61 protein-coding genes and 1 other RNA gene (1 of these 62 running past the window's edge) are annotated in these 53162 nt (G+C 60.1%); 27 read left to right on the forward strand and 35 right to left on the reverse strand.

Annotated features, from left to right (window positions below; all coding sequences use genetic code 11):
* The first annotated feature begins 329 nt into the window (after positions 1 to 329).
* Positions 330 to 1640 (forward strand): MFS family transporter, encoded by a 1311-nt coding sequence (locus ACTJJ6_RS15495; protein WP_033632262.1) that lies wholly within the window; start codon positions 330 to 332, stop codon positions 1638 to 1640.
* A gap of 36 nt (positions 1641 to 1676) precedes the next feature.
* Here the strand turns inward: ACTJJ6_RS15495 and pssA are convergent, their stop codons facing one another.
* The 4 genes from pssA to trxC form a co-directional block, all read right to left on the reverse strand.
* Positions 1677 to 3032 carry a CDP-diacylglycerol--serine O-phosphatidyltransferase gene (gene pssA, locus ACTJJ6_RS15500; RefSeq protein ID WP_049278561.1) on the reverse strand — a complete coding sequence of 452 codons (1356 nt, stop codon included), beginning with the start codon at positions 3030 to 3032 and terminating at the stop codon, positions 1677 to 1679.
* Between the two features lie 152 nt (positions 3033 to 3184).
* Positions 3185 to 5833 carry a bifunctional acetate--CoA ligase family protein/GNAT family N-acetyltransferase gene (locus tag ACTJJ6_RS15505; RefSeq protein ID WP_440803353.1) on the reverse strand — a complete coding sequence of 883 codons (2649 nt, stop codon included), beginning with the start codon at positions 5831 to 5833 and terminating at the stop codon, positions 3185 to 3187.
* Positions 5834 to 5875: 42 nt separating this feature from the next.
* Positions 5876 to 6571, reverse strand: coding sequence for a tRNA-uridine aminocarboxypropyltransferase (locus tag ACTJJ6_RS15510; protein ID WP_274851687.1), 696 nt, complete (start codon positions 6569 to 6571; stop codon positions 5876 to 5878).
* 114 nt (positions 6572 to 6685) lie between these two features.
* A complete protein-coding gene (trxC, locus tag ACTJJ6_RS15515; RefSeq protein ID WP_004928868.1) occupies positions 6686 to 7105 on the reverse strand; it encodes a thioredoxin TrxC in 420 nt (139 codons plus the stop codon).
* A gap of 207 nt (positions 7106 to 7312) precedes the next feature.
* Here trxC and ACTJJ6_RS15520 point away from each other — a divergent pair, with 207 nt between their 5' ends.
* On the forward strand, positions 7313 to 8401 hold the full coding sequence (locus ACTJJ6_RS15520) for a tRNA/rRNA methyltransferase (RefSeq protein WP_004928870.1): 1089 nt from the start codon (positions 7313 to 7315) through the stop codon (positions 8399 to 8401).
* Positions 8402 to 8460: 59 nt separating this feature from the next.
* Here the strand turns inward: ACTJJ6_RS15520 and emrB are convergent, their stop codons facing one another.
* The 7 genes from emrB to ACTJJ6_RS15555 form a co-directional block, all read right to left on the reverse strand.
* Positions 8461 to 9999: a multidrug efflux MFS transporter permease subunit EmrB gene (gene emrB / locus ACTJJ6_RS15525; RefSeq protein ID WP_016929856.1), complete on the reverse strand. Its 1539-nt coding sequence runs from the start codon at positions 9997 to 9999 to the stop codon at positions 8461 to 8463.
* Positions 10000 to 10016: 17 nt separating this feature from the next.
* A complete protein-coding gene (gene emrA, locus ACTJJ6_RS15530; protein WP_016929855.1) occupies positions 10017 to 11189 on the reverse strand; it encodes a multidrug efflux MFS transporter periplasmic adaptor subunit EmrA in 1173 nt (390 codons plus the stop codon).
* Positions 11190 to 11212: 23 nt separating this feature from the next.
* Entirely contained in the window at positions 11213 to 12664 is a 1452-nt protein-coding gene (locus ACTJJ6_RS15535; protein WP_028127520.1) for an efflux transporter outer membrane subunit, read from the reverse strand.
* Positions 12665 to 12692: 28 nt separating this feature from the next.
* A complete protein-coding gene (gene mprA, locus ACTJJ6_RS15540; RefSeq protein WP_004928879.1) occupies positions 12693 to 13211 on the reverse strand; it encodes a transcriptional repressor MprA in 519 nt (172 codons plus the stop codon).
* Positions 13212 to 13373: 162 nt separating this feature from the next.
* Positions 13374 to 13721, reverse strand: coding sequence for an L-valine transporter subunit YgaH (gene ygaH, locus ACTJJ6_RS15545; RefSeq protein ID WP_440803359.1), 348 nt, complete (start codon positions 13719 to 13721; stop codon positions 13374 to 13376).
* Positions 13711 to 14457 (reverse strand): AzlC family ABC transporter permease, encoded by a 747-nt coding sequence (locus ACTJJ6_RS15550; protein WP_004928884.1) that lies wholly within the window; start codon positions 14455 to 14457, stop codon positions 13711 to 13713. Before ACTJJ6_RS15550 ends, ygaH begins: the two co-directional genes overlap by 11 nt.
* Positions 14458 to 14578: 121 nt before the next feature.
* On the reverse strand, positions 14579 to 15778 hold the full coding sequence (locus ACTJJ6_RS15555; RefSeq protein ID WP_193843046.1) for an MFS transporter: 1200 nt from the start codon (positions 15776 to 15778) through the stop codon (positions 14579 to 14581).
* Between the two features lie 105 nt (positions 15779 to 15883).
* Between ACTJJ6_RS15555 and ACTJJ6_RS15560 the strand changes: the two genes are divergently transcribed.
* Entirely contained in the window at positions 15884 to 16762 is an 879-nt protein-coding gene (locus tag ACTJJ6_RS15560; protein WP_004928891.1) for a LysR family transcriptional regulator, read from the forward strand.
* Positions 16763 to 16792: 30 nt separating this feature from the next.
* On the opposite strand, the gene proX is transcribed toward ACTJJ6_RS15560, so the two are convergent.
* From proX to proV, 3 genes are all read right to left on the reverse strand, one after another.
* Positions 16793 to 17794, reverse strand: a complete 1002-nt coding sequence (gene proX, locus ACTJJ6_RS15565) for a glycine betaine/L-proline ABC transporter substrate-binding protein ProX (RefSeq protein WP_016929848.1) — start codon at positions 17792 to 17794, stop codon at positions 16793 to 16795.
* 69 nt (positions 17795 to 17863) lie between these two features.
* Positions 17864 to 18970 (reverse strand): glycine betaine/L-proline ABC transporter permease ProW, encoded by a 1107-nt coding sequence (gene proW, locus ACTJJ6_RS15570; protein WP_016929847.1) that lies wholly within the window; start codon positions 18968 to 18970, stop codon positions 17864 to 17866.
* A complete protein-coding gene (proV, locus tag ACTJJ6_RS15575) occupies positions 18963 to 20165 on the reverse strand; it encodes a glycine betaine/L-proline ABC transporter ATP-binding protein ProV (protein WP_016929846.1) in 1203 nt (400 codons plus the stop codon). The genes proW and proV overlap by 8 nt, the downstream gene beginning before the upstream one ends.
* 126 nt (positions 20166 to 20291) lie before the next feature.
* Here proV and ACTJJ6_RS15580 point away from each other — a divergent pair, with 126 nt between their 5' ends.
* Positions 20292 to 20555, forward strand: coding sequence for a hypothetical protein (locus ACTJJ6_RS15580; protein WP_127897172.1), 264 nt, complete (start codon positions 20292 to 20294; stop codon positions 20553 to 20555).
* 16 nt (positions 20556 to 20571) lie between these two features.
* Here the strand turns inward: ACTJJ6_RS15580 and ACTJJ6_RS15585 are convergent, their stop codons facing one another.
* Positions 20572 to 21258 (reverse strand): response regulator, encoded by a 687-nt coding sequence (locus ACTJJ6_RS15585; RefSeq protein ID WP_033639541.1) that lies wholly within the window; start codon positions 21256 to 21258, stop codon positions 20572 to 20574.
* Between the two features lie 32 nt (positions 21259 to 21290).
* Positions 21291 to 22883, reverse strand: coding sequence for an ATP-binding protein (locus ACTJJ6_RS15590; protein ID WP_440803364.1), 1593 nt, complete (start codon positions 22881 to 22883; stop codon positions 21291 to 21293).
* A gap of 326 nt (positions 22884 to 23209) precedes the next feature.
* On the opposite strand from ACTJJ6_RS15590, the gene ACTJJ6_RS15595 reads away from it, so the two are divergent.
* The gene (locus ACTJJ6_RS15595) at positions 23210 to 24565 is read left to right on the forward strand and encodes a 2-hydroxycarboxylate transporter family protein (RefSeq protein ID WP_016929843.1); all 1356 of its coding nucleotides are present in this window, start codon (positions 23210 to 23212) and stop codon (positions 24563 to 24565) included.
* 98 nt (positions 24566 to 24663) lie between these two features.
* On the opposite strand, the gene ACTJJ6_RS15600 is transcribed toward ACTJJ6_RS15595, so the two are convergent.
* Complete coding sequence (locus ACTJJ6_RS15600) at positions 24664 to 25635, reverse strand: patatin-like phospholipase family protein (protein WP_079452317.1); 972 nt, start codon at positions 25633 to 25635, stop codon at positions 24664 to 24666.
* A gap of 206 nt (positions 25636 to 25841) precedes the next feature.
* On the opposite strand from ACTJJ6_RS15600, the gene ACTJJ6_RS15605 reads away from it, so the two are divergent.
* A complete protein-coding gene (locus tag ACTJJ6_RS15605; protein WP_110147328.1) occupies positions 25842 to 26786 on the forward strand; it encodes an MBL fold metallo-hydrolase in 945 nt (314 codons plus the stop codon).
* 12 nt (positions 26787 to 26798) lie between these two features.
* Here ACTJJ6_RS15605 and ACTJJ6_RS15610 read toward each other — a convergent pair whose 3' ends face one another.
* Positions 26799 to 27692 (reverse strand): LysR family transcriptional regulator, encoded by an 894-nt coding sequence (locus ACTJJ6_RS15610; protein WP_048795850.1) that lies wholly within the window; start codon positions 27690 to 27692, stop codon positions 26799 to 26801.
* A 102-nt stretch (positions 27693 to 27794) separates the two neighbouring features.
* Between ACTJJ6_RS15610 and ACTJJ6_RS15615 the strand changes: the two genes are divergently transcribed.
* From ACTJJ6_RS15615 to ACTJJ6_RS15630, 4 genes are all read left to right on the forward strand, one after another.
* Positions 27795 to 28535, forward strand: coding sequence for an SDR family oxidoreductase (locus ACTJJ6_RS15615; protein WP_049300416.1), 741 nt, complete (start codon positions 27795 to 27797; stop codon positions 28533 to 28535).
* 64 nt (positions 28536 to 28599) lie between these two features.
* Positions 28600 to 28794: a DUF1289 domain-containing protein gene (locus tag ACTJJ6_RS15620; protein ID WP_071525980.1), complete on the forward strand. Its 195-nt coding sequence runs from the start codon at positions 28600 to 28602 to the stop codon at positions 28792 to 28794.
* Positions 28795 to 28871: 77 nt separating this feature from the next.
* Entirely contained in the window at positions 28872 to 29159 is a 288-nt protein-coding gene (locus ACTJJ6_RS15625) for a CopG family ribbon-helix-helix protein (RefSeq protein WP_016929838.1), read from the forward strand.
* Entirely contained in the window at positions 29159 to 29446 is a 288-nt protein-coding gene (locus tag ACTJJ6_RS15630) for a type II toxin-antitoxin system RelE/ParE family toxin (RefSeq protein WP_028127519.1), read from the forward strand. The genes ACTJJ6_RS15625 and ACTJJ6_RS15630 overlap by 1 nt, the downstream gene beginning before the upstream one ends.
* A 43-nt stretch (positions 29447 to 29489) precedes the next feature.
* Here the strand turns inward: ACTJJ6_RS15630 and nrdF are convergent, their stop codons facing one another.
* From nrdF to ACTJJ6_RS15655, 5 genes are all read right to left on the reverse strand, one after another.
* A complete protein-coding gene (nrdF, locus tag ACTJJ6_RS15635; RefSeq protein WP_033639549.1) occupies positions 29490 to 30461 on the reverse strand; it encodes a class 1b ribonucleoside-diphosphate reductase subunit beta in 972 nt (323 codons plus the stop codon).
* 8 nt (positions 30462 to 30469) lie between these two features.
* Positions 30470 to 32614 carry a class 1b ribonucleoside-diphosphate reductase subunit alpha gene (nrdE, locus tag ACTJJ6_RS15640; RefSeq protein ID WP_072009650.1) on the reverse strand — a complete coding sequence of 715 codons (2145 nt, stop codon included), beginning with the start codon at positions 32612 to 32614 and terminating at the stop codon, positions 30470 to 30472.
* Positions 32596 to 33000 (reverse strand): class Ib ribonucleoside-diphosphate reductase assembly flavoprotein NrdI, encoded by a 405-nt coding sequence (gene nrdI, locus ACTJJ6_RS15645; RefSeq protein WP_004928930.1) that lies wholly within the window; start codon positions 32998 to 33000, stop codon positions 32596 to 32598. The genes nrdE and nrdI overlap by 19 nt, the downstream gene beginning before the upstream one ends.
* Positions 33001 to 33009: 9 nt before the next feature.
* Entirely contained in the window at positions 33010 to 33240 is a 231-nt protein-coding gene (gene nrdH / locus ACTJJ6_RS15650) for a glutaredoxin-like protein NrdH (protein ID WP_004928934.1), read from the reverse strand.
* Positions 33241 to 33735: 495 nt separating this feature from the next.
* The gene (locus tag ACTJJ6_RS15655) at positions 33736 to 34044 is read right to left on the reverse strand and encodes a DUF883 family protein (protein ID WP_004928950.1); all 309 of its coding nucleotides are present in this window, start codon (positions 34042 to 34044) and stop codon (positions 33736 to 33738) included.
* Between the two features lie 229 nt (positions 34045 to 34273).
* On the opposite strand from ACTJJ6_RS15655, the gene asr reads away from it, so the two are divergent.
* Positions 34274 to 34624, forward strand: coding sequence for an acid resistance repetitive basic protein Asr (asr, locus tag ACTJJ6_RS15660; RefSeq protein ID WP_004928953.1), 351 nt, complete (start codon positions 34274 to 34276; stop codon positions 34622 to 34624).
* A 195-nt stretch (positions 34625 to 34819) separates the two neighbouring features.
* Here the strand turns inward: asr and ACTJJ6_RS15665 are convergent, their stop codons facing one another.
* Both ACTJJ6_RS15665 and ACTJJ6_RS15670 read right to left on the reverse strand, forming a co-directional pair.
* Positions 34820 to 35200: a DUF4440 domain-containing protein gene (locus ACTJJ6_RS15665; RefSeq protein WP_016929834.1), complete on the reverse strand. Its 381-nt coding sequence runs from the start codon at positions 35198 to 35200 to the stop codon at positions 34820 to 34822.
* Complete coding sequence (locus tag ACTJJ6_RS15670) at positions 35197 to 36579, reverse strand: MFS transporter (RefSeq protein WP_016929833.1); 1383 nt, start codon at positions 36577 to 36579, stop codon at positions 35197 to 35199. The genes ACTJJ6_RS15665 and ACTJJ6_RS15670 overlap by 4 nt, the downstream gene beginning before the upstream one ends.
* Before the next feature lie 105 nt (positions 36580 to 36684).
* Between ACTJJ6_RS15670 and ACTJJ6_RS15675 the strand changes: the two genes are divergently transcribed.
* The 3 genes from ACTJJ6_RS15675 to ACTJJ6_RS15685 all read left to right on the forward strand — a co-directional run bounded on the left by ACTJJ6_RS15675 (position 36685) and on the right by ACTJJ6_RS15685 (position 39294).
* Positions 36685 to 37590 (forward strand): LysR family transcriptional regulator, encoded by a 906-nt coding sequence (locus ACTJJ6_RS15675; protein WP_350024316.1) that lies wholly within the window; start codon positions 36685 to 36687, stop codon positions 37588 to 37590.
* A gap of 90 nt (positions 37591 to 37680) precedes the next feature.
* Positions 37681 to 38853, forward strand: coding sequence for an MFS transporter (locus ACTJJ6_RS15680; RefSeq protein WP_016929831.1), 1173 nt, complete (start codon positions 37681 to 37683; stop codon positions 38851 to 38853).
* Positions 38854 to 38955: 102 nt separating this feature from the next.
* Positions 38956 to 39294, forward strand: coding sequence for a DUF2002 family protein (locus ACTJJ6_RS15685; protein ID WP_016929830.1), 339 nt, complete (start codon positions 38956 to 38958; stop codon positions 39292 to 39294).
* 25 nt (positions 39295 to 39319) lie between these two features.
* Here ACTJJ6_RS15685 and ACTJJ6_RS15690 read toward each other — a convergent pair whose 3' ends face one another.
* Positions 39320 to 39766: a DUF1198 family protein gene (locus ACTJJ6_RS15690; RefSeq protein ID WP_025303978.1), complete on the reverse strand. Its 447-nt coding sequence runs from the start codon at positions 39764 to 39766 to the stop codon at positions 39320 to 39322.
* A 67-nt stretch (positions 39767 to 39833) separates the two neighbouring features.
* The gene (locus ACTJJ6_RS15695) at positions 39834 to 40169 is read right to left on the reverse strand and encodes an MbeD/MobD family mobilization/exclusion protein (protein WP_004928976.1); all 336 of its coding nucleotides are present in this window, start codon (positions 40167 to 40169) and stop codon (positions 39834 to 39836) included.
* A gap of 184 nt (positions 40170 to 40353) precedes the next feature.
* Here ACTJJ6_RS15695 and smrA point away from each other — a divergent pair, with 184 nt between their 5' ends.
* Positions 40354 to 40926, forward strand: coding sequence for a DNA endonuclease SmrA (gene smrA, locus ACTJJ6_RS15700; RefSeq protein WP_049300412.1), 573 nt, complete (start codon positions 40354 to 40356; stop codon positions 40924 to 40926).
* Positions 40927 to 40976: 50 nt separating this feature from the next.
* Here smrA and ACTJJ6_RS15705 read toward each other — a convergent pair whose 3' ends face one another.
* Positions 40977 to 41390 carry a DoxX family protein gene (locus ACTJJ6_RS15705; protein ID WP_016929826.1) on the reverse strand — a complete coding sequence of 138 codons (414 nt, stop codon included), beginning with the start codon at positions 41388 to 41390 and terminating at the stop codon, positions 40977 to 40979.
* Between the two features lie 192 nt (positions 41391 to 41582).
* On the opposite strand from ACTJJ6_RS15705, the gene ACTJJ6_RS15710 reads away from it, so the two are divergent.
* On the forward strand, positions 41583 to 41813 hold the full coding sequence (locus ACTJJ6_RS15710) for a (4Fe-4S)-binding protein (RefSeq protein ID WP_016929825.1): 231 nt from the start codon (positions 41583 to 41585) through the stop codon (positions 41811 to 41813).
* Position 41814: 1 nt separating this feature from the next.
* Entirely contained in the window at positions 41815 to 42093 is a 279-nt protein-coding gene (locus tag ACTJJ6_RS15715) for a GNAT family N-acetyltransferase (protein ID WP_049300411.1), read from the forward strand.
* A gap of 32 nt (positions 42094 to 42125) precedes the next feature.
* On the opposite strand, the gene ACTJJ6_RS15720 is transcribed toward ACTJJ6_RS15715, so the two are convergent.
* The gene (locus tag ACTJJ6_RS15720) at positions 42126 to 42308 is read right to left on the reverse strand and encodes a YodC family protein (RefSeq protein ID WP_016929823.1); all 183 of its coding nucleotides are present in this window, start codon (positions 42306 to 42308) and stop codon (positions 42126 to 42128) included.
* Between the two features lie 120 nt (positions 42309 to 42428).
* On the opposite strand from ACTJJ6_RS15720, the gene ACTJJ6_RS15725 reads away from it, so the two are divergent.
* Positions 42429 to 42944: a DUF1543 domain-containing protein gene (locus tag ACTJJ6_RS15725; protein ID WP_049300410.1), complete on the forward strand. Its 516-nt coding sequence runs from the start codon at positions 42429 to 42431 to the stop codon at positions 42942 to 42944.
* Positions 42945 to 43095: 151 nt separating this feature from the next.
* Positions 43096 to 43593: a GNAT family N-acetyltransferase gene (locus ACTJJ6_RS15730; protein WP_016929820.1), complete on the forward strand. Its 498-nt coding sequence runs from the start codon at positions 43096 to 43098 to the stop codon at positions 43591 to 43593.
* A gap of 73 nt (positions 43594 to 43666) precedes the next feature.
* Here ACTJJ6_RS15730 and ACTJJ6_RS15735 read toward each other — a convergent pair whose 3' ends face one another.
* Positions 43667 to 44401: a class I SAM-dependent methyltransferase gene (locus tag ACTJJ6_RS15735; RefSeq protein ID WP_016929819.1), complete on the reverse strand. Its 735-nt coding sequence runs from the start codon at positions 44399 to 44401 to the stop codon at positions 43667 to 43669.
* 100 nt (positions 44402 to 44501) lie between these two features.
* Between ACTJJ6_RS15735 and ACTJJ6_RS15740 the strand changes: the two genes are divergently transcribed.
* The 3 genes from ACTJJ6_RS15740 (at position 44502) to ACTJJ6_RS15750 (ending at position 47216) form a co-directional block, all read left to right on the forward strand.
* Positions 44502 to 44954, forward strand: a complete 453-nt coding sequence (locus tag ACTJJ6_RS15740; protein WP_028127516.1) for a GNAT family N-acetyltransferase — start codon at positions 44502 to 44504, stop codon at positions 44952 to 44954.
* Positions 44955 to 45066: 112 nt separating this feature from the next.
* Positions 45067 to 45483: a DUF2946 domain-containing protein gene (locus tag ACTJJ6_RS15745; protein ID WP_228988444.1), complete on the forward strand. Its 417-nt coding sequence runs from the start codon at positions 45067 to 45069 to the stop codon at positions 45481 to 45483.
* A gap of 119 nt (positions 45484 to 45602) precedes the next feature.
* Positions 45603 to 47216, forward strand: coding sequence for a DUF2534 family protein (locus tag ACTJJ6_RS15750; protein WP_116404021.1), 1614 nt, complete (start codon positions 45603 to 45605; stop codon positions 47214 to 47216).
* 55 nt (positions 47217 to 47271) lie between these two features.
* Here the strand turns inward: ACTJJ6_RS15750 and ACTJJ6_RS15755 are convergent, their stop codons facing one another.
* Positions 47272 to 48207 carry a LysR family transcriptional regulator gene (locus tag ACTJJ6_RS15755; protein WP_049300037.1) on the reverse strand — a complete coding sequence of 312 codons (936 nt, stop codon included), beginning with the start codon at positions 48205 to 48207 and terminating at the stop codon, positions 47272 to 47274.
* Between the two features lie 135 nt (positions 48208 to 48342).
* Between ACTJJ6_RS15755 and ACTJJ6_RS15760 the strand changes: the two genes are divergently transcribed.
* From ACTJJ6_RS15760 to ACTJJ6_RS15770, 3 genes are read left to right on the forward strand one after another with little or no spacing between them, the layout of a single operon-like run.
* Complete coding sequence (locus tag ACTJJ6_RS15760; protein ID WP_004929005.1) at positions 48343 to 48996, forward strand: DUF3313 domain-containing protein; 654 nt, start codon at positions 48343 to 48345, stop codon at positions 48994 to 48996.
* 38 nt (positions 48997 to 49034) lie between these two features.
* Positions 49035 to 49379 carry a DUF3302 domain-containing protein gene (locus ACTJJ6_RS15765; protein ID WP_004929008.1) on the forward strand — a complete coding sequence of 115 codons (345 nt, stop codon included), beginning with the start codon at positions 49035 to 49037 and terminating at the stop codon, positions 49377 to 49379.
* A 9-nt stretch (positions 49380 to 49388) separates the two neighbouring features.
* Positions 49389 to 50525 carry an HlyD family secretion protein gene (locus ACTJJ6_RS15770; RefSeq protein WP_131165094.1) on the forward strand — a complete coding sequence of 379 codons (1137 nt, stop codon included), beginning with the start codon at positions 49389 to 49391 and terminating at the stop codon, positions 50523 to 50525.
* A 133-nt stretch (positions 50526 to 50658) separates the two neighbouring features.
* On the opposite strand, the gene ssrA is transcribed toward ACTJJ6_RS15770, so the two are convergent.
* Together ssrA and smpB are read right to left on the reverse strand one after the other, a co-directional pair.
* Positions 50659 to 51022, reverse strand: a transfer-messenger RNA (tmRNA) gene (ssrA, locus tag ACTJJ6_RS15775).
* A 49-nt stretch (positions 51023 to 51071) separates the two neighbouring features.
* Positions 51072 to 51554 carry an SsrA-binding protein SmpB gene (gene smpB / locus ACTJJ6_RS15780; protein WP_004929094.1) on the reverse strand — a complete coding sequence of 161 codons (483 nt, stop codon included), beginning with the start codon at positions 51552 to 51554 and terminating at the stop codon, positions 51072 to 51074.
* 161 nt (positions 51555 to 51715) lie between these two features.
* On the opposite strand from smpB, the gene ACTJJ6_RS15785 reads away from it, so the two are divergent.
* Positions 51716 to 52150 (forward strand): type II toxin-antitoxin system RatA family toxin, encoded by a 435-nt coding sequence (locus ACTJJ6_RS15785; protein WP_004929096.1) that lies wholly within the window; start codon positions 51716 to 51718, stop codon positions 52148 to 52150.
* On the forward strand, positions 52143 to 52427 hold the full coding sequence (locus ACTJJ6_RS15790; protein ID WP_049300035.1) for an RnfH family protein: 285 nt from the start codon (positions 52143 to 52145) through the stop codon (positions 52425 to 52427). Before ACTJJ6_RS15785 ends, ACTJJ6_RS15790 begins: the two co-directional genes overlap by 8 nt.
* A gap of 118 nt (positions 52428 to 52545) precedes the next feature.
* Here the strand turns inward: ACTJJ6_RS15790 and bamE are convergent, their stop codons facing one another.
* Both bamE and recN read right to left on the reverse strand, forming a co-directional pair.
* On the reverse strand, positions 52546 to 52884 hold the full coding sequence (gene bamE / locus ACTJJ6_RS15795) for an outer membrane protein assembly factor BamE (protein ID WP_004929101.1): 339 nt from the start codon (positions 52882 to 52884) through the stop codon (positions 52546 to 52548).
* 240 nt (positions 52885 to 53124) lie between these two features.
* Positions 53125 to 53162, reverse strand: the final stretch of a protein-coding gene (gene recN / locus ACTJJ6_RS15800) for a DNA repair protein RecN (RefSeq protein WP_049300034.1). Its footprint extends 1624 nt past the window's final position; the window shows 38 of its 1662 coding nt (coding positions 1625-1662); the start codon falls outside the window, past its right edge — the gene reads right to left on this strand; it ends in the stop codon at positions 53125 to 53127.

Raw genomic sequence — 53162 nt, forward strand, 5'->3', positions numbered from 1 at the left:
TCAGAAGTGAAACGCCGTAGCGCCGATGGTAGTGTGGGGTCTCCCCATGCGAGAGTAGGACACTGCCAGGCATCAAACAAAGCCGAAAGCCCTGAACTGACGTTCAGGGCTTTTTGCTATGCGTAAAAAGGAAAATCCCCGTTGTAATCCGCTTCAACTTTCATCGTACTGTTTAATATTCATCACAAAACCAACGCATTGTTTCTCTGAATGGCAGATATTCTTCGTCCGCTATTAAGTTTGGCTGTTAACTTATAAATAACAATAAAGTAACAACCAGGGCGGCAGGACGCCGAATTTCATCATTGCTATGGCTCGGAGAAAATATCATGACAGAAACAACCTCGGCTCTTGGGGATGAGCACGGCGTCGAACAGGGGGCGCTGGATAACAAGAAACGCATTTTCGCTATCGTCGGGGCTTCATCAGGCAATCTGGTGGAGTGGTTTGATTTTTACGTTTACTCCTTCTGTTCCATTTATTTTGCCGCCTCGTTCTTTCCAGCGGGCAACAGCACCACGCAGCTGCTGCAAACCGCCGGTGTTTTCGCCGCCGGCTTCTTTATGCGACCTATCGGCGGTTGGCTGTTCGGCTATATTGCCGACAAGCATGGCCGAAAAAACTCAATGCTGCTTTCAGTCTGCATGATGTGCGCCGGATCGCTGGTGATCGCCTGCCTGCCGACGTATGAATCGATCGGCAGTTGGGCCCCGGCGCTGCTGCTGATCGCTCGGTTGTTCCAGGGGTTGTCGGTGGGCGGCGAGTATGGCACCAGCGCCACCTATATGAGCGAGGTGGCAATCAAGGGGCGGCGTGGCTTCTACGCATCGTTCCAGTACGTGACGCTGATTGGCGGGCAACTGTTGGCGCTGCTGGTCTTGGTGATCTTGCAGCAGATATTGCCCGCCGAAGAGCTGAAAGCCTGGGGATGGCGTATTCCGTTTGCCTTGGGGGCCGTGTTGGCGGTGGTGGCGCTGTACCTGCGCCGCTCGCTGAATGAAACCTCCGATGCGAAGACGCGTAACCACAAAGATGCCGGTTCGCTGACGGGGCTGTGGAAAAATCGCAAGGCGTTCCTGATGGTGCTGGGCTTTACCGCCGCCGGTTCACTGACCTTCTACACCTTCACCACCTACATGCAGAAATACCTGGTGAACACCGCCGGTATGGACGCCAAGCTGGCCAGCGCCATCATGACCGTTGCGCTATTCGTCTTTATGCTGCTGCAGCCGGCGGTAGGCGCGTTTTCGGACAAAATCGGCCGTCGCAGCTCGATGCTGATCTTCTCAGCCTTCGCCACGGTGTTGACGGTGCCGATCCTGTTTGCCTTGAAAGAGGTGACCAACCCCTTTATGGCGTTCGGTCTGATCGTGTTGGCGTTGTTCGTTGTCAGCTTTTACACCGCGATCAGCGGGCTGCTTAAAGCCGAGATGTTCCCGCCGGAGGTACGCGCGTTAGGGGTAGGCTTGTCTTATGCGGTGGCGAATGCTCTGTTCGGCGGTTCGGCGGAATATGTCGCGTTGTCGCTTAAATCATTCGGCGTGGAGAATGCCTTCTTCTGGTACGTTTCCGGCATGTGCCTGCTGGCGTTGCTGGTTTCGCTTCGGTTGCATCGCAAAGGGAAGGAGATACAGCTGTAATAAAAACCCCGGCCTTGGCCGGGGTCAGAGTATCGCTTACAGGATACGGCTAATCAGCCGATCGATGCGGATACGCCGCAGACGGCGAATCAGCTTGCGCACCTTGATCGGATACTGCTGAATGCTTTGCAGCTCCTGATAGTGGCCGACCACGGTGGTGTGGGTGCGGATGCACGCCAGCTCTTTTTGCCGCTGTTCGCGCATCTCTTGTTTGGGATCGTGGATCAGAATGGCATTTTCCAGATCCAGCCGCCAGGCGCGCGGGTTGAGATTATTGCCGGTAATCAGCTGCCACTCTTCGTCTACCCACATGCCTTTCAGGTGATAGCTGTTATCGCCATCCTTCCACAGACGCACGATCAACTGCCCGGTATCGATATAACGCTGCAAGCGGCTCAGGAAGCGGCGCAGGTTGATCTCGTACAGGTAGGGCAGCGCGCCGATGATTTTGAACGGCTGGTCTTCCGGAATATAGAAATCGTTGGCGGTCTTGTCGCCGACAATGATCTCCACCTGTTTGCCCTGGCGCAGCAGATAAATGATGTTGCGCACCAGCAGCGCCGGCAGGTTGAAGTAGGGGGTACAGAGCGTCAGTTTCTGGTCGGCGCACGACATCAGGTGATGAATGGTTTTATTCAGCACGCTTTGCTTGCCAAGCCCAACCAGCGGCGTCACCGCCAGCTCATCGTTGCCGGCCTTGCCGCGGAAGTGGTAACCGGCGCGGCGCAGGGCGAAACGGAACAGACGGGTCTCGTTTTTGATCTCCGGGCTTTTCGGCCGATCGCTGCGATCGAGGCGCTGTACGGCGCCGGCGGTGAGCAGATGCTGCTTGATGTAATCGATCAAGGTATCGGCCAGCACGCCGTTGGTGATCAGCTGATAGCGATCGTAACGGTATTTCTCATGCTGATGCAGATAAACGTCGTTGATGCTGGCGCCGCTGTAGATCGCGGTATCGTCGACCACAAAGCCTTTCAGGTGCAGTACGCCTAACGCTTCGCGGGTATTGACCGGCACGCCGTAGATCGGCACCGACTGTTCCGGATGTTGGCTGGCCATGGCGCAGTACCAGTCGGCGTTGGTATTGGCGGCGGCGGCGCCGATGCGCCCACGCTGTGCGCGGTGCCAGTCGACCAGTACGCAGATTTCCAGCTCGGGCCGCCGCTGTTTGGCTTGATACAGCGCGTTGAGGATCTCGCGCCCGGCGTCGTCATGCTCCAGATACAGGGCCACCAGATAGATGCGTTGGGTGGCGTTGGCGATGGCGCTCAGCAGCGTGGTGCGAAAATCGGACGGCGCGTACAACGTACGAACATCAGCAACCGTCTGGGGGAGTTTGGGCAGTTGTGCAAGGTGTTGTTGATGTTTGCTACGTTTAAATTTTGACAACATCACAGTGCGTTTCTTCTCTCATGATTGATGGCCAGAACGCCACAGGCATAAAAACAATAAACCGAATAATCGGGCGATAATACCATTAGTTGCCCCGATTGTGCGTATGTTTTGGCGTTAAGTGATGGATTCGTAGCGCATTGCGACGCAGGTCACTGCGCGTCGGCGGCCTGCAGCGGCAGCGTCAGATTGACGATGCCGTCCTCAAGCTGCACCTCAATGCCAAAGCCCAGCCGCTGCGCCAGTGCGATCATGCCGCGGTTATTCGGCATGGTGATGCCGCTCAGACGGGTCAGGCCATGAGCGCGCGCATAGGCGATCATTTTCTCCAGCAACTGACGGCCCAGGCCCAGTCCTTTGAGGTCGGAACGCACCAGCACGGCGAATTCGGCGTCGGTGTTGTCCGGATCGGACAGCGCGCGGGTCACGCCGATGATCTCGTCTGCGCGCACCGCCACAAAGGCCATTTCTCGATCGTAGTCGATCTGCGTCATGTTGGCCAAATCGTCATGGGTAAACTCATTGATCTCGCTGAAGTAGCGATAATAGAGGTCTTCCTTGGTCACCCGATCGATGAAATGCTTCAGCGCCGGCTCGTCTTCCGGCAGGATCGGGCGGAACAGGCATTGGCTGCCGTCTTTCAACGCGATGGTCTCTTCCAGCTCATGCGGATAAGGGCGGATCGCCAGCCGCGCCTGCGGATCGCCGCTGAACGGCGCGAGCTGCATCGAAACGTCCAGCAGAGTGAATTCGCTGCCGGAGGCCAACACCGGGTGAATATCCAGCCGGGCGATCTCCGGGCAGTCGAGGATCAGGTTGGAGACCTGCACCAGCAAGCGGCTTAGTCCAGGGATATCTAAAGGCCGCAGCGCGCTGCGCCCGCGGATCTTGCCGCCTTTCACCGCCTGCAGCACCAGATAACGCGCCAGCGCCATGTTCAGCGGCGGCAGCGCGACCGCCACCTGATTTTCCTGGCGCCATTCCACACCGCCTTCACCCAGCATGATCAGCGGGCCGAAAATCGCATCCTGCTCCACCGCGATGCGCAGCTCCTGGGCGCCGGCGCGGTTGGCCATGCTCTGCACCAGCAAGCCGTGGATGCGCGCCTGAGGGTAGGTGCGCTTCACGCGGTCGAGGATCGCCTCCGCCGCGCGCTGCACTTCGGTCGCGGTGCGCAGGTAGAGCATGACGCCCTGAACTTCTGACTTGTGCGGGATATCTGGCGAACGGAGCTTCAGCGCTACCGGGTAGCCGATCTGTTCGGCGATATGTACCGCTTCGGCGCTGTCTTCGGCGATCCAGGTCGGCAGGGTGCTCAGGTCATAAGCCTGCAGAATGGATTGCACCTCGTGGGTATCCAACTGGGTGGCGCCTTCGGCCAGCGCCTGATGGATCAGGCGGTGAGCGTCGGCGGTATTGGCGGTCAGGCCGACCGGCAGCGCCGGGGTCTCTTTCAGCTGCTTCTGGTTGCGGCGGTATTCCACCATATGCATAAAAGCGGTCACAGCGCCTTCCGGCGTGCGGTAGGTGGGTATGGCGGCCTCGGTAAACAGCCGGCGCGCCTCTTGAGAAGAGTATTCGCCGCACCAGTTGGTCAGCAAGGTGATGCGTTTGCCGCGCGCATGCCGGTGCAGCGCGTCGATCAGCCGCTGCGCCGTGGCGGTGCCCGGCGCCGCCGCGCTCGGCGCATGGATCAGCAGCAGCGCGTCATAGTCGTGGCTGTCGAGCAGCGCTTCGAGAGCCGCCAGGTAGCGCTGCGGCGTGGCGTCGTCGCGCAGATCGAGCGGGTTGCCGGCGCGAATGAAATCCGGCAGCGCATCGCTCAGCTTCGCCAGGCTCTCATCGTTCAGCGTTGCCAGCTTGCCGTTGCGCCCGAGCAGCTCGTCCAGCGCCATTGCCGCCGGCGCCGCCCCGTTGCTGACGATCATCAGCCGCTCGCCGCGCAGCGGATGCATATGGCTGAGGGTTTCCACCGCGGAGAACAGCTCATGGGTATCCTGCACGCGCAGCAGGCCGGCTCGCTGGATGGCGGCGTCGTAGGCGGCGTCCAGCCCCTGCTGGCTGTTGAGCAGTAATTGCGCCTGTTGGCTGCGGCCGCTTTTGATCACCAGAATGGGCTTGTTGCGTGAGGCGCTGCGCGAGGCGGAGAGAAAGCGCCGTGCGTCGCTGATGTTTTCCAGATACAGCAGGATGGCGCTGGTTTTGCTGTCGCGCGCCAAAAAGTCGAGCAGGTCGTCGACGTCGATATCCAGGCTGTCGCCCAGCGCGATGAAGTAAGAGAAGCCGACTTCGCGCTGCTGCGCCCAGTCGAGAATGGTGTTGGCGACGGCGGCGGACTGCGAGATAAACGCCAGCTTGCCTTTTTGGATCGGCACCGGCGAGAAGCTGGCGTTGATACCTTGCCACGGCGCCAGTAATCCCAGGCTGTTGGGGCCCAACAGCCGCATGGCGTAGCGCTGCGTGCAGGCTTTCAGCTCGGCGAACTGTTCTGGCGGTGAAGAGAGCACGATGGCGGTTTTGCAGCCGCGCTGCCCCAGCGCGTCGAGCAGCGCCAGATTGCGCTTGGCGTGAGTGCAGATGATCGCCAGATCCGGCGTCAACGGCAGGCTGGCGACGTCGGGGTAGGCCATGACGCCGCATACCGCCTTGTAGCGCGGCGTCACCGGCAAGATGGGGCCGCCGAAACCGCCGGCCAGCAGGTTGCTCATCATCAGGTTGCCGGCGCGGCCCGGCTGCTGCGAAGCGCCCAGAACGGCGATCGATTTGGGACGTAGTAGCGCTTCTAACCCTCGCTGGCTCATGCACGGCTCCTTTTGGCAACGTTACGCCTGATTTTAGGCGCTTTATGGCTGCATTGCTGTGACCGATGCCTCCGGCCGGGTCGGTTTTCCCGCCAGATACTGTTGGCGGAAATAGCGAAAATGCTGATTCAACCCTTCGGCGGCCGGCAGATCGCCCGCCTGTTGCAGCAGGGCGGCGGCCACTTCCGCCGTGCAGTGTTGCTCGGCGCGGCTGGCTTCGCGCAGTTGGTAGTCCGATGCGGCGTCGACGTTGAGGGAAAACACCGGGAATTGATTGAGATACGGGCTTTTACGGAACATTTTGCGCGCCTCCGCCCAGGTGCCGTCCAGCATGATGAACAGCGGCGGTTTGCCGCCGACGGGCAGCGCGCTGAACACCGGCCGTTCGGCGTCGGCGTAGGACGCGGGGAACACCACATAAGGCTGCCGGGTGGGATCGTTGATGGCCGCCAGCAGGGCGGGCTCGACCTCGGTACGCGACCAGAGGAACGCCTGGGTGTCCGGCAGGATATCGGCGATCAGGCGGCCGGTGTTGCTGGGCTTGAGCGGCTCGGCGCCGAACATGATCAGGCAGAAACGGCTGCCGGCCTGCTGTGGGCGAATGGTGTCGCACAGGCAGTTTTTATGCGGCAGCAGGCAACCCTGACAACGCGCCACCCGGCAACCGCGCGCCAAAAAAGGGCGGGTGGCGCGGTCTAAACGGAATTGGCGCAGGCGAAGTACGGCGTTGTCGGTCATAACGATCCTGGGGAAAAACCGCTATTGTAACGCAGAAAAAAGCCCGCCGGGAGGGGCGGGCTCGATCGGGGCGCGTTCGCGCGCAATGGCGGGATACGGCCTATACTTGCCGAATCACACTAACTCGTTGAGCCAGTTGTCAAACGGCGCTTTCGGCATCGCGCCGTTGAGCATGTCGACCATTTTGCCCTGACGGAACACCATGATGGTCGGGATGCTGCGGATGCGGAAACGGGCGCTCAGCTCCGGCTCGGCTTCGGTGTTCACTTTCACGAAGCGCACTTTGCCGGCGCGCTCTTCGGCCACGTCTTCAAAGATCGGTGCAAAGCTGCGGCACGGGCCGCACCACGGCGCCCAGAAATCGACCACGACCGGCAGATCGTCCTGCAGCAACTGGTCCAGCGTGGCGGCGGTGGCGTTGATCACTTCACCGTCGAAGAGCTCATGGCCGCAGCGGCCGCATTTCGCGTTGTCCGCCAGACGTTCTTCCGGCACGCGGTTGGTGGCATTGCAAGCTGCACAAACTGTATTCATGTTGACCTCGGGTACAGAGAAAGCATGGTCCCCGCAACGCGGTTGCGGAGATGTTTCTTTAATGCTGACAATTATCGGCAAAACCCGGCGCGTGAACAATGAGGTTTGTTCAATGGATGTGATAGTTGGGAGCTTTTAGCGCAAGTTGGTGGCTTCGTGCACCAACATCAGGTAATCTTCGCGCCCTGCGCGTTGGTGGAGAAGACAATGAACGATTCATTTAGTGGCAAGAACGGTAAAGTCAAAGTGATGTACGTCCGCAGTGACGACGACAACGGCGACGACCGTAACAAGAATAAACGTCCGGCCGGCAAAGGCCGTCCGGCTGACGGTGCGCGATCGGGCCGCACCGGTCAAGACAAGGCGCGCGGCGGCAACGATCGCCGCGGCGCCGACTCCCGCCGCAGTGAAAGCGATCGTCCTCGCCGTCCGGCGCGCTCTGAAGATCGCGGTGGCAATGAGTCGCCGTGGAGAACCGTCTCGCGCGCGCCGAATGAAGAGCCGGCGTTCGATCATGGCGGCATCAGCGGCAAAAGCTTCATCGATCCTGAGCAACTGCGCCGCCAGCGCGCGGAAGAAACCCGCGTTTACGGTGAAAACGCCTGTCAGGCGCTGTTCGCCAGCCGTCCGGAAGCGATTGTGCGCGCCTGGTTCGTGCAGTCGGTCACCCCGCGCTTCCGCGAAGCGCTGCGCTGGATGGCGGCTAACCGCAAAGCTTACCACGTGGTGGATGAAGAAGAACTGGCCAAGGCTTCCGGCACCGAGCACCACGGCGGCGTTTGCTTCCTGATCAAAAAACGTCAGGGCCTGGATGCGCAGACCTACCTGAAAACCGCACCGGCGACCGACTGCGTGCTGGCGCTGGAGGAAGTGGGCAACCCGCACAACCTGGGCGCCATCGTCCGTTCGTGCGCCCACTTCGGCGTCAACGGCGTGCTGCTGCAGGATCCGGCGCTGCTGGAATCCGGCGCGGCGGTGCGCACCGCAGAAGGCGGGGCGGAGCATATCAAGGCGATCAACGCTGACGATTTCCTGTCGGTGCTGGATACCTTCCGCAAGGCGGGTTACACCATCGTCACGACCTCGAGCCACAAAGGCACCGCGCTGGCGCAGGCCAAGCTGCCGGCCAAGATGGTGCTGGTGCTGGGGCAGGAACGCGACGGTCTGAGCGACAGCGCCTGGCAGCAGGGTGACATGAACGTGTCTATCGGCGGCACCGGCAAGGTGGAAAGCCTGAACGTTTCCGTGGCGACCGGCATTCTGCTGGCGGACTGGTGGCGTCAGAATCAGGCGTAATTTTCTACGTCGGATAAAAAAAACGGGCGCCCCAGGGCGCCCGTTTCGTTTATTGCAGCTTAGTGCGCGCCGCCGCCCCCACCGCCGCCGGAGCTGAACGGCGGTTTCGCCACCCACACCAGCACCAGCAGCACCAGGAACACCCCGGCCGACAGCCAGAAGATTTCGTTGGCGGAGATGATCAGGCCCTGCGCGGTGATCTCGTTGGCGATGTACGCCGACGCCTGCTGCTTGCTCATGCCTAGCTGCTCCAGCTGGTGGTACATCTCCTGCGACTGCGGGTTGTACGGGTTGACGAACTCCGTCAGCTGCGAATGGTGCTGCGATTCGCGCTGCGTCCACAGGGTGGTGGTGATCGAGGTACCGATCGAACCCGCCAGCGTTCGCGTGAAGTTCGACAGGCTCGATGCCGCCGCCATACGCTCCGGCGGCAGGCCGGACAGCGTGATGGTGGTCAACGGCATGAAGAAGCAGGCGATGGCGAAGCCCTGGACGAACTGCGGCCAGGCGGAAGCGCCGAAGTCCATGCCCGGTTCAAACGTATAGGCGCGCCAGTAGAAGCACACGGCATACATGATGAAGCTGAAGGTCACCAGCCGGCGCATGTCGAGCCGGTTGCCGAACTTGCCGATGATCGGCGACAGCAGCACCGGGATCAGCCCGACCGGCGCCGACGCCAGCCCCGCCCAGGTGGCGGTATAGCCGTACACCTCTTGCAACAGCTGCGGCAACAGCACGATGGCGCCGAAGTACAGCATGTACGCCAGGCTGATGCACAGGCAGCCGATGGTGAAGTTGCGCGATTTGAACAGCGACAGATCCACCACCGGATGGTCGTCCGTCAGCTCCCAAACCACCAGGAACAACAGCGCCACCACCGCCACGACGGTCAGGGTGATGATCTCGGTCGAGTTGAACCAGTCCAGCTCCTTGCCCTGATCGAGCATCACCTGCAGCGAACCGATGCCGACGATCAGCAGCACCAGTCCAACCGTGTCGATCGGTTTGATCTCGGTTTTGGTTTCTCGCCCCTTCAGCGTCGCCATCGCCGCCATGATAACGAAGGCGCCGATCGGGATGTTGATGAAGAAGATCCAACCCCAATGGTAGTTGTCGCTGATGTAACCGCCGAGGATCGGCCCGAAGATCGGCGCGACGATAACGGTCATCGACCAGAGCGCCAGGGCCATCGCTCGCTTGGCGGGCGGGTAGTTATTCAGCAACAGGCTCTGCGACAGCGGGATCAGCGGGCCGGCCACCACGCCCTGGATCACGCGGAAGAAGATCAGCATGCCGAGGCTGTTGGAGATGCCGCACAGCCAGGAAGCGAGGACGAACAGCGCGGTGGACCAGAGGAACAGCCGCACTTCGCCGATGCGCTTCGCCAGCCAGCCGGTGATCGGGATCGAGATGGCGTTCGCCACGCCGAACGAGGTGATCACCCAGGTCCCCTGCGAGTTGGAAGACCCGAGGTTACCGGCAATGGTGGGGATCGCCACGTTGGCGATGGTGGAGTCCAGCACCTGCATGAAGGTCGCCATGGCGAGCGCGACCGTCATCCAGGCAAGCTGGGCGCCTTCAAGCGGTTTCTGTGGCAAGATGGCCTCCCGCGCGCTTAGCCGGCGTTCGCATGGATCACGTCGGCGATCAGCTGGTTAACCGGCGCCAGATTCAACGCCAGCGCGTCGCTCTGGTACAGCGGTTTGTCGCGCACCACGTCAGACAACACGCGGCCGTCCAGATTGGCGGTGTCGACGGTCACCAGCGTCGAAAGACCGATGCGCAGCGGATGATCGGCCACCTGCTTGGCGTCGAGCTCAATACGCACCGGCAGACGTTGCACCACCTTGATCCAGTTACCGGTGGCGTTCTGGGCCGGCAGCAGCGAGAAGGCGCTGCCGGTGCCCATGTCGATACCGACCACTTTGCCTTGATACACCACGTCGTCGCCGTAGACGTCGCTGACCACCGTCGCCGGCTGGCCGATGCGCATGTTGGCGATCTGGGTTTCCTTGAAGTTGGCGTCAACCCAGATGTGATCGGCCGGCACCACCGCCATCAGCGGCGAACCGGCGGCGATCTGCGCGCCGACCTGCACGCTGCGGCGCGAGACATAGCCGGTAATCGGGCTGATCACTTTGGTACGCTGCAGCGCCAGCCAGGCGTCGCGCATCTGCGCGGCGGCCTGTTGGATCGCCGGCTGCTGTTCCAGCGGGGTGTTCAGCACCATCGCCTGGTTGGCGTTGTATTGCTGTACCGCCACTTCCAGCGCGGCTTTGGCGCTGTCGACCGCATCGCGAGCGTGTTGCAGCTCTTCGCGGCCGATGGCGTCAACGCTGCCCAGCACTACGCGGCGTTTCAGATCGTTCTCGGCCTTGCTCAGATCGGTCTTGCGCAGGGCGATGTTGGCCTGATACTGCTTGCTGTTGATGATCAGCTGGTGGGTCTGACGCACGCTGTTGGCCAGGCCGGTTTTGGCGCGTTCAAACGCCTGCTCGGCATCGGTCGGATCGAGCGTCAGCAGCACGTCGCCCTGCTTGACGTAGTCGGTGTTGTCGAAGTTGACGCTGTTCACGCTGCCGGACACCTGGGCCATGATCTGCACCTGGTTGCCGGAGACGTAGGCGTCGTCGGTTTCCTGGTGATGACGCAGCACCAGGAACCAATACACTAAATAAGCCACCCCTATAACAATGAAAATAACCGTCAGCAACAGCAGCCAAAATTTGCGCTGCTTCTTTTTGCCGCTCGGCTGCTGCGGGTTTTGGGTTTCCGCGCTTGCGCTCATGGTGTTCTCCAAGCCTTATATTATTATGCTTTCGAATCCGCTGCGGCCGGGGCCTGATAGCCACCGCCCAACGCGCGGATCAGTCCTATCTTCGCCTGCAGTAAATTGCTGCTGGCATTCAACTCCGCCTGTTGCTGCTGCAATAGCTGCGTCTGGCTGGTCAACAGATCGTCGCGCCCGATAATCCCTGCCTGGTAACGGGCGTTGGCGACCTGATACACCTGTTGCATCGACTGGGCCGCGGACGCCGCCTGCAGTTGCTGCTGCGCAGAACTCTGCTGGATGGTGATGGCGTCGGCGGTTTCCTGTACCGCATTCAGGATGGTTTGGTTGTAGGATTCCACCGCTTCGTCATACAGCGCGGATTCCTCGCCCAGCTTGCTGCGCAGGGCCCCGGCGTGGAAGATCGGCAGCGAGATCGCCGGCATCACGTTCCAGGCCTGGCTGGCCGCTTCAAACAGATTCGGGCTGGTGCCACTGGTATTGGTGGTCATCAGGCCGGCGAAGGCTGAAATGGTCAGGCTGGGATAAAACTCTTTACGCGCGGCGCTGACGCGCTGGCTGTAAGATTCCACCAGCTGGCGTTGCGCGGCGATGTCCGGACGTTTACCCAGCAGATCCGCCGTCAGCTCGCCCTGCGGCGCCATCAGGTTGTCTGCGGGCAACGGCACCTGACGCAGGTGCTGCATGGCGTTCGGCCCCTGGCCCGCCAACGCGGCAAGCTGGTGTCTGAGCTGTTCGATTTGCGACTGCAGCTGCAGGATCTGCTGCTTGGCGACGTCGGACTGCGCCTGGGTCTGTTGCGGCACATCGACGCCGGTCAGCCCGGCCTGATAGCGCTGTTGGCGCAGCGCGGTCAGGCGCTCATTGTTGTTTACTTCCTGCTGCAGCAGCTTCTCGAGCGCCAGATTGCTCTGCAGCTGGTAGTAGGCGGACGCCACCGAGCTGGTCAGCGTCAGCGCCGCCTGTTCCTGCTCGGCGCGCGCGGCGTTGACCTGCGCCTTGGCGGCGTTCACCTGGTTGCGGTATTTGCCCCACCAGTCGAACTCGTACGCCAGGTTCAACCCCAGCGAGTTGGAGCTTTCGTAGATCGGCTTATGCGGATACCCCAGCCCCATATTGACGTTTTGCGGCACGCGCTGGCGCTGGGTGCTGGCGTTCAGATCCAGGTTCGGCCCGTTGGCGGCGCTGGCTTCACCCACCACGCTCTGTGCTTCGCGCACGCGGGCGGCGGCTTGACGCAGGGTCGGCGAGCTTTGCAGCGTCTGCGTCATCAGGGTATCCAACTGCGGATCCTTGAGGGCGCGCCACCACTGCGGGCTGACGGCCAGCGAACTGACTTTCGGCTGAGCCAACTGCAGGCTCTGCGGATCCATCAGCGTGGATTGCGGGGCAATATTATCGGTCGAAGCACACCCGGCCAGCAGTAACACGGCGAACAGCGGGGTGAATCTCCAGTGAAATGGGGATCGCATAAGTAGGTACCTGAACAGAAATTGTGAATTAGGGTAACTGTTCTGTGATTTCCATTTGATCCAGACGTGCCAGCAATTTGCGCGTCAGCTGTTCCAGCTGTTTTTGCTCATCGTCGGTCAATGTGGACCACAGGAAATGCAGACATTGATGCTGCGGCGGCAGCAGTTGACTGAGAAATTCTTCCCCCTGCGGCGTCAGGTGCAGATGCAGGCAGCGGCGATCGTTGTCGCTTTCCCGGCGCTCGATCCAGCCGCGTTTTTCCAGCTCGTCGGCTATGCGGGTCGCATTGGTGCGCGAGGAGCCTAAGGCAGAGCTTAGCTCAGAAGGTTGGATGCTGTGGCTTTCCTGCGCATCCAGGGTAATCAGCGCCATAAACAGTGTTTCGTTAATCCCCTGCGCTTTGAGCATCTTATTGCGGTTTTCCAGCAGCTTGCCTTGCATGTGCATGCACAGGCGGGTCAGCAGGATTTCCTGATAAGGGAAATCTTTCTGCCGCGTGGCGCGGAAATTCAGCATTTGTTCTATAGGGGCAAACGAGCTTTCCATAATTTAGGGCCTCATTAATTTCGTTCGAGATAGTAACGACGGTGACAAATAATGTAAATGTTCAGCCGTGCGGATAATTTAGCAATTCGTGTCATTTGTCAGTGTTTGTAAAGATGTGGCGCCTGAAAACGCCAGTGTGAAGCCAAACGATCGGGAGCGGCGTCAGCCCGCGCCGAAAATCATTAACAGCTTTAATGTGATGCCAAAGGCCGTTGCGCCGAGCAGCGTCGACAGAATGATGCTTTTGCTGCGGTAGAAGCACAGCGCCAGCGCGGCGAACCCCACCAACGTCGGCAGCAGCTTGTCCGGCTCGCGCATCACCACCGGCGTGCTGGAGACCACCAGCAGGGCGCAGATCGAGGCGATGCCAATGCTGTCGAGCAACAGGGCGGCTTTACCGCGTTTGAGGCCGGGCTGGGCGCGCGCCGGCGCCAGCCGCAGCGGCAGATAACGGAACAGGTAATTGGCGCAGCCCACGACCAGGCCGATCACCAGCACATCAATGTTCATGGCTGGCCTCCGCCGGGGCTGGCTGGAACAGGGCGGCAATGCAGCCGGCGCCGATGCCGGCCAAAATGGCGACCGGAATGGAGAACAGCACCACGCCGAGCAGCGCGCCGGCCAGCGCGGCGGCGATAGTCAGGCTCTGCGGGCGGCGGAAGGCGGCCAGCAGGAAACTGAGAAACAGCGCCGGCAGCATGAAGGCCAGAGAGGCCTCGATCACCGGGAACTGCTCCAGCGGGCCGTTGCCGAACAGCGCGCCGAGCGCGGTGCCGGCCACCCAGGAGAGCCAGGAACAGAGCGCGATGCCCAGCATCCAGTTTTCGCTCCAGCTGCGGTTATTGCGCATCAGCCTGGCGGTGGCGGCGGCGAAGACCTCATCGGTCAGGCCAAAGGCCCATATCGCCGTTTTGCCGGGCGACATGCGCGAGACGATGCGGTGACGCAGCGCCGGGCCGTACAGCAGGTGGCGCACGTCCATCGCCATCACCGTCAATGCGGAGACCCACAGCGACATCCCGGCGCTCAGCAGGGCGGTGATCACGAACTGGCTGGCGCCGGCGTAGATGATGCAGGAGAAGAAAATGCTTTCCAGTGGGGAAAAACCCAGTTTGACGGCGCTGAGGCCGAAGGCGAACGCCACCGGGACATACCCGATGACGATCGGCAAACTGTCGACGACGCCGTTGGCGAAGGTGGCGCTGACGGCGGGCGGATTGAGGCTGTCTGCAGCTTGGCTTTGCATGGTTGTGGATCGCAGGGTAGATAGGACTTCAATAGTTTATGCCCAGAACATTACCAGAGAGTAAGTAATGTTTATACCCTGCACCGCTAATAAATTTCTTTAGTGACTATTTGCACGATAATCAGATTGTCGCCGGCCCCTGCGGATCGTGGTGCTTGCCGAGCCACCAGGTCAGCAGGTTGAGCAGGCATAACACCCCGCCGGCGGCGGCCACGCCGTACCAACCGGCATGTTGATAGGCCGAGGCGGAGAGCAGCGAACCGAGCGCGCCGCCGATAAAGTAGCTGGTCATGTAGCCGGCGGTCAGGCGGTTGCGCGCGTCCGGCATGATGCGGTACATCACGCTCTGGTTGGTGACGTGTACCGCCTGCACCGCCAGATCGAGGATCAGGATGCCGGCGATCAGCGCCCACAGCGATTGTTTGGCGAACGCGATAGGGATCCAGGACAGCAGCAGCAACACCAGGCCGACGGTGGTGGTCAGCCCGGCCTTGCCTTTGTCCGCCAGATGCCCGGCGCGCGAAGCGGCCAGCGCCCCGGCGGCGCCCACCAGGCCGAACAGCCCAATCACTCCCTCGGAATAGTTGAACGGCGGCGCGGCGAGCAGAAAGGCCATTGAGGTCCAGAGCACGCTGAAGTTGGCGAACGACAGGGCGCCGAGGATGGCGCGGGTGCGCAGCAGCGGCGTGCGGCAGAACAGGCTGAAGATCGAGGCCAGCAGCTGCGGGTAGTTCAGCCCGGAGTGTTGCTTATAGCGCGGCAGCGCGCGCCACAGGATCAGCGCCATCAGGATCATCAGCACGCTGGCGGCCCAGTAGATGGTGCGCCAGCCGCCGAACGACGCCAGTGCGCCCGCGACGGTTCGCGCCAGCAGGATGCCGAGCAGCAGGCCGCTCATGATGATGCCGACGGTCTTGCCGCGCTTTTCCGGGTGGGCCAGCGTGGCGGCCAGGGGCACCAGGATCTGCGCCACTACCGAGAACAGCCCGGTGAGCGCGGTGCCGAGGATCATCATCGGCAGCGTGGCGGAGGTGGCGGTGATCAGCATGCCGCCGGCGGCCAGCAGCGTCATGAAGACGATCAGGCTGCGGCGTTCGAACATGTCGCCGAGCGGCACCAGCAGCAGCAGGCCGGTGGCGTAACCGAGTTGCGCGGCGGTGACGATAAAGCCGGCCTGGTTGACCGACAGGTTGAAACTGGTGGCGATGGTTTCCAGCAGCGGTTGCGCGTAGTAGTTGCTGGCGACCGCCAGGCCGGTGGCGATGGCAATCAGCACGGTCAGCGCCGGGCTGAGGCCCGGATGGGCGTTTTGTGGGTTCATGATTTTTTCATCACGGGAAGAAGATAGCGCGCAGTATCCGGCAACGCGTCTGCGGAAACCAATGTATAATTTTCATTTGATTTATCTCATTTCAAGATAGATGCCATGAACCTGAAACAGATCCGCTACGCGCTGGCGGTGGCGGAAGAACAGAGTTTCACCCGGGCGGCGCAGCGCTGCCATACGGTGCAGTCGGCGCTCAGCCACCAGATCGCCAAACTGGAAGAAGAGCTGGGCTGTACGCTGTTTGAACGCACCTCGCGCCGGGTGCGGTTGACCCCCGCCGGCCAGGCTTTCATTCCGTCGGCGCAGCGACTGTTGGCGGCGCAGCAGGCGCTGGTGGAAGAGGTGACCGCCGCCGGCGATGCGGTGTCCGGCACCCTGACCATCGGCACGATTTCAACCATAAACGCGATTGATCTGACCGAAAAGCTCGACAAGTTTCATCGCCACTATCCGGCGGTGAACATCCGCCTGTACGTTGGCATGAGCGAAGCCCTGCTGGAGGATGTGCGTCAGCAGAAGTGCGATATGGCGTTCGTCGGCATTTGGCCCGGCGATGTCGATTTACTGCCGATGTCGCACCGGCAGTTGACCGATGAGCCACTGGTGGCGCTGGTGGCGCCGCAGCACCCGCTGGCCAACCGCGAGCGGGTAAACCTGCAAGCGCTGGCGGAAGTACCGCTGGTGGATTTCTACAGCGGCACCGGCGCGCGGCGCCAAACCGATCGCGCCTTCCTGGCGGCGGGCATCCGCCGACACGTCAGTTTTGAGATAGATCATATCGAATGGCTGGAGAATTTGGTGCGGCGCGGATTGGCGGCGGGCATCGTACCTGTCTCGACCGCGCAACGCTTAAGCGCGCTGGTGTCGATTCCGATTGAAGACGGGCCGCGGCGCCAGGTGTATTGCATCTGGCCGCAGCCCTTGTCGAACGCCGCCGCACGTTTTTTACAGTTCAGCGGCATCGATATGGCGGGGTAGGGGCGCAGCAAAGGCGGCGCCCCTGAACGGTTACGACTTCGCCGCTGCGGCGGCGGTTTTCACCCAGCCGTCGAAGGTCGCCTGGTGCGCCTTGATCCAGCCGTTAACGTGGTTCTGGATATCGGCTTCCGAAGCCTGGCCTTCATGCATGCGCAGGTTTTGCGCGTTGATGTCGGCGATCGGCAGCTTCATGATGGCGAACAGCTTGGCGGCCGCCGGATTGGCTTCGGCCCACTGTTTGTTGGCGGCGATGCGCATGGTGTTGACCGGGAAGCCGTAGTTGGCGCCGTTAGGCAGCTTGGTGTCGACGTTCTTCTGCTCGCCCGGCAGCGAGGAGAACGGCACCTGCAGCCAGACCACGTCGCGGCCCGGCACCATCACATCGCTGACCCAGTACGGCGTCCAGGTGTAATACAGCACCGGTTTGCCCTCTTTGTAGCGGGTGATGGTGTCGGCGATCATCGCCGCGTAGTTGCCCTGGTTGTGTTCGACGGTGTTGCTCAGGCCGTAGGCCTTGATGTGGTGGTTGATCACCGCTTCGCAGCCCCAGCCCGGGGTGCAGCCGGTCAGATCGGCCTTGCCGTCGCCGTTGGTGTCGAACAGCTTGGCGATCTTGGGATCCTTGAGCTGCTCGACGTTGGTGATGTGGTATTGCTCGGCGGTTTTCTTGTCGATCAGGTAGCCCTGCGCGGCGCCGTTGACGTAGACGCCTTCGCGGTAGAACTTGGCGTCGCCGCCGGCGGCCTTGTACTGATCGGCGTGCAGCGGATCCCAGTTGACCGCGATAAAGGTCGCATCGCCGGAGGCGATCGAGGTGTAGGCGACGTTGTAATCCACTTCACGCGGTTCTTTCACGTCATAACCCAATTTTTCCAGCGCTTTGCTGACCAGCAGCGTCTGGAACGTCTCTTCGGATATGGTGCTTTGCACCGGCTGTACCGCGATCCCCTTGCCGGGTAAATCTGCCGCGCTCACGCTCTGTGAGCCAATCAGCGTCGTCAGGGCGAGAGCCCAGATGCCCGTGGTGCGCATAGTGTTTCCCCTCTTTCGATGTGGTGGTGTCATAGCCCGCCGGGGCCGCAGCCGCCGGCGGGAAAAGCGTCAGGCTTGCTTGATGAACGGGCGAGTCAGCAGCCCGATAGGGCCGCGGCGATACCAGCGGCCGATGCCTTTACTGCGGCGATCGCGCCCCAGCGATTGGGTGAGGCGATCGAGAATGATCGCCAGGATCACGATGCCGACCCCGCCGACGGCGGCCAGGCCCATGTCCAGCCGACCGATGCCGCGCAGCACCATCTGGCCCAAACCGCCGACGGCGATCATCGAGGCGATGACCACCATCGACAGCGCCAGCATCAGCGTCTGATTCACGCCGGCCATGATGGTCGGCATCGCCAGCGGCAACTGCACCTTGAACAGCAGCTGGCGCGGGCTGGCGCCGAAGGATTCGGCGGCCTCGATCAGATCCTCCGGCACCTGTTTGATGCCCAGAATGGTCAGACGCACGATCGGCGGCAGCGCGAAGATGATGGTGACCACCACGCCCGGCACGTTGCCGATGCCGAACAGCATGACGATCGGCACCAGGTAGACGAAGGCCGGGGTGGTTTGCATCGCGTCGAGCAGCGGTCTAATCACCTTGGCGGCGTGCTTGCTGCGCGCCAGCCAGATGCCGAGCGGCAGGCCGATAAGGATGCAGAAGAACAGCGCGGTCAGCACCAGCGCCAGCGTGACCATCGCCTGTGACCAGGCGCCAATGGCGCCGATGGCGATCAGGGAGAGCAGCGTCGCGGCGCCCATGCCGAGGCCTGAGACCTGCCAGGCGAGCAGCGAGAACACCAGAATGGCGATCGGCGCCGGCATGCCCAGCAACAATTGCTGGAAGCCGCTCAGGATCATGTCCACCGGCACGCGGATGCCCTGGAACAGCGGGCGGAAGTGCAGCACCAGCCAGTCGATGCCTTGCGTGACCCAGGTGTCGAACGGCACCCAGGCTTTGTGGAACGGATCGAGCAGGCTGAAGTGCTCCGGCTGCGCCGGGGCGCCGCTGAGCCAATCGGCGCTTTGCCCGGCGGCGTCATGAGCGGCCGGCGGCGGCGCGCTGGACCAGGCGTCGCCGGCGTTGGCGGCGGCATCGCTGGCAGGTGCGGAGCCGGTATCGGCCGCTGCGGTAGCCCAGGGATCTTGGGTTTGCGTGGTATCACTCATTGGTTGAGCCCTCCTTGTCCAACGCCTGCAGCAGCATGGCCTTGGAGATGATGCCGAGATAGTTATGTTCTTCGCTCACCACCGGCACCGCGCACGGCGCCTGGGCGACCAGGGAAATCAGATCGCTGAGCGGTGTGTCGGCCGGCACGGCGGCGGGGGCCTCGAGCAGGGCATCGTCCAGCGTTTGATTGGCGGACAGCGCTTTTTTCAGCGACTCTATCGACACCACGCCGATAAATTTCTTCCCGCGTTCAACAACATAACCATAATCACGGTCCTCATCGCGCAGCAGCTGCAGCGCCGAGCGAGGGCCAAAACCGGGGGTTTTGCGGATCAGCGTCACCGGGCGCCGTTGGGCGATATCCTTGGCGCTGAACACATGACTGATGTCCACGCCGCGGAAGAAGGTGCGCACATAGTCGTTGGCCGGGTTGTTCAGGATCTCGTCCGGCGTGCCGACCTGGATCACCTCACCGCCCTGCATGATGGCGATGCGATCGCCGATGCGCATCGCTTCGTCCAGATCGTGGGAGATAAACACGATGGTGCGCTGATGCTGAGCTTGTAATTTCACCAGCTCATCCTGCATTTCGGTGCGAATTAACGGATCGAGCGCCGAGAAGGCTTCGTCCATCAATAATATATCCGGGTTATTGGCCATCGCGCGGGCTAATCCCACGCGCTGACGCATGCCGCCGGATAATTCATCCGGATAAGACAGCGCATAATTCTCCAGCCCGACCTGACGCAGGGCGTCCAGCGCTTTTTCCTGGCGTTCCTGCAGCGGTATTCCGGCTAATTCCATGCCAAAGGCGGTATTATTCAGAACATTCATGTGCGGCATTAGCGCGAATGACTGAAATACCATGCTGATCTTATTTCGCCGCACGGTGCGCAGCGCGGTGTCGGATATTTTGGCGATGTCCTCACCGTCGATCAGCACCTGACCGCGGGTGGGTTCTATCAGACGATTGAGAAGGCGTACCAGGGTGGACTTGCCGGAACCGGAGAGCCCCATGATGACAAATATCTCGCCTTCTTCAATGGCCAGAGTGGCGTCTTTTACGCCGAGCGATAAGCCGGTTTTTTCAAACAGCCGATCTTTTGTCAGACCTTTATCCAGCAGTTTGAATGCGCGTTCCGGGTGTTCGCCAAATATCTTATACAGGTTCTTTACTTCGAGTTTAATTGCCATGCAATTTGCTGTTTCCTCTGGTTTATTTAACGCGTTATGGGCTGTCCTTAGCAAAATAAAAGAGCTTTTTACCCTAACACAGTGAATATCTGAGACAACCCTCAATGTCATTTAAATGGGATATTAGTGGTTTACATCAAGGTTTTAATTAGTTATGGTAATTTGGCCCGTGACTCAAAATTGACGGCCATTATTCGCCATAATGGTTTGGTTTTTGGGGAAATAATACGGTGTGGCGCAGAGAGATATTTGGGCGCCGCGCCTGCCGTTCGGATAATAAAAAACCCGACCAGAGGCCGGGCAAAAGTCATCAGTATTTCATCAGTTTTAACGACAGGTGCCGATATCGAGGGGGATATCGTCGAGCGTCATGTTATCGCCTTAGTATGACAGCCAGATGGCAGCCTCAGGCCTTGCGGTACAGCCGCCGCGGATGGCCGATATTGCCGTACAGCATCTCCACCCGCACGAACTGGGTGGCGACGCAATACTCCAGATAACGGCGGGCGGTGGTCTTGCTGATGCCGACTTGCTCAACCACGTCTTCCACCGCATGCGCCACCGCCGGCTGGGCGATAAACAGCGCCTGCACCAGCTCGAGGGTATTGGTTTCGATGCCTTTGGCGCTCGGCTCGCTGGAGAACTGCTTCGACTGCAGGTTGTACAGCGCATCGACGTTGTCCTGATCGATGATCTTGAAGGTGCGCTGGGTCTGCACGAACTGCATGAAGCGTTCGAGCGAATTGCGCAGTCGCTTATAGGACACCGGCTTGATGATGTAATCGAAAGCGCCGTTGCGGATCGCCTGGCTGCAGGTATGCATGTCGCTGGCGGCGGTGATGAAAATCACCGAACAGGCGGGGTTCTTCACCGCCGGCTCTTCCATCAGCTCGATGCCCTGGCCGTCCGGCAGGAAGTTATCCAGCAGGATCAGCCGCGGCTGATGTGCGTTGGCTTTGGCCCGCGCTTCGGCCAGCGTGGCGGCGTAGGCCACCACCCGCAGGTTGAAATTTTTCTCGATGAACTCCGCGTGCAGCGTCGCCAGTTGCGGCTCGTCTTCCACGATCAGAACGTCCAGTGTTAGGTGTGACATAATCGGGTGCTCAAAAAATCGGGTTATGGGTTTTATTTAGGGATAAATATAGAGAATATCGCGCCGTGCGGCTCGTTGTCCGACACTTCTATGCTGCCGTGCGCCTGCGCCACATGGCTGGCGACCAGATGCAGGCCGATGCCGTGGTCGCTTTTATCCGCTTTGGTGGTGACGCCCTGTTCAAACAGCGTATCACGAATCTCCTCGGCGATGCCGGTGCCGCGATCCGCCACCTCGATCACCAGCTCGTCGCTGCCGTCGCTGATATAGAGTTCGATCGCGTCGTGCGGCGCCGGGCAGTGCAGCGTCGCTTCCACCGCATTATCCAGCAGATTGCCGACGATCGACATCAGTTCGGTCTCATTCAGCGCCGCCGGGATCTGCCGCAGCTGGCAGGCCGGATCGAAGCGCAGCTCGATGCCTTTTTCTCTGGCGCTGGAATATTTGCCCAGCAGCAGGCCGCACAGCGCCGCCGAACTGAAGCGCTGCGAGATGAAATCGAGGATCTCCTGCGCGCCCTCCGACTGGGCTTCCACATAGCGGATGGCCTCGTCGTAGCGCTGCATATGCAGCAGCCCGGCCAGCGTGGCGGTCCAGTTCAGCTGCTCGTGGCGCATGATGCGCAGATTGTCGGCATAGCGTTTCACCTGGCTGAGCTGGCTGCTCAGCGTATTGATATCGTTCTTGTCGCGGAAGCTGATCACCCAGCCTTGCAGCTCCTGCTCCTGCATGATGCGCACCCGGCTGGCGATCACCCGCACGTGGTTGAAGCGGCACACCTCGTCGTGCGTATCCTGGCCCAGTTGCGCGGTGGCGAAGAAGTCCGGCTGCGCCTGGATCACGTCGCCGATCGGCCGGCCCAGCAAGCTGGCGGCGGGCTGGTGCAGATCCAATAGCTCGCGCGCCGCATGGTTGATGGTGATGATCCGCAATTGCGGATCGATGGCGATCACGCCCTCATAAATGGCTTCCAGCAGCGCTTTTTGCTGGCGCACCAGCAGCGCGATCTCTTTCGGTTCCAGCCAGAACATCTGGCGCTTGAGATTTTTCGACAGCAGCCAGGAAAAAACGAACAGGGCGATCAGCAGCAGAACGATGGAGCCGATAATTTGCGTCAACGTCCTGGCATTTAAATTATCGATGTGCGATTTCAAATAGCCGACGGAAACGATGCCGATCACGTGATTATTTTCATCCAGGATCGGCGCCTTGCTGCGCAATGAAACGCCAATGCCGCCCTTGCGAATAGAAATAATGCTTTTCCCTTCCAGCACCTCTTTATTATCGCCGCCGATCATCGGCGTGCCCAAGCGGCCTTCGTATTCGGAATGATAAAGATGGCGGGCATGATTATCGCCGATGACGATATAACTGGCGTCGCTGCTGGCGCGGATTTTTTTCATCAGCGCGGCAATTCTGGCGGCGTCGTGTTTTTCCACCGCGTCCACCAGCGAAGGGATAAGGGCGATTTCCCGCGCCTGCACCTGGGCGCGGGCGCCGAGATCGCGGTGCAGTTGCGCATCCAGCTGGTAATAGGTGTAGGCGCCGATACAGGTCAGCAGCAGGCAGGAGAAGGCCACCAGGCACAGAAACAGTTTGATTTGAAATGAGAGTTTGAGGCGCATGGCGGAGCTTCACCGTAAAGAGATCCTGAAGCCTTACCCTATCACGAGAAGCGGGGTCTGTAATATTGCGCCCGATCAACTTGTGATCCCTCACACGGGATTAGAGTGAACCGGACGAGAATTGTTCGCCTGCGATAAAATTGATAAGCTTTAAAATAAAAACGGTATTAACACCATTAAAACCACGTCGGTTTTTACATAATCTTAATTAACCCCATAGAAACCATAACCACCATTAAAAACCCTTTTTAACTTTGAACATAATCACAGCAGATAATCCGTGCGCTTCTCTATGATGGCTGAACAAACTAATAAGAGGCCAGATTATGAGCACAACAGATGATTCTTACCTCGTAGCCAAAGACAAGACCGCCGATATTCCTCTGCGTGAGAAATGGTGGCGGATACTGGACAATTATAAAGTAGGGATTATTCCGTTACCGTTCTTTATTCTGGCCGGCGTATTGATTCTGCTCGACTGCCTGGAAGGCAAATTGCCGAGCGATATCGTGGTGATGGTGGCCACCCTGGCGTTCTTCGGTTTCGCCTGCGGCGAATTCGGCAAACGGCTGCCGTTGATCGGCAAAATGGGCGCGGCGGCGATCTGCGCCACTTTCATTCCTTCCGCGCTGGTGCACTATGGCCTGTTGCCGGACGTGGTGGTGGAGTCGACCACCAAGTTCTACAAATCGACCAACATTCTTTATCTCTACATTTGCTGCATCATCGTCGGCAGCATCATGAGCATGAACCGCCAGGTGCTGATCCAGGGCTTCCTGCGCATCTTCATTCCGATGCTGTGCGGCGAGATCGTCGGCATGCTGGTGGGGATGGGCGTCGGCATGGCGCTGGGCCTGGAGCCGTTCCAGATCTTCTTCTTCCTGATCCTGCCGATCATGGCCGGCGGCGTGGGTGAAGGGGCGATCCCGCTGTCGATGGGCTACGCGGCGATCCTGCACATGGAGCAGGGCGTGGCGTTGGGGCGCATTCTGCCGATCGTGATGCTCGGCAGCCTGACCGCCATCGTCATCGCCGGCCTGCTCAACCAACTGGGCAAGCGTTATCCGCACCTGACCGGCGAAGGCAGCCTGATGCCGAGCAAGCAGGGCGACAGCGGCATGAACGCGGTGGAAAAAATCAGCGGCAAGGTGGACGTCAGCACCATCGCCTGCGGCGCGTTGCTGGCTATTCTGCTGTATATGGTGGGCATGCTGCTGCATCGCCTGATTGGCCTGCCGGCGCCGGTGGGCATGTTGTTCGCCGCCGTGGCGGTGAAGCTGGCGCACGGGGTATCACCGCGCATTCAGGAAGGCTCGCAGGTGGTGTACAAATTCTTCCGCACCGCCGTGACTTATCCGATCCTGTTCGCGGTCGGGGTGGCCATCACGCCGTGGCAGGAGCTGGTGGATGCGTTCACCGTCCAGAATCTGATCGTGATCGTCACGACCGTCAGCGCGCTGGTGGCGACCGGTTTCTTCGTCGGCAAGAAAATCGGCATGCACCCTATCGACGTGGCGATTGTCTCCTGTTGCCAGAGCGGGCAGGGCGGCACCGGCGACGTCGCGATCCTCACCGCCGGCAACCGCATGTCGTTGATGCCGTTCGCCCAGATCGCTACGCGTATCGGGGGCGCTATCAACGTCTCGCTGTCGCTGCTGGTGTTGGCCAAGTTCTTCGTATAACTCCTATAAATCCTTAGCGTTACTTTGCCTTTCCCCGCCCCCGCGGGGATTTTTTTTGCCCGCGCGCCGGCCAGACGCGCGGGCAAGGGGAACGCCGGTTATGCCGCCTGTTTCATGGCGGCGTCGTACCAGGCGAAGTAGCGCTCTACGCCGCGGCGGCCGGATTCGATCAGCGCGCGTTTTTTCTCCTCGCTGATGCCGAACTCCAGCGTGCCGACGTCGAGCGTGTCGACATACACGGTGCGCTTCCAGTCGTCGCTGTCCAGATGCACCTTGGTTTGGATGTCCAGCATCACGTTGGCCACCGCCAGGGTGAAATCAAACAGGTTGTTGACCGGCGTGCGCGGGCCGGCCTGACCGGCGGCCTGGGCGATTTCACCGGCGGAGTCCAGGCGAAGGCCCAGGGTGCGGGTGTTGATGCGCTGGCTGGAGACGTCGATGTAAGGCGGCGTGGCGGAGAAGTCATAGTCGAATAGCCGCACCGGGTAGTTGTCGATCATGCCGCCATCAATGCACAGGTCGCCCAGGGTATTGTTCTTCGCCACGAAGGCGAACGGGAACGACATCGAAATGCGCAGGCCGTCCGCCACTTTCATGCGCGGCGTAGTGCGGTGCGAATAAACTTCGCGTTGGCCGCTGTTGAGGTTGGCGCCGATAAAGTAAATCGACTTGAACCCTTTCGCCGCCTTCATCGCTTCGAACTGCTCGAAGGTGATATCCGGGTTGCCGGTATATTGCTTGATAATATCGCGTGACCATTGATAGAAATAATCGCCGGGCGCGATGCCGTATTGATTGAACAGGCGATAGGCGTCCTGGAGCGTACCGAAAAAGCCGCCGTTATAATCGAGGAATTTTTTAAAATCCATCGCCGACAGAATTTTGGTTACGTCCGCCGAGCTGCAGCCCAGGCCGACCAGCAGCGCGGCGATGGCGCCCGCCGAGGCGCCGGAGGTTTGCTTGATCTGCGGCATGATGCCTTTGGCTTCCAGCAATTCCAGCGCGCCGCCATAGGCGATGCCTTTTACGCCGCCGCCTTCAAAGACCAGATTTTCGAATTGATAGTTCATGATATTTCCTCACTCTTGATTTAGGGAGTAAGAAAAATAACCAAGTCGCGAACCGGAAAATATTGATTGGGGTTGTGTGAGTCGGCAAACAAAATTATTCATAATAAATATATTGTTTATATATTTATCAAAGGCATTTATTAAACAGGCGCATCGGGCTTTTTGCGTCAATACTTAGCGCTGTTCAATTCTCGCAAGGAGTCATCATGTTCTGGAAACGTTGTCTGCTGGGCGCGGCGCTGGCCGTTATGTCATTACAGGCCGGGGCCGCCGCGCCGCAGGCCAAAACCCCGACGCCGGGATTTTACCGCATCATGCTGGGCAGTTTTGAAGTGACCGCGTTATCCGACGGCATCATTCGCCTGCCGGCGGACAAACTGTTGCTGAACACCACGCCGCAGCAGATCGCCGCCGGGTTGGCCGAGCGGCATCAAAGTCTGCCGGTGGTCACCTCGGTCAATGCCTATCTGATCAATACCGGCGACAAGCTGGTGATGATCGACAGCGGCGCCGGCCAACTGCTGGGCGACGGCCTGGGCAAGCTGGTGGATAACCTGCGCGCGGCGGGCTACCAGCCGGAGCAGGTGGATGAGATCTACCTGACCCACATGCACCCGGACCACCTCGGCGGCCTGACGCACGACGGCAAGGCGGTATTCCCCAATGCGGTGGTGCGCGCCGCCAGCCAGGACGCGGAATTCTGGCTGAGCGCGGACCAACTGAAACAGGCCAGCGCAGGCAGTAAAAGCAACTTCGAACGGGCCCAGGCGGCGATCAAGCCATACCAGGCGATGGGCCACTTTAAGCCGTTCAGCGGCGACGGTGAACTGTCGCCGGGCATTGCCGCCTTCGCCGCCCACGGCCATACGCCGGGGCACAGCGTGTATCAGGTGACCAGCCAGGGCAAGAAGCTGTTGCTGTTGGGGGATCTGATCCACGTGGCGGCGGTGCAGTTGCCGCATCCGAAGGTGGCTATCAGCTTTGACAGCGACGCCAAGGCGGCTGTCGCTCAGCGGCTGCGGATATTTGGCGACAGCGCGCGGCAGAGCGAACTGGTCGGCGGCGCACACCTGTCGTTCCCGGGGTTGGGGTATCTGAACCGCCAGGGCGACGGTTACACCTGGGTGCCGTTGAACTACGGCGCGCTGTAACGCCCGCTCTCGTTATCGGTTCCGCTCGGCGAACACTCGGCTGAACCAGTCGAGAAACACGCGCACCCGCGGCGACAGCTGGCGGTTGCGCGGATAAAGCAGCGAGACCGGCATCGGAGGAGAAGGCCAATCCGGCAGCAGCGGCAACAGGCTGCCGTCGGCCAGATCGCCGCGCAGGTGATAGCGCGGCACCTGAATGATGCCCAGTCCGGCGCGGGCGGCGGCGACCAGGCTCTCCGCCGCGGTGACCGACACCGTCGCCGGCAGCGTGACGGGTTGCGCTTGTCCCGCCACCGTGAACGCCAGCGGCATCAGCGCGCCGGTCGCCGAAGAGCGAAAGCCCACCATGCGGTGATGGCGCAGATCGTCCAGGCTTTGCGGCGTGCCGAAGCGCTGCAGGTAGGCCGGGGCGGCGCAGGTCACCTCTTCCAGCTCGCCCAGGCGGCGCGCCACCATGTCGCTGTCCCGCAGTTTGCCGACGCGCACCACGCAGTCGATGCCTTCCCGCAGCGCGTCCACCAGCCGATCGCCTTCGCTCATATAAAGCTCGATATCCGGGTATTGCGCCAAAAAATCCGGCAAATCGGGCAACAGAAAATGGCGCGCCAGCGTGCCGTGCACGTCGATGCGCAGCAATCCGCGCGGTTTGGCGCCGGCGAACGCCATCTCCGCTTCTTCGATGTCCGCCAGAATGCTCAGACAACGCTGATAGTAGGCTTCGCCGTCCAGCGTCGGGCTGACGTGGCGGGTGGTGCGTTGCAGCAGCCTGACCTGCAGCCGGGCTTCGAGCTGTTTGATGGCGTCGGTCACGGTGGATCGCGGCAGGTTCAGATCCTGCGCCGCCTGGGTGAAGCTGCGTTGTTCTACCACGCGGGTGAACAGGCGCATGGCGTCGATTCTGTCCATAATTGTTCGTTTACTTCGGATAGTGATAACGAAGAATAGGGGATTATTCGCCATGCCGAAAGGTGCATGATGACTGTACATTAACCCGATGAGGAGATATCCATGAATCACGCGACTCAACGCGTCGCCATCGTCACCGGCGCATCCCGCGGCATCGGCGCGGCCATCGCCAAGCGTCTGGCCGCCGATGGCTTTACCGTCATCATCAACTATTCAGGCAATCCGGCGCCGGCCGATGAGCTGGTGGGCAAGATAGAACAGCGCGGCGGCCGCGCCTTGAGTGTCAAGGCCGACGTCAGCGATGCGGCTGCGGTCGCCCAACTGTTCGACAGCGCCGAACGGGCGTTTGGCGGCGTCGACGTGCTGGTCAATAACGCCGGGGTGATCGCGCTGGCGCCGGTGGCGGACATGCGTGATGAAGATGCGGATCGCCTGCTCGACATCAACCTGAAAGGCAGCTTCAATGCGATGCGCGAGGCGGCGAAGCGCCTGCGCGACAACGGCCGCATCATCAACTTCTCCTCCAGCGTGGTGGGGTTGCTGCAGCCGGGGTACGGCATGTATGCCGCCAGCAAGGCGGCGATCGAAGCGCTGACCAGCGTGCTGGCGAAAGAGCTGCGCGGCCGCAATATCACGGTGAACGCCGTCGCGCCGGGGCCGACCGCCACCGGCTTGTTCCTCGACGGCAAAACCCCGGAGCTTATCGAGCGGCTGGCGAAGATGGCGCCGTTGGAACGTCTGGGCACGCCGGACGATATCGCCGCGGCGGTGGCTTTCCTCGCCGGGGCAGACGGCGGCTGGATCAATGGCCAAACCCTGCGCGCCAACGGCGGCATCATCTGATTGGCGACGCGCCGCCGCAGGATCGGGTATCCTGTGGCGGAACATATCACATCAAGGGCAACGTATGGCGGGCCACACTCAGCAATCCCATCCTGGCGTCAGATCGCCCTGCGTAAGCCTGTGCCGGATCGACGACGAAACCCAGCAGTGCCGCGGATGCCGGCGCACGCGGGCGGAGATCGCCGCCTGGCCGACCGCCAGCGACGCGGAGAAACGCGCTATTTGGCGGCGGCTTGAGCTGCGTCAATCGGTGAAATGATCCTCTGCATTATTGCGCTGTCAGACTTCATGTAGCACAATTGAGCTACATGTGATTGACCGACGTTAGGAGCGATTATGTCGACGACGACCATTCGTATTCCAGATGAGCTTAAAGCCCGAGTCGCTGTCGTCGCCGAGCAGGTAGGCGTCACGTCTCACAGCTTTATTTTGCAGGCAATAGCGGAGAAAACGCAGCAAGAAGAGTTGCGCCGTGACTTTGAGAATGAAGCGGAAAAACGCTATGCCAAGATAATTGCGACGGGAGAGACGGTCTCTTGGAAAGAGATGCGCGGTTATTTGGAAAATTACGCAGCGGGTGATACTGCCGCTGTCAAACCTCCTGTTAAAAAACTGGGACGCTGATGGCAAATGTCGAGTTGGCGCCAGAGGTCAGGGATGATATCGAACGTGTTCTCGCTCATTTGGCTCAGTATGGCGCTGCGGATTCAGGGCGGCGCATTCAGGAAATCATCCATGCAATTGCGGTATTGGAACATAATCCATTGATCGGACGGTCCCTTGGCGCAGGGCTGCGTGAATTGATTATTGGGCAGCAAGCTCGCGGTTATTTGGCGCTCTACAAATACATTCCTGATATCGATACGGCGTTTGTTCTGGCGATCCGCAGTCAGAAAGAACAAGGGTATTGAATGCACGATACCGGCCTGAAAGACCGGCATCGCTGTCATGTCCTCAGAAATCCCAGTCCTCATCCTCGGTGTTGACCGCCTTGCCGATGACGTAAGACGAGCCTGAACCGGAGAAGAAGTCGTGGTTTTCGTCGGCGTTCGGCGACAGCGCCGACAGGATCGCCGGGTTGACCTCCGCCATCGCCGGCGGGAACAGCGCTTCATACCCCAGGTTCATCAGCGCCTTGTTGGCGTTGTAGTGAAGGAAGGTCTTCACGTCTTCCGTCCAGCCGACGCCGTCGTACAGCTCCTCGGTGTAACGCACCTCGTTGTCGTACAGGTCCTGCATCAGGTCGAAGGCAAAGTTTTTCACCTGCTGGCGCCGCGCGGCGTCCACTTTTTCCAGCCCTTTCTGGAACTTATAGCCGATATAGTAGCCGTGCACCGCCTCGTCGCGAATGATCAGGCGGATCAGATCGGCGGTGTTGGTCAGCTTGGCGCGGCTGGACCAGTACATCGGCAGATAAAAGCCCGAATAGAACAGGAACGACTCTAGGAACACGCTGGCGACCTTTTTCAGCAGCGGATCGTCGCTGCGGTAGTGCGCCAGAATGATGCCGGCTTTCTTCTGCAGCGCGCGGTTTTCCTCGCTCCAGCGATAGGCGTCGTCCACGTCCGGCGTTTGGCACAGGGTGGAGAAGATTGAGCTGTAAGAGCGGGCGTGCACTGCCTCCATAAAGCTGATGTTGGAGTACACCGCCTCTTCGTGCGGCGTCAGCGCATCGGCGATCAGGGCCGGCGCGCCGACGGTGTTCTGGATGGTGTCCAACAGCGTCAGCCCGGTAAATACCCGAATGGTCAGCTGCTGCTCCTTCGGCGTCAGCGTGGCCCAGGAGGGGATATCGTTGGACAGCGGCACCTTTTCCGGCAGCCAGAAGTTGGAGGTCAGGCGGTTCCATACCTCCAGATCCTTGTCGTCTTCGATGATGTTCCAGTTGATGGCGCGCACCAGCGGCGCCGATGTTACGGTCGTCATAAGTTGCCTCACAGCGCGCAGGACACGCAGCCCTGCACCTCGGTGCCTTCCAGCGCCATCTGGCGCAGGCGGATGTAGTAAATGGTCTTGATGCCTTTGCGCCAGGCGTAGATCTGCGCGCGGTTGATGTCGCGGGTGGTGGCGGTATCGCGGAAGAACAACGTCAGCGACAGCCCCTGATCGACGTGTTGCGTCGCGGCGGCATAGGTATCGATGATTTTTTCCGGGCCAATCTCGTAGGCATCCTGGTAATACGCCAGGTTGTCGTTGGTCATGTACGGCGCCGGGTAGTAAACGCGGCCGATCTTGCCTTCCTTGCGGATCTCGATGCGCGAGACGATCGGATGGATGCTGGAGGTGGCGTTGTTGATGTACGAGATGGAGCCGGTCGGCGGCACCGCCTGCAGATTCTGATTGTACAGCCCGTGCATCATCACCGACTGACGCAGCGCGCGCCAGTCGTCGCGGCCCGGAATGGCGATGCCGGCGGCGGCGAACAGCTCGCGCACCCGCTCGGTCTGCGGCAGCCAGTCGCGCTCGGTGTACTTGTCGAAGTACTCGCCGCTGGCATAGCGAGAGTGCTCAAAGCCATCAAAGGCGCCGCCGCGCTCGATCGCCAGCCGGTTAGAGGCGCGGATGGCGTGATAGGCCACGGTATAGAAATAGAGATTGGTGAAGTCGATGCCTTCTTCCGAGCCGTAGAAGATGCGCTCGCGCGCCAGGTAACCGTGCAGGTTCATCTGGCCCAGACCGATGGCGCGGGCGCTGCGGTTGCCTTCGGCGATCGACGGCACCGAGCGGATATCGCTCATGTCGGCCACCGCGGTCAGCGCGCGGATCGCGGTCTCGATCGCCTTGCCGAAGTCCGGCGCGTCCATGGTTTTGGCGATGTTCAGCGAGCCGAGGTTGCAGGAGATATCCTTGCCGATGCGATCGTAGCTCAGATCCTCGTGATAGGTGCTGGCGCGGTTGACCTGCAGGATCTCCGAACACAGGTTGCTCATGTTGATGCGCCCGGCGATCGGGTTCTCCCGGTTGACCGTGTCCTCGAACATCACGTAGGGGTAGCCGGATTCGAACTGGATCTCCGCCAGCACCTGGAAGAACTCGCGCGCGTTGATGCGCGACTTGCGGATGCGCTTGTCGTCCACCATCTCGCGGTACTTCTCGCTGACGGCAATCTCCGAAAACGGCACGCCATACACCCGTTCGACGTCGTAGGGCGAGAACAGGTACATTTCTTCGTTGTTCTTCGCCAGCTCGAAGGTGATATCCGGGATCACCACCCCCAGCGACAGCGTTTTGATGCGGATCTTCTCGTCGGCGTTTTCCCGCTTGGTATCGAGAAAACGCAGGATATCCGGGTGGTGGGCGTTGAGATACACCGCGCCGGCCCCCTGGCGCGCGCCGAGCTGGTTGGCGTAGGAGAAGGCGTCTTCGAGCATTTTCATGATCGGAATGACGCCGGAGGACTGGTTCTCGATGCGCTTGATCGGCGCGCCCACCTCGCGAATATTGCTCAGCATGAAGGCCACGCCGCCGCCGCGTTTCGACAGCTGCAGCGCGGAGTTCACCGCCCGGCCGATCGATTCCATATTGTCTTCGATGCGCAGCAGGAAGCAGGAGACCAGCTCACCGCGCTGGCGTTTGCCGCAGTTGAGGAAGGTCGGCGTGGCCGGCTGGAAGCGGCCGGAAATCATCTCTTCCACCAGATCCTGCGCCAGGGCGGTGTCGCCCGCCGCCAGCGTCAGCGCCACCATGCACACCCGGTCTTCGTAGCGTTCCAGATAGCGCTTGCCGTCGAAGGTTTTGAGCGTATAGCTGGTGTAGTACTTGAAGGCGCCGAGGAAGGTCTCGAAGCGGAATTTCTTGGCGTAGGCCTGTTGGAACAGCTGCTTGATAAACGGGAATTCGTACTGCGCCAGCACCTGCGGCTCGTAGTAGCCTTCTTCCACCAGATAGCGCAGCTTTTCCTCCAGGTTATGGAAGAACACGGTGTTTTGGTTGACGTGCTGCAGGAAGTAGTGCCGCGCCGCCAGCCGATCTTTATCGAACTGGATCCGGCCTTCCGCATCGTAAAGATTGAGCATCGCGTTGAGCGAATGGTAATCCAGCGCGCCCGTCTCGGGCCTGGTCAATTCTGTCGTTGCCAAAATGCGGTTACTCCCTGTCTAACGTTTTCAACGTCTTGCGTAGTGCCGAGCAGCTCGAAGCGGTACAAAAAAGGCACCTGGCATTTTTTGGCGATGATGTCGCCGGCGATGCCGTACGCTGCGCCGAAGTTGGTGTTCCCGGCGGCGATGACGCCGCGCAGGTATGAACGGTTTTGCGGAACGTTGAGAAAGCGGATCACCTGGATCGGCACCGCGCCGACGGCGCTGCCCCCGCCATAGCTGGGTACGATCAAGATATAGGGTTGTTCCATCAGCAATTTGCTGCGGGCGCCGGCGATCGGAATGCGGATCGCCGGCAGGCCCAGTTTCTCAACGAATCGGTGGGTGTTCTCCGAACTGCTGGAGAAATAGACCAGCGGATTCATCGCCGAGCCTCAGCAGGTGAGCGCCAGCGCGCCGATTTTGTCCGGCCGGAAACCGGACCAGTGATCGTCACCGGCGATAATCACCGGAACTTGCTGATAACCTAAGGATTTAACGTGGTTCAGCGCCTGCTGATCCTGGGTGAGGTCGATCACCTGATAATCAATCCCCTGTTTATCAAATGCGCGATAGGTGGCGTTGCACTGGACACAGTCCGGCTTACTGTAAATAATAATGCTCATGATTCGCATTTACCTTTAGGCTGAAGGAAAGGCGGACAAGTCAGATAACGGAGCATCGTTCCTGGCGTTTCTGACGGCGTTATCAACCGAACAACGGTCCCTGCGGCTGATAGATAAAATACTATATGTAGATATTTAATTTATCAACCACGCTATATATGGTGTTTTGTGGGGTTGGGTACGTAGGCCGCGTCGGGGCTGGAAAAGGCGAGGGAAAAATTTTTTCGGGTGAGAAATTCTCCTCTCTCAGTGAAGAGGGGGAGTCGAGCGCATTCTGACGCATGCTGACGGCCAGACGATTGAAGGCGCTCTCTGATTAGCGCATCGATCATCCGGCGGGGCGGGGGTTACTGTCGGGGGGCGCCAATTTCAGCCGGCGAGAGGAGGCGGAGCGGGCGGTACAGGGGCTGGCGCAGCTGTTTCGCACAAATTAAACGGCCCGCGATTTCCGCGGGCCAGACGCACATCTGTTTTATCTTTATGACTGCAGGGGTGTTAACGCCGGGCCAGCAGCACGCCGAGCACGATGCCGACGGCGGCACCGATCCCTACGCCCTGCCAAGGTTTGTCACGCACATAGCTGTCGGCTTGATCGACCGCGTCGCGCGCATGCTGTGTCAGACTGGTGGAGCCATTGAACCGCGCCCGGGCGTCGCGCAGCACGCCTTTCGCCTTGCTGTGCAGCTCTTTCAGTTCCTCTTTGGTCTTGTCACCGGACTCGCGCAACACTTCATCCAGCGTATCGGCCAACAGAGTGACGTCCTGATCGATATCGCGTTCTGTTCTTTCCGCTTTCTTAAACATTCAGCTCTCCATTTCGACACATGTCTTTCAAGTGTAGACCATGCCGAGATTTGCGTGGCCGATCACGGAAAAAAACCGCCGTCACGCAGGTGTTTGCCGGCGCCTGGGCTTTGTACATTTGGTTACTCGGCGAAACCAATCACTCACGGAAGCGGCGGTTTGATTCCACTAGTATCTGTTTCAACGGCTCCACCGGAGCTTACCGAAACAACACTCTGAGGATTTAAAGATGAAAAAAGTATTAGCGCTGATCGTTGCTGCCACTATGGGTCTGTCTTCTGTTGCTTTCGCTGCTGATACCGCAGCTACTGCTCCGGCTACCACCACCGCACCAGCTGCGACCACCACCACCGCTGCGCCAGCGGCTGCTGCTGAAAAAGCGCCAGCTAAAGCAACGCACCACAAGAAAGCCAAGCACCACAAAAAAGCGCCAGCCCAGAAAGCTCAGGCCGCTAAAAAGCACCACAAAAAAGCGCCAGCTCAGAAAGCCCAGGCTGCTAAAAAACACCACAAAAAAGCGCCAGTGCAGAAAGCTCAGGCCGCTAAAAAACACCACAAAAAAGCCGGTAAAAAAGCTTAATTAAGTGATGTTTGCGGAACCGGAAGGTTCCGCACGCTCCAGTCCGTACTCCAGACACCCGGTTCTTCCGGGTGTCTTCTTTTGAGGCGACGCACGATGATCAATCGCTATCTGTTTGAAGTTATTTTCAGCGCGGTAACCCTGTGCGGGGTGATCGTCGGTTGGGAACTGTTTTTGGCCGGCAGCTTCCTGTGATCATTGCGCCGCGGCGGTTTCGTGCAAATGCCGCCAGCCGAGCGCGTTGGGCTGACGTTCAAATACCACCGTGGAGTAGCGCAGCGTAGCGCTTTGTCCCGGCAGACTCTGTTTTTCCCGGTAGCTGACTACCGCGCCCGTCGGCCATTCGGCCACCAGCTTCATCTCTTCTATCTCGATTTCCAAACCCGGTTTGGCGGCGCGATGCGCGTGGAAAAAAGCGCACAGCGCGGTGAAATCCAGCGGAGCGCCGTTCAGCGCGATCATGCTGAAATCCGGCGTAAAGCGCGCCAGCAGCGCCTGCTCTTCTCCGGTCCCTTTGCCCAGCCAGCGTTCAATGGCGATGTGGGCGTCGATCACTTCGGTAAAATACGGGTTCATAAAGCATCCTGTTGAGCGTTGAGTTGGCGCACGATGGCGCGGTTGGCGAGGCGCAGGCACAGCAGCAGCGGGATGAGTACGCTGGCGCCCGCCAGAATGAAGCAGGTACGGTAAGCCGTCGCGGGCGGCAACACGGCCAGCAGCAGATTCAGCAGCAGGCTGAGCAGCGCCACGCCGAGGCAAAAACTGAGTTGGCGGTTGATATTCCACAGCGCGCTGGCGTCCGCAAGCTGAGCGTCGGGGATCTGCAGGAACGCGCTGCTCTGCGCGGTGCTGCTGCACAGGCTGCCGCCGAACCCCATCAGGGCAAAGGCGGCGATCTGCAACGCGTGCTGCCCGGCCTGATCGATCTGCGCCAGCGTCAGCATGCCGACGCCTTGCAACAGACAGCCGACGATCAGCAGCGGCCGCGGGCCGAGGCGGTTAAAGGTTTTGCCGGTCAGCGTGATGGCCAGGAACGACGCCAGCGCCCAGGGCAGCATCAGGCCGCCGACCTGTGCGGCGGGCATGCCCAGCTGGTTTTGCAGATACAGCATCGCCACCAGGCTGACGCCGATGAACAGGCCGGGAATACACAAATAAACCGCCATGGCGTTGCGCAGCAGCGGATCGGCGACCAGCCGCAGGTTCAGCAGCGGCTGCGGGGTTCGCAGGCTATGGCGCAGATAAGAGGCCAGCACCAGCAGGCCGGCAGCCAGCAGCGCCGCACCGGAAACCTGATGGCCGGCTTCGCTCAGCCGGGTCAGGCCGAGCAGCAGCAGCGTCAGCGCCGCGCAGGCGCTCAGTAATCCTGTCGCGTCGAGCGGTTTGCGCGCCGCCGTCGGCGCTTCCGCGCGCAGCCACAGCGCCGCCAGCGCCAGGGCCAAGGCCGCCAGCGGCAGGTTGGCGAAAAACACCCAGCGCCAGTCCAACCGATCGACGAGCCAGCCGCCCAGCGCCGGTGACAGCGCCGGCGCCAGCAGCCCCACCAACATGATGGCCGCCGACAGCCCGGCGCGTTCATGGCTGCGGTACAGCTGATAGGTCAGCGTCTGGCCGATGGGGATCAGCAAGCCGCCGCCCATGCCCTGCAGGGTGCGCCAGCCGATCAGCGCGCCGATGCTGTCGGCGTTGCCTGCGCCGAGGGTGGCCAGCATGAACAGCGCCAGCGACAGCAGAAATACTCGCCGTCCGCCGATGCGCTGCGCCAGCCAGGCGCTGAGCGGGATCACCAGCGTCAGGCCGAGAATATAGCCGTTGCTGACCCACGCCAGTTGGCTGACCGATGCTCGCATCGCCTGGCCGATGGCGGGGTAGGCGACATTGGCGATAAACATATTGATCAGATCGACGAAAAAGCCGAGCAGATAGACGATTGCCACTTTGCTGCGATAAGACATGGTGCCTCCGGTTGAAGGCGAGCAGTGTATCGGGGGGAAAAGTGCGGATAAATCGGCGGCGGGCGATTACACTGTCAAAATGATTTTGACAATAAGGGCGGCGAAATGCTGAATTTGCAGCGTCTGGCGATCTTCGCGGCGGTGGTGGAAGCGGGCAGCTTTACCGCGGCGGCGGCGGCGCTGGGGCAAACCAAGGCGGTGGTGAGCTTTAACGTCAAGCAACTGGAGAATGAGCTGGGGGTGTCACTGCTGGCGCGCAGCACCCGACGATTGTCGCTGACCGATGCCGGCGAACGCTTCTATCAGCGCAGCCAGCAATTGTTGCAGGAGGCGGAAAACGTGCTGGACGACGTGCGACGCGATCATCACGGGCTGAGCGGCGTGCTGCGCATCACCAGCACGCCGGAGTACGGCGCGCAGGTGGTGGCGCCGGCGCTGGCGGCATTTTCGCGCCAGCATCCGCGCCTGCGTATCCAGCATGTGTCTTCTTCCTATCATGCCGATCTGATTTCGGAGCGCTTCGACGTGGCGATCCGCTTGGGCCAGCTGACGGATTCCAGCCACCGCGCGGCGCTAATTGACAGCTTCGCCATTTTTCCGGTGGCGTCGCCGGATTATCTGGCCGAGCGGCCGATTCATTCGCTGACTGATCTGGCGCAGGCGCAGTGGATCGCCCACAGCCGGCTCAGTTCGCCGCTCAGTTGGCAGGTGGTCACGCCGCAGCGCGAAGCGGTGCTGTTCAAGGTCGCGGACGCCGCCACGCTTACCGGCGACAGCGCCGCGGCATTGCTGGCGTTCGCCCTGCATGGCGCCGGGGTGGCGCTGCTGCCGGCGTGGCTGGCGCAGCCCGACATCGATGCCGGCAGGTTGCAGCGGTTGCTGCCGGATCACCGTTTCCCCGAGCAGAGCATCTATGCGCTCTACCCGAATACCCGTCACGTGCCGGAAAAGGTGCGGGCGTTTATCGATTTTCTGCGCGCGCGGGTGGCGGCAAAATCGTTAGCGAAATAATAATTCGTTATAACTCTCTCATTTATCATCAAATCTCATCGGGGTATGCTGGAACGCTTCGTCTACCCCGTCTGATGCGAGCCACCTTCGATGACCGCAGAAAATAACTTCCAACTGAACCGACGTATTTTGTCCGTGGTGATGTTCACCTTCGTCTGCTACCTGACCATCGGCCTGCCGCTGGCGGTGTTGCCGGGATTTGTGCATGACCACCTGGGCTACAACTCGGTGTTGGCGGGCCTTATCATCAGCGCGCAATACTTCGCCACGCTGTTCAGCCGCCCGCACGCCGGGCGTTACGCCGATCAGCTGGGGCCGAAGAAGGTGGTGCTATTCGGCCTGGCGTGCTGCGGCGCCAGCGGCCTGTTTTACGCGCTGGCGTTCGGCGTTGACGGTTACCCGTGGCTCAGCCTGCTGTTGCTGTGCGTGGGGCGGGTGTTTCTCGGCGTCGGCGAAAGCTTCGCCAGCACCGGTTCCACGCTGTGGGGCATCGGCCGGGTTGGGGCGATGCACACTGCGCGGGTGATCTCCTGGAACGGCGTCGCCACCTACGGCGCGATGGCGGCCGGCGCGCCGCTCGGCGTGTATCTGAACCAGCAGTGGGGATTGGCCGGGGTGGCGGCGCTGATTGTGCTGGCGGTCGCGGTGGCGCTGCTGTTGGCGAGCGGCAAGCCGGACGTCTCGATCGCGGCTGGGCAGCGCATCGCCTTCCGCGCGGTGTTCGGCCGCATCTGGGCCTATGGTCTCGGGCTGGCGATGGGCACCGTCGGCTTCGGCGTGATCGCCACGTTCATCACCCTTTACTACGCCGACAAAGGCTGGAGCGGCGCGGCGTTTTCGCTGACGCTGTTCAGCTGCGCCTTCGTCGGCATCCGCCTGATCTTCAGCAACGTCATTAACCGCCACGGCGGGTTGAAGGTGACGCTGGCGTCGTTTCTGGTCGAGATCGTCGGGCTGCTGTTGATCTGGCTGGCCGGCGAACCCTGGATGGTGCAAACCGGCGCGTTGCTGGCCGGCGCCGGTTTTTCGCTGGTGTTCCCGGCGCTGGGCGTTGAGGCGGTGAAACAGGTGCCGCCGCAGAATCAGGGCACGGCGCTCGGCACCTATTCGGCGTTCCTCGACCTGGCGTTGGGCATCACCGGCCCGCTGGCCGGGCTGCTTATTGGACAAGCGGGCGTGCCGTCGATTTATCTGGCGGCGGCGCTGCTGGTGGCGCTCGGGGTGCTGCTCACCCTGCGCCTGCTGCAGCGCCGCCGGGCCTGATTCAGGAATAGTCCGAAACCCGGATTCCTCCCCAGAAAATCATTGTTTCGGTGAATGATTACGGTAAGGTCGCTCAGCGGTCCAGAATGAGAGGAGGAATCGATGTATTTACGGCCGGATGAAGTGGCTAAAGTGTTGGAGAATACCGGCTTTGAGCGTGATTATGTCACCGATCAGGCCTATGGCTACCGCAAGGGTACGCATTATGTGTATGTGAATCGCGAAGCGCGGATGGGCAGAACCGCGTTGGTGATCCACCCGGCGCTGAAAGAGAGAAGCGTGCATTTCGCCACGCCGACCTCCCCGGTGCGCACCAGCGAGCAGTATCTGGAGTTTCCCCTGGATTTAAGCAGCGACGCCCCGAACCAGCGCTACGGCATCGCACACGGCTTCAGCTCGCGCGAAGCGCTGTCGCGCTACCTCTACAGCATGTTCCTGTAATCGGTCCCCCGCCCGGGGGACGCGATCAGCCGTGCGCCAACGCTTCGCGGTTGAAACGCTCGTTGTAGGCGCGGCGGAACTGCGCCAGTTCAAACGCATCGATATCCAGCTCGGCGAAGTAAAACAGCGCCGCTTCGGTGTGCTCGGCATGCAGCTCCGGCGACAGCCCGGCGCGCAGCAGCACGTCGCGCCACAGGGCAATCTGTTCGTCGTCCGCCTGTTTGATGAACGTCAGGTAGATGAACAGCAGATAAGCCGCCTGGTGCATCTCTTCGGTGTAGCCGTTGTTCAGCATGCGGATAAAGGTCTGGCTTTGGCGGCCGCCCATTTCCTGGATCATCGATTCGATCAGCATCGGCTTGACCCTCAGCAGATGGGCCAGCGAATCGATGGCTTTGCGGGTGTCGGACGTCAAGATGCGGTAACCGATAATGAATACGACGATCAGGGCGGCGAGGATGATCCAGGTCATTTAGGCTTTATTACACTCTCAATACGCCAGAAGAGGGGCGGGAGGCGCTGTGCGACAGCGCCCGCTATCAATGCTGTTCGCCGCTGAAATTACCGACCGCGCTCTGTTGGCGCAGGTGGTGATTGAAGGTGGCCGCGTCTTTGGCCAGCGCGTCCAGATGGGCGCCGAGCATTTTGATCTGCTTGACCAGCGCATGCTGTTCCGGCACCGAACTGGCGGTGCTCAGTTTGCGCGCCAGTTGTTCATTCTGCGCCCGCAGCGCGGCTTCGCGCTGTTTGGCTTCTTCCAGCAGTTGCTGCAGCGCCTGGTAGCTCTGCTGCCATTCGCGGTGTTGCCGTTCGAAGCTGCTCTGCAACTCATTCATCGCATTTTGAAACTGGATTTCCAGCTCGCGCATTGTCATGGGCTCGATCCTTTGCGGCACTCAATGATGGCTTAGCAGTATAGCGAAAACTGTTCGCAAGCTCACCCGTTGACGACAAATGAGACACATGCCGCTGACAATTCCCGGCTTGCAACCGTGACAAGGCGTCTTACAATCGACCCCATTCCCAGCCGTAAAGGCTGCCGTTCAAGAGAGGTGGAACATGAGCGAGCAGGAAAAAGACTTTTTTGAACAGGCGATGGCGGACGTGGTGCCGCTGGAGAGCGGACGGCAGACGCTGTACCTCAAGCCGCAGGTGGCGGTGGACAAAAGCGCACGGCGCGACGCGCAGCGGCTGCGGCAGGAAAACTTCCTCAGCACCGATTTTCTCGAAGTGATCCCCTGTGAACAGCCGCTGGAGTTCAAAGGGGAAGGCATTCAGCAGGGCGTGCTGGACAAACTGCGCAACGGGCGTTACCCGCCGCAGGCATCGCTGAACCTGCTGCGTCAGTCGGTCGAAGCCAGCCGGCAGGCGCTGTTTCGCTTCATTATGCAGGCGGAGGCGCAAAACCTGCGTTCACTGCTGATCGTGCACGGCCGCGGGCGGCAGAACGAAAGCCATCCGAATATCGTGCGCAGTTACGTCGCTAAGTGGCTGGCGCAGTTTGAACAGGTACAGGCATTTTGCCGCGCCTTACCGCGCGACGGCGGCGAGGGCGCCTGCTATGTCACGCTGCGTAAATCGGCGCAGGCCAAGGCAGAAAACTTTGAGCGCCACGCCAAGCGCAGCCGGTGAAAGGATAGCCGAAATAAAATGGCCGGCGAATATCGCCGGCCATCGATGAATTATTTATTAAATATTTTATAGTCCAGCGAATAACGGCCGGCGCCGGTTACCGCCAGCAACAGCAAACCGCCAATGATGCTGATGTTTTTAAAGAAGTTGATTTCGTTGCCCATCATTTCCATGCCGGTCATTTTCCAGAACGGATGGCCGATAAACGCGGTGCCCAACACATACAGGGCGAAAATGACCGCGATAGGCCGAGTAAACAGGCCGAGAATAAGCGCGATGCCGAAAATAAACTCCACCACCACGGCAACGATCGCCGCCAAATAAGGCATCGGCGTGCCATAGCCTTCCATCGCCGTGACGGTCGCACCGAAGTTGACCAGTTTCATCCAGCCGAAAATGATAAACAGAACCATCAGTAGAATGCGGGACAGCAGAATTACGCCGTCTTTTGAGCTATCACCCATTTCGAACTCCTTAGCCACTGTCGGAATTATGTTGTCTTGCTGATTAAAGATTAGAACAATTTACGTTTTTTTCTAGCGGCGACGGGCGGTTGCGCCACTTTTTTCATTGGGTGAGACGCGTGGTGAAGCCGACGGCATTGCCTATACTTGAGCCTGGAGCAAAAACAATAAAACAGGCGATGTGAGGCCAAGATGGATGAGGAATTGACCGCCGCCGGTTACCGCCGTTATTCCGGCGACAAGATTGACGTTTATTTTAACAGCGCGATATGCCGCCATTCCGCCAACTGCGTGCGTGGCAACGCGGCTATTTTTACCCTGAACCGCCGGCCGTGGATTATGCCGGATAATGCCGACGCGGCCGAAGTGAAACGCGTTATCGACACTTGCCCCAGCGGCGCACTGAAATATAGGGAGAAATAATATGGAACATAAAATACTGGCAGACGAGAAGCGTTTTTATATCAATGACGAGCACGGCAAGCTGATCGCCGAGATCTCTTTCGTGCCGAGCGGCGACAGGCTGACCATTATCGATCACACCTGGGTGGATGAGTCATTGAAGGGGCAGGGCGTCGGCAAAAAGCTGGTGGCGCTGGTGGTGGAGAAAATGCGCGCGGAGCAGCGTAAAATCATTCCGCTATGCCCGTTCGCCAAGCATGAGTTCGATACCACCCCAGCCTATCAGGACATTCGCGCCTGAGGCGATAACGGGGCGCGGCGCGCCCCGATCATTCAGCAGACGCCGAAATCGCCGTCTTCGTGGTACAGCGCCACCTCGTTGGCCTGCACCTCCGTACGCTGCTCTTTACCCAGTTCATTCCAGCTGCAAACCAGGGTTTCGCCGTCGATCGCCACCACGGTCATCTTCGGGCCGCCGGTGGTGCGTTGTACAAAATCACCGATATTGAATGCCATGCGTTCCTCCACAACAGATTAAACCTCATCTATTGATAACACAGAATGGCGCCGCCGTTGGCAGGCGTTTCGTTATGTATTAAATTATATAGCGATTATCATCAAGGAGAGCAAACTAACATGCCGGGATTATTGATGTTTTATGTGGGCGGTACGGCGCCGGGCGCCAATATTGAGTTGCACGACGTGCAGTTTGCGGCGGCGGATCGGCCGGAAGAGGCGTATCCGCTGCTGCGCGAAAAGTGGTTCGGCGATAAGCGCAAGGTGCATGTCGACGGTTATGCGCGCATCGACTGGGCGGACGGTTACGACGTGAGCCTGGAGTCTGCGCCGTTCGCCGGTGAAGAGAAGCTGTTTTTCGTTAACGTGGGCGGTTACCGCAGCGATGAGCTGGCGGAATTGCACCAGTTCGGCCTTTTTGTGGCGCGCTCCGCCGACGAGGCGAAGGAGAAAGCCAAACGGGCGCTGCTGACGGACAGCGTGCAGCAGCACAAAGATGATCTGGCTGAGGTGGACGACTGCCTGCTACTGCAGGCGCTGCAGGGCTACCACGTTCATCTGCGGGCCAACCCGCACGGGAAACCGGCCCGGCCGCTGTGGCAGGGGTATCTGCCAATCGGCGAACCCGCGCTATAACGCCGCTTCGAACACCTGCGGCAGGTTGAGATCGCGGCGTTTCAGATCCAGATGCATGATATTCATTACCTGTTGATGAAAATGCCGTTCATGCAGCATGAGAGGCGCTGTATGCTGGCAAGCACAGTCATCAACACGCCCAGGATTTACCATGACCATTGAGATTTACCCGGCGCAAAAAAGCGACGCCAAACTGATTCTGGATATGATTATCGAGCTGGCGGTGTACGAAAAGGCGCGCGAGCAGGTGCTGGCCAGCGTGGAAGACATCGAACGCAGCTTGTTTGGGCCGGGCGCCTGTTCCGAAGCGCTGATTTGTACGGTGAACGGCGAGCCGGCGGGTTATGCGGTGTTCTTTATGAGTTACTCCACCTGGCTGGGTAAAAACGGCATCTATCTGGAAGACCTGTACGTGGCGCCGAAGCATCGCGGCGCGGGCGCCGGTAAAACGCTGCTGCGGCACATCGCCCGGCTGGCGTGCGAACGGCAGTGCGGCCGCCTGGAGTGGAGCGTGCTGGACTGGAACCAACCGGCCATCGATTTCTACCTCAGCATCGGCGCGCAGCCGCAGGGCGAGTGGGTGCGTTATCGTATGGAGGGCGAGGCGCTGACGTACTTCGCGGCGCACGGGGCGGCGCTGCCGGCGTAACCGTCATTGGGGGGAGGCGGCCTCCCCAACTGTGGTGGTGTGATCGGTTTACTGCGGGTGAATCAGGTCAGGATCAGGCGGGTTTGCGGGCGGCGAGAATGAAGATCATCGGGCGCTCCTGCTCTTCGTCCAGCGCCGGGTTAGCGGCGATTTGCTGCGCGCTGGGGCCCCATTCGTTCAAATGCTGGATGATAAACCCTTGCTGCGCCAGCGGGTTGATATAGCCGCCAAGCGTGCGGTGCTGCTTGATGACGCCTTCCGCCAGCCAGTTGGAAACGCGCTGGCCTTCTCGCTGGTAACCGTTGACCGGCCAGGATTTCTGCCCGTTGCCGTCGGTCAGCCAGCCCTGCTGCGCCGGGGCGGTGTAGATCGGGTGCTCGGCGGTGAAGATGAACTGCCCGCCAGGTTTCAGCGCGGCGTACACCGTGGCGAACAGCGCGGACAAATCCTCGAGGTAGTGCAGCGTCAGCGAGCTGTAGACCAGATCGTAACGGTTCACAGGCAGCTGCAGCTGCGCCAAATCCTGCCGACGATACTCGATGCCCGCGTCGGCGGTCATCTCCCGCGCCTTGGCCAGCATTTTTTCCGAAACGTCCAGCCCCAGCACGCTGGCTGCGCCCTGTTCGCGCGCGCTGCGGCAGAACCAGCCGTAGCCGCAGCCGAGATCGACCACACTTTTTCCCTGCAAATCTGGCAGGATGCGGCGGATGGCGGGCCATTCCGGCGCGCCGTCCAGACCGTGCTGCGAGCGGCTGAGCTGCGCATAGCCGTCGAAGAAAGCCTGATTGTCATAGATATTTTGCGTCATGATGACTCCTTGGGGTGAATGACGGCGGCGGAATGCCGCTGCCATACCATGCATATTGCTGCATAATTCTACGCTGACAACATGAATAACGGGAATGACGATGGACATGATTTCGGTGCGGCAAGCGCCCGAGCTGGCGCCGCGCGCCATTGCGTATTTTCAGCGGCACTGGGCCACGGCAGAGACGCTGATGATGTATGAAGACGCCATCAACCGCAGCCTCGGCGCTGCCAACCCGCTGCCGCAGTGGTACCTGCTGATGGAAAATAACCTAATCCTCGGCTGCGCGGGGCTCATCACCAACGACTTTATCAGCCGTGGGGAGTTGTATCCCTGGCTGTGCGCGCTCTACGTAGAAGAGACGCAGCGCGGCAGGGGCTACGGCGCCAAACTGATTGAGCATGTAGCGGCGGAAACCCGCCGGCTGGGTTTCCCGCAACTGCACCTTTGCACCGATCTGGAAGGGTACTACGAGCGTAATGGCTTCGTTTATAACGGGCTCGGCTATCACCCATGGGGCGAGGCCTCGCGGGTCTATTCGCGGGTGCTGTGATCACCGCCGCCGGGGGCGAGCAAGACAAATCTGACTTTTCTTTCACCTCATCGCGCTTCGCGGGTTACACTGGCCGCTTGTTCGCCACCGACCGGGTTAATTCGCCGCCGCGATGAGAGTGCCACGCCAGCTACCGCAACGCTTCACCGCCTGCATCGCCATTATGGCGGTGCTGTTGCTGTTTGTGGCGCCGGTGGTGTCGAAATCGCTGATGCACCATCAGATGATGGGCGGCATGATGCAAACGGACGCCGCCATGCCGCACGACATGCACGGGATGGCGATGCCCGCCGCCGAGCATGCCGGCCACCACGGCATGGACTCGGCGGAGATGATTTTCTGCGGCTACTGCGAGCTGCTGATCCATGTGCCGCTGCTGTTGTGGGTATTCGTCCCGCTGCTGTGGCTGATGACGCGTATCGCGCGCCTGCCTTGCGCGCCGCGCATCGTCCCCCCGCCCATTCGGCGCCTTGCTCTGCGGCCAAGCCCGCGCGGGCCGCCCGGCCAGCCGTTTTTCCTTATTGCTTGATCATGGGTAACGCCGTTCGTATCGCTGCGGACGGTTTGCCTGCGCGCACAGTTTGAAAAACGAGAAAGGCCATGTCTTCGATAACCAAAACTCCACCTGCCGCATCGCCGAGAGGCGCGATGCTGAACCTGATCAGACGGCTGCATTTTTATATCGGCCTGCTGGTCGCCCCTTTTATTCTGGTCGCCGCACTGACCGGCACGCTGTATGTGCTGACCCCGCAGCTTGAAGAGGCGCTGTATCGCGATGCGCTGTCTACCGAGCCGCACGGGCACGCGAGACCGCTGGCCGACCAGATCGCCGCCGCCCGCCGTGTGGCGGGTGACGAGGCGCGCATTTACGCCGTGCGTCCGGCACCCGGCGCAATGGACACCACGCGCGTACAGTTCGCGAGTGCCGATCTGGGCGCTTCCGAGTCGCGCGCGCTGTTTGTCGATCCTTACACCCTGGCGATCAAGGGTGATATGACGGTGTACGGCACCTCTGGCGTGCTGCCGCTGCGCACCTGGCTGGACAAACTGCACAGCAGCCTGCTGCTTGGCGATCTGGGGCGCAACTACAGCGAGCTGGCGGCCTCTTGGCTGTGGGTGGCCGCCCTGGGCGGCGTGGCGCTGTGGCTGGCGACGCGGCCGAAGCGCAAGCTGAAAAGGGCGAAAGGGGGCTTTGCCGCCAGCCGCCATTGGCATATCACGCTGGGCGTGGCGCTGCTGGCCGGGCTGCTGTTCTTCTCGGCCACCGGGCTGACCTGGTCGCAGTGGGCCGGCGGCAACATCGACACGCTGCGGGCCAACCTGGGCTGGCTGACGCCGCAGGTCAACGCCAGCCTGCAGGCCGATGCGCCGCAGACGCCGGCCGATCCGCACGCCGAGCACCGCGGTATGATGCCGGGCATGAAGATGAACCCTGCCGCACAGACCAATGCGCTGAATGGCGACTGGGATCGGGCGCTGCACGCTGCGCGCGCCGCCGGAATAGACGCCGCTAAGGTCGAGCTGCGCCAGCCGAAAGGCGAGGGCAAAGCCTGGACGGTGACCGAAGTAGATCGTAGCTGGCCGACGCAGGTGGACGCGGTCGCCATCGCGCCGCAAAGCTTCACTGTCGTCGATCAGGTGCGGTTCGAGACCTTCCCGCTCATCGCCAAGCTGACCCGTTGGGGCATCGACGCCCACATGGGCATTCTGTTCGGCTTGCCGAATCAGCTGCTGCTGGCGGCGTTCGGCCTCGGGCTGTGCCTGATGATTGTGCTGGGTTACCGCATGTGGTGGAGTCGCCGCCCGGCGGCGGGTGCGCAGCATCCGGTGCATACGCTGGTTGCCGCCTGGCTGGCGCTTTCCCTGCCTGCGCGCGCCGGCACGCTGCTGGTAGCAGCGGCGCTGGGTTATTGCCTGCCGGTAATGGGGGTGAGCCTCGCGGCGTTGCTGCTGGTGGACGTATGGCGCTGGCGCGGCCAGCGGCAAGGCCAGCGGGATGAAACGCCGGAAGCGGCCGCCCGCCGCGCCGAGGTGCGCAAGTTCCGCGCGGCGGTGGCGACAGTGGCGGTGGCGGTCGGCTGCGTGATGGGCCGGGCGATCCTCGGCGGCACCGTCGAACAGTTTCAGCTGCCGATCGGTGACTGGAGCGCACAGATGGTGATCATGCAGAGCCTGATGGTGCTGCTGTATACGCTGGTGTTCACCCTGCTGCTTTCCATTCCGCTGTGGTATTTCTTCCTGGGGGAAAAAGAGGGGCGGTGAGGTATTTTGCGCCGATGTGAGGCGTTCAACCCCGCTGCGGCGGGGTTTTTCTTGGTTACATCAGCCGGTGCGCGTGCAGTTTGACGCTTTCCATGATGCTGTCCATCGTCACCTGCACGCGGTGCGGCAACACGCCTCGCCGGCGGTAGATCAGGTAGGCCTGCATATCGATGCCGCGCTCGCGCGCCAGGCAAGGCTGCAGTGTGCCGGCATCCAGCTCGGCGGCCACGGAATAATACGGGGCGTAGACGATGCCCAGGCCCTGTTTGGCCAGCTCGATCGCCGGCAGAATGTTATCGCAGACGCTGGCGCCGTTGATCTCGACCTGCACCAACTCCCCCTGAGCATTGTAGCCGCTCCAGGTATTGCGGATGCCGCCCAGCATACGCAAGGTAATGCAGCGATGCTGCGACAGTTCATCCAGCTCCTTCAACGGCATGCGGGCGATGTAATCCGGCGCGGCGAACAGCCCGACGCGAAAACGGGTAAAGGGCCTGGCGATCAGGCTTTCGTTTTGCGGCTGGAAAAAGCTGATCAGCAAATCGCAGTCGCTGTCGAATACTGCGCCATATTTTTTCTCACGTTCATCGGGGTTGCGGGTCACCAGATCGACAGTCAGCGCCGGCGCAGCGTGCAGCAGCGGCGGCAGCAAATAGCTGGCCAGGAAAGCGTGGATGCCTATCGGCGCGCCGAGCGTGACCATGCCGCTCATACTGCGCTTATAGGTGCCGGCCATATCGAGCAGATCGCTATGCTCGTTCAGCAACTGCGAGGCGCGGCGCAAGAATTGTTCGCCGAACTCGGTCAGTGACAGAGTGCGCGGGCCGCGCAGAAACAGTTCCAGACCCAGCCGGCGTTCCAGTGAGGTGAGCGCCCGCGACACGTTGGACTGCGGCATATCCAGCAGCTGCGCCGCTTTGCTGACGCTCGCCGTTTCGGCGATGACGCTTACAATCCTGAGCTCTTCAATACGGAAGTCTTTCTCTTTCACTGGCTGGCTCGTATGAGTATGTATATCAAAAATGATATACGTCTTTGGCGGCATTGTCATATGACTTATCACGGGCGGGTGGGTATCATTCGATTTGATTATTTGCTATCCACATAAATAAAGAGAAATCCGTCAATGAAAGTAACAAGAACGGTGATTTTACCTGCGCTGTTATTATTGGCCGCGTGCTCGTCCGCCGTGACCGAAAAAGAAAAATATTCGACCTTTCTGACCAATTATAACGATATTAACAAAGGCCAATCCGCGTCCGGTAAAGATGTTTTATATTGGAAGGATCAGAGCGTCGATTTTTCCCGTTATCAATATCTGGTGTATCAACCGATGATCTATTTCCCGCGGCCGAAACCGAGCGAAATGGTCAGCCAACGCGCGCTCGACAATATCCTGAATTACACCAACCAGCAGTTTAAACAGGCGATGGGCACCCACTTTACGCTGGTGGACATGCCGCGCGAGCATACGCTGATCTTCCGCGGCGCCATCACGGCGATCGACACGCAGAAGAAAGGGCTGCAGGTCTATGAAGTCTTGCCAATCACGCTGCTGATCGCCGCCACGCAAAGCGTAACCGGGCACCGCACCATGGAGAGCGCGGTTTATATGGAAGGCGAGTTTATCGATGCCGCGACCAACCAGCCGGTGATTAAAGTGGTGCGTAAGGCTTCGGGAGAAAATCTTAATAATGAGAAAGCACAGCTGAAAGTCACCGACGTGAAGAACGCCATCGATACCATCGCCAACGACATCAGACAATATAACACGCTATAGAGATTATTTATTTCCATTATTCTCAACCAGGACTTTACATGTTTCTTAACTATTTTGCGTTAGGCGTACTGATTGCGGTATTCCTGATATTATTCTACGGCGTCATTATTATTCATGACATTCCTTATTTGCTGGCGAAAAAGCGCCGACACCCGCATCAGGATGCGATTCACGTTGCCGGTTGGGTCAGCCTGTTTACGCTGCACGCCATTTGGCCGCTGCTGTGGATCTGGGCGACGCTCTATCGGCCGGAACGCGGCTGGGGCATGAGTGAAAGGCCGGAATCCTCAACGGATCTGCAGGCGCGCATCGCACTGCTCGAAACCGAATTACAACGCCTGCAGGAAAAGCCGACGGCGGTTCCCGGCCCCACGGTAAGTTGAGCGTAGCCTATGGATTTGCTCATTATTCTCAGCTACGTGGCGCTGAGCTACGGCGTATTTAAACTGTTCCGCATTCCGGTCAACAAATGGACCGTGCCGACCGCCGTACTCGGCGGGATCGTTATCGTCGGCGCGTTGATTCTGACGATGAACTACAACCATCCGTACAGCGATCGGGCGCAGAAAATTGCCGTGTCGGTGCCGATGGTGCCGCAGGTCTCGGGCATGATCGTTGAGGTGACGGAGAAAACCAACGTGCTGCTGCGCAAAGGCGAGGTGCTGTTCCGGCTCGACGACAGCCGCTACCGCGCGCGGCTCACCAGGCTGGAGGCGGATCTGGCCGGGGCGGAGGCGGAGATCAGAATGCGTCGGGCGGCGCTCAGCGAGTCCGCCGCCAACGTGCAGCGGGCGAACGCGGAGTATGATCGTGCCCGCAAGGATTACCAGCGCTACGCGAAAGGGGCGGCCATGCCGGTCAACCCATTCTCGGAGCAGGACGTCAGCCATGCGCAGCAGCAGTACCAGGCGCAATCCGCCGCGCTGCAGGCGGCGAAAGCCCAGTTCCAACAGGAACAGGCGCGGTTGTCCGGGCGCTATGACGGCGAAGACGCCACGATAGCCAGCCTGAAATCGCAAATAGCCGAAGCGCGTTACAACCTGGAACAAACGGTGGTGCGTGCGCCGAGCGATGGCTATGTCACGCAGGTGCTGGCGCGGCCGGGCACGGCGGCGGTGCGCTTGCCGTTCAAACCGGTGATGATCTTTATCCCGCAGCAAAAGCGCCAGGTGGTGGCGGTATTCCGCCAGAACGCAATCCTGCGCTTGGCGCAGGGGGATCAGGCTGAGGTGGTGTTTAACGGCTTGCCGGGACAGGTTTATGGCGGCACCGTGAGCCGGGTGTTGCCGGCGATACCGGACGGCAGCTACCAGGCCAGCGGCGCACTGCAGGGCCTGAGCGCCACGCCGGGCCGGGAAGGGGTGTACGTAATGATCGATCTGGCTGCCAACCCGGATCTGGATCATCTGCCCGACGGCGTGAGCGCCCAGGCGGCGGTCTATACCGGGCACTTCGAGCACGTCTCCGTGATGCGCAAAGTGCTGCTGCGCATGACCAGCTGGCTGCACTACCTCTATCTGGATCACTAGCCCGCATTGGCCCGGAACAGCCCGGGCCGTTGGGTTGGCCCCTGAATACGACAAAAACAAAAAAGCCCGCAACCGAAGTTGTGGGCTTTTTCGCTATTATCGCCGGGTCTATCTGGTTCACTGGCGACGTATTTGGTGGAGCTGGGGGGATTTGAACCCCCGTCCGAAATTACTACACCGTCGGCACTACATGCTTAGTCCAATCTTTACATTCGCCGGCCAGCTGCGGATGGACACGCTACTGACAGACTAGCCTGATTGAGTTTAACGCTTCAGCCCCAGGCAGGACATCCACGCGATCTCTTTTGGGTTTGACCTCTCTTGATCCCCGTCCTAAGAGCGGAGGCTAGGGAGAGAGGGCTCTAAGCAGGGTATTAAGCTGCTAAAGCGTAGTTTTCGTCGTTTGCGACTATTTTTTTGCGGCTTTTTACGAGGCCAACCGCCCCTCGGCATGCTCCTAGGGCTTCGCAAATCCCGTCGAATCCAGAATCAGCCCCAAGTAACTTTGTGCAGTATACCAGAAGTTTACCTCGATAAGCCAGCGGCTTAACGATTGGCGTGCTTCATGATACGGGCTTTCGCCGTCTGCCATTCGCGATCTTTGATGTCATCGCGTTTGTCGTGCTCTTTCTTGCCTTTGGCTACGCCGATCTTGATCTTGCTCCAGGCATTTTTCCAATACAGGGACAAGGCCACCACGGTGTAACCTTCGCGGTTGACGCGGCCGAGCAGGGTGTCCAGCTCGCGTCGGTTCAGCAGCAGTTTACGGGTACGCGTCGGATCGCACACCACATGCGACGAAGCCACGTTGAGCGGGGTGATGGTGGCGCCAAACAGGTAGGCTTCACCGTCACGGAACGTCACGTAGCTGTCGCTGAGGTTGGCTTTGCCTGCACGCAGCGATTTAACTTCCCACCCTTGCAGCGACAGGCCCGCCTCGAATTCTTCTTCAATGAAGTATTCGAAACGCGCGCGCTTGTTTTGGGCAATGGTGGCGGAACCGGGTTTGTGTGCTTTTTTCTTTGTCATAGTGCGTTCATTATACTGGATGCTTCAGCGAAAGAAATCCTTTCCCGTTCAGCACCTGCGCAATTTTTCGCATTTTTGGTGCCCTCATCCCGTAGCAGATTTTTTGTTTGCCGCCAGATAAATGATATTATCTGTACGTTTTATGTCTTACAGGAAATGATATGCCCCAGATCAGTCGGTCTGCATTAGTGCCGTTCAGCGCCGAGCAGATGTATCAGTTGGTTAACGATGTTCATTCTTATCCCGATTTTCTGCCAGGCTGCACTGGCAGCCGGGTGCTTAACGCTACCTCCAACGAGATGACCGCCGCGGTGGACGTCGCCAAGGCCGGTATCAGCAAGACCTTCACCACGCGCAATACGCTGCTGGATAACCAGAGCATCAATATGCAGCTGGTCGATGGCCCGTTCCGCAAGCTGATGGGCGGTTGGCAGTTCACACCGCTGAGCGAAGAGGCCTGCAAGGTGGAGCTGCACCTGGACTTCGAGTTCACCAACAAACTGATTGAGCTGGCGTTCGGCAAGGTGTTCAAAGAGCTGGCGGGCAGCATGGTGCAGGCATTCACCCAGCGGGCGAAAGAGGTCTACAGTGTCTGACATCCAGGTCGAGGTGGTGTACGCCTTGCCGGAGCGGCAGTACCTGCGCAAGGTGAAGCTGGCCGAGGGCAGCAGCGTTGAGCAGGCGATCCAGGCTTCGGGCCTGCTGGAGCTGCGCCAGGATATCGATCTCAAGAACAACAAAATCGGCATCTACAGCCGCCCGGCCAAGCTGGGCGATACGCTGAACGACGGCGACCGGGTGGAGATTTACCGGCCGCTGATCGCCGATCCGAAAGAGCTGCGCCGGCAACGGGCAGAAAAGGCAAAAAAATAAGGCGCTATAAGCGCCTTATTTTTTTATCTGAAATTGATTTTCTCTTCCGCGTTGCAGCCTGCGACTGTCATGAGGAACACCATGCCCCCCCATGGGCCGGAAGAGCGGCCGACGCCGATTACTTGGTCAGCGCCGGTTTGTTCTGGATATCGGTCAACACGCCTGCGCTGTCGAAGGTCAGCGTCAGCGTCTGCTGGGTGATATCTTCATGGCCAGGCTGCTGACGGAATACATAGAACCACGTTTGCGTTCCAAACGGGTCTTGCAGCATTGGGGTGCCCAATGTGTAAGCGACCTGTTGTTGGGTCATCCCTTTCTGAATTTTCGCCACGTCGGTCGACGTCAGGTAGTTCCCCTGGTTGATGTCAGGACGATAAACCACCTTTTCAAAAGTAGAACAGCCTGCAGTCAGCATCACAAGAACTACAGCGGCGGCAGTCAGCGTTTTACAGCGCATAGTAATCACATTCCTTTAGGGCATAGGATGCCGATGATAATAGACCTTGCGGCAGTTGGAAACCTTTATACCCTTCATCTTTCACGTTGCGACGCATTGGCTTTCCTTTAGCACCTCAAGCGCTTGGCCTTTTTCAGGCTGTTGAGATGGCTTTGGATCACCGCCGCGCCGCACTTTAGATATTTCTCGGGCCAACAGCGTCACTGTCAGACCGCAGGAAAGTGAAAAAGTTGAGCTTTTTTATGCCGCCAGCAGTTCTTTGGCGTTCGCCAACGTAT

It is taken from the genome of Serratia sp. 22278 (genome assembly GCF_052045405.1).
Taxonomy (GTDB): Bacteria; Pseudomonadota; Gammaproteobacteria; order Enterobacterales; family Enterobacteriaceae; genus Serratia; species Serratia marcescens.

What these genes read in the sequence shown, in the direction of transcription:
- ACTJJ6_RS15665 (WP_016929834.1), bottom strand. Translation starts at nt 35,200, where the DNA reads ATGAACCCGTATTTTACCGAAGTGATCGACGCCCACATCGCCATTGAA.
- ACTJJ6_RS15740 (WP_028127516.1), top strand. Translation starts at nt 44,502, where the DNA reads ATGGACATGATTTCGGTGCGGCAAGCGCCCGAGCTGGCGCCGCGCGCC.
- ACTJJ6_RS15730 (WP_016929820.1), top strand. Translation starts at nt 43,096, where the DNA reads ATGACCATTGAGATTTACCCGGCGCAAAAAAGCGACGCCAAACTGATT.
- ACTJJ6_RS15675 (WP_350024316.1), top strand. Translation starts at nt 36,685, where the DNA reads ATGCTGAATTTGCAGCGTCTGGCGATCTTCGCGGCGGTGGTGGAAGCG.
- ACTJJ6_RS15620 (WP_071525980.1), top strand. Translation starts at nt 28,600, where the DNA reads ATGGCGGGCCACACTCAGCAATCCCATCCTGGCGTCAGATCGCCCTGC.
- ACTJJ6_RS15715 (WP_049300411.1), top strand. Translation starts at nt 41,815, where the DNA reads ATGGAACATAAAATACTGGCAGACGAGAAGCGTTTTTATATCAATGAC.
- ACTJJ6_RS15520 (WP_004928870.1), top strand. Translation starts at nt 7,313, where the DNA reads ATGAACGATTCATTTAGTGGCAAGAACGGTAAAGTCAAAGTGATGTAC.
- ACTJJ6_RS15670 (WP_016929833.1), bottom strand. Translation starts at nt 36,579, where the DNA reads ATGTCTTATCGCAGCAAAGTGGCAATCGTCTATCTGCTCGGCTTTTTC.
- ACTJJ6_RS15685 (WP_016929830.1), top strand. Translation starts at nt 38,956, where the DNA reads ATGTATTTACGGCCGGATGAAGTGGCTAAAGTGTTGGAGAATACCGGC.
- ACTJJ6_RS15630 (WP_028127519.1), top strand. Translation starts at nt 29,159, where the DNA reads ATGGCAAATGTCGAGTTGGCGCCAGAGGTCAGGGATGATATCGAACGT.
- ACTJJ6_RS15625 (WP_016929838.1), top strand. Translation starts at nt 28,872, where the DNA reads ATGTCGACGACGACCATTCGTATTCCAGATGAGCTTAAAGCCCGAGTC.
- proX (WP_016929848.1), bottom strand. Translation starts at nt 17,794, where the DNA reads ATGCGCACCACGGGCATCTGGGCTCTCGCCCTGACGACGCTGATTGGC.
- ACTJJ6_RS15505 (WP_440803353.1), bottom strand. Translation starts at nt 5,833, where the DNA reads ATGAGCCAGCGAGGGTTAGAAGCGCTACTACGTCCCAAATCGATCGCC.
- ACTJJ6_RS15535 (WP_028127520.1), bottom strand. Translation starts at nt 12,664, where the DNA reads ATGCGATCCCCATTTCACTGGAGATTCACCCCGCTGTTCGCCGTGTTA.
- nrdH (WP_004928934.1), bottom strand. Translation starts at nt 33,240, where the DNA reads ATGAGCATTATTATTTACAGTAAGCCGGACTGTGTCCAGTGCAACGCC.
- ACTJJ6_RS15555 (WP_193843046.1), bottom strand. Translation starts at nt 15,778, where the DNA reads ATGAACCCACAAAACGCCCATCCGGGCCTCAGCCCGGCGCTGACCGTG.
- asr (WP_004928953.1), top strand. Translation starts at nt 34,274, where the DNA reads ATGAAAAAAGTATTAGCGCTGATCGTTGCTGCCACTATGGGTCTGTCT.
- proV (WP_016929846.1), bottom strand. Translation starts at nt 20,165, where the DNA reads ATGGCAATTAAACTCGAAGTAAAGAACCTGTATAAGATATTTGGCGAA.
- ACTJJ6_RS15585 (WP_033639541.1), bottom strand. Translation starts at nt 21,258, where the DNA reads ATGTCACACCTAACACTGGACGTTCTGATCGTGGAAGACGAGCCGCAA.
- ACTJJ6_RS15600 (WP_079452317.1), bottom strand. Translation starts at nt 25,635, where the DNA reads ATGAACTATCAATTCGAAAATCTGGTCTTTGAAGGCGGCGGCGTAAAA.
- ACTJJ6_RS15710 (WP_016929825.1), top strand. Translation starts at nt 41,583, where the DNA reads ATGGATGAGGAATTGACCGCCGCCGGTTACCGCCGTTATTCCGGCGAC.
- ACTJJ6_RS15705 (WP_016929826.1), bottom strand. Translation starts at nt 41,390, where the DNA reads ATGGGTGATAGCTCAAAAGACGGCGTAATTCTGCTGTCCCGCATTCTA.
- ACTJJ6_RS15725 (WP_049300410.1), top strand. Translation starts at nt 42,429, where the DNA reads ATGCCGGGATTATTGATGTTTTATGTGGGCGGTACGGCGCCGGGCGCC.
- ACTJJ6_RS15770 (WP_131165094.1), top strand. Translation starts at nt 49,389, where the DNA reads ATGGATTTGCTCATTATTCTCAGCTACGTGGCGCTGAGCTACGGCGTA.
- ACTJJ6_RS15680 (WP_016929831.1), top strand. Translation starts at nt 37,681, where the DNA reads ATGACCGCAGAAAATAACTTCCAACTGAACCGACGTATTTTGTCCGTG.
- ACTJJ6_RS15655 (WP_004928950.1), bottom strand. Translation starts at nt 34,044, where the DNA reads ATGTTTAAGAAAGCGGAAAGAACAGAACGCGATATCGATCAGGACGTC.
- ACTJJ6_RS15510 (WP_274851687.1), bottom strand. Translation starts at nt 6,571, where the DNA reads ATGACCGACAACGCCGTACTTCGCCTGCGCCAATTCCGTTTAGACCGC.
- mprA (WP_004928879.1), bottom strand. Translation starts at nt 13,211, where the DNA reads ATGGAAAGCTCGTTTGCCCCTATAGAACAAATGCTGAATTTCCGCGCC.
- ACTJJ6_RS15595 (WP_016929843.1), top strand. Translation starts at nt 23,210, where the DNA reads ATGAGCACAACAGATGATTCTTACCTCGTAGCCAAAGACAAGACCGCC.
- bamE (WP_004929101.1), bottom strand. Translation starts at nt 52,884, where the DNA reads ATGCGCTGTAAAACGCTGACTGCCGCCGCTGTAGTTCTTGTGATGCTG.
- nrdF (WP_033639549.1), bottom strand. Translation starts at nt 30,461, where the DNA reads ATGACGACCGTAACATCGGCGCCGCTGGTGCGCGCCATCAACTGGAAC.
- ygaH (WP_440803359.1), bottom strand. Translation starts at nt 13,721, where the DNA reads ATGAACATTGATGTGCTGGTGATCGGCCTGGTCGTGGGCTGCGCCAAT.
- ACTJJ6_RS15765 (WP_004929008.1), top strand. Translation starts at nt 49,035, where the DNA reads ATGTTTCTTAACTATTTTGCGTTAGGCGTACTGATTGCGGTATTCCTG.
- proW (WP_016929847.1), bottom strand. Translation starts at nt 18,970, where the DNA reads ATGAGTGATACCACGCAAACCCAAGATCCCTGGGCTACCGCAGCGGCC.
- ACTJJ6_RS15615 (WP_049300416.1), top strand. Translation starts at nt 27,795, where the DNA reads ATGAATCACGCGACTCAACGCGTCGCCATCGTCACCGGCGCATCCCGC.
- nrdI (WP_004928930.1), bottom strand. Translation starts at nt 33,000, where the DNA reads ATGAATCCGCTGGTCTATTTCTCCAGCAGTTCGGAGAACACCCACCGA.
- ACTJJ6_RS15695 (WP_004928976.1), bottom strand. Translation starts at nt 40,169, where the DNA reads ATGACAATGCGCGAGCTGGAAATCCAGTTTCAAAATGCGATGAATGAG.
- smrA (WP_049300412.1), top strand. Translation starts at nt 40,354, where the DNA reads ATGAGCGAGCAGGAAAAAGACTTTTTTGAACAGGCGATGGCGGACGTG.
- ACTJJ6_RS15735 (WP_016929819.1), bottom strand. Translation starts at nt 44,401, where the DNA reads ATGACGCAAAATATCTATGACAATCAGGCTTTCTTCGACGGCTATGCG.
- ACTJJ6_RS15720 (WP_016929823.1), bottom strand. Translation starts at nt 42,308, where the DNA reads ATGGCATTCAATATCGGTGATTTTGTACAACGCACCACCGGCGGCCCG.
- ACTJJ6_RS15690 (WP_025303978.1), bottom strand. Translation starts at nt 39,766, where the DNA reads ATGACCTGGATCATCCTCGCCGCCCTGATCGTCGTATTCATTATCGGT.
- ACTJJ6_RS15750 (WP_116404021.1), top strand. Translation starts at nt 45,603, where the DNA reads ATGCTGAACCTGATCAGACGGCTGCATTTTTATATCGGCCTGCTGGTC.
- smpB (WP_004929094.1), bottom strand. Translation starts at nt 51,554, where the DNA reads ATGACAAAGAAAAAAGCACACAAACCCGGTTCCGCCACCATTGCCCAA.
- ACTJJ6_RS15610 (WP_048795850.1), bottom strand. Translation starts at nt 27,692, where the DNA reads ATGGACAGAATCGACGCCATGCGCCTGTTCACCCGCGTGGTAGAACAA.
- ACTJJ6_RS15745 (WP_228988444.1), top strand. Translation starts at nt 45,067, where the DNA reads ATGAGAGTGCCACGCCAGCTACCGCAACGCTTCACCGCCTGCATCGCC.
- pssA (WP_049278561.1), bottom strand. Translation starts at nt 3,032, where the DNA reads ATGTTGTCAAAATTTAAACGTAGCAAACATCAACAACACCTTGCACAA.
- emrA (WP_016929855.1), bottom strand. Translation starts at nt 11,189, where the DNA reads ATGAGCGCAAGCGCGGAAACCCAAAACCCGCAGCAGCCGAGCGGCAAA.
- ACTJJ6_RS15495 (WP_033632262.1), top strand. Translation starts at nt 330, where the DNA reads ATGACAGAAACAACCTCGGCTCTTGGGGATGAGCACGGCGTCGAACAG.
- ACTJJ6_RS15560 (WP_004928891.1), top strand. Translation starts at nt 15,884, where the DNA reads ATGAACCTGAAACAGATCCGCTACGCGCTGGCGGTGGCGGAAGAACAG.
- ACTJJ6_RS15590 (WP_440803364.1), bottom strand. Translation starts at nt 22,883, where the DNA reads ATGCGCCTCAAACTCTCATTTCAAATCAAACTGTTTCTGTGCCTGGTG.
- ACTJJ6_RS15550 (WP_004928884.1), bottom strand. Translation starts at nt 14,457, where the DNA reads ATGCAAAGCCAAGCTGCAGACAGCCTCAATCCGCCCGCCGTCAGCGCC.
- trxC (WP_004928868.1), bottom strand. Translation starts at nt 7,105, where the DNA reads ATGAATACAGTTTGTGCAGCTTGCAATGCCACCAACCGCGTGCCGGAA.
- ACTJJ6_RS15760 (WP_004929005.1), top strand. Translation starts at nt 48,343, where the DNA reads ATGAAAGTAACAAGAACGGTGATTTTACCTGCGCTGTTATTATTGGCC.
- ACTJJ6_RS15605 (WP_110147328.1), top strand. Translation starts at nt 25,842, where the DNA reads ATGTTCTGGAAACGTTGTCTGCTGGGCGCGGCGCTGGCCGTTATGTCA.
- ACTJJ6_RS15785 (WP_004929096.1), top strand. Translation starts at nt 51,716, where the DNA reads ATGCCCCAGATCAGTCGGTCTGCATTAGTGCCGTTCAGCGCCGAGCAG.